The sequence below is a fragment of the Phytobacter sp. V91 genome, from assembly GCF_965644225.1.
Classification (GTDB): domain Bacteria; phylum Pseudomonadota; class Gammaproteobacteria; order Enterobacterales; family Enterobacteriaceae; genus CBFFRJ01.
In genome coordinates, this window is the sequence record NZ_CBFFRJ010000001.1 from 57,672 (window position 1) to 113,970 (window position 56,299).

The 56,299-nt window shown below is 53.9% G+C and carries 58 protein-coding genes, 3 tRNA genes and 1 pseudogene (2 of these 62 only partly in view); 20 read left to right on the forward strand and 42 right to left on the reverse strand.

The window, feature by feature from the left end; all coding sequences use genetic code 11:
• Positions 1-653, forward strand: partial view of an arabinose operon transcriptional regulator AraC gene (araC, locus tag ACSZO4_RS00250; RefSeq protein WP_437886827.1) — the 3' portion only. 232 nt of this gene lie to the left of the window's left edge; only the last 653 of its 885 coding nucleotides appear in the window; the start codon falls outside the window, past its left edge; its stop codon occupies positions 651-653.
• A gap of 76 nt (positions 654-729) precedes the next feature.
• On the opposite strand, the gene ACSZO4_RS00255 is transcribed toward araC, so the two are convergent.
• On the reverse strand, positions 730-936 hold the full coding sequence (locus tag ACSZO4_RS00255; protein ID WP_437886828.1) for a DUF1107 domain-containing protein: 207 nt from the start codon (positions 934-936) through the stop codon (positions 730-732).
• Between the two features lie 336 nt (positions 937-1,272).
• Here ACSZO4_RS00255 and ACSZO4_RS00260 point away from each other — a divergent pair, with 336 nt between their 5' ends.
• Complete coding sequence (locus ACSZO4_RS00260) at positions 1,273-1,830, forward strand: YtfJ family protein (protein ID WP_437886829.1); 558 nt, start codon at positions 1,273-1,275, stop codon at positions 1,828-1,830.
• Here ACSZO4_RS00260 and cysQ read toward each other — a convergent pair.
• Positions 1,820-2,560 (reverse strand): 3'(2'),5'-bisphosphate nucleotidase CysQ, encoded by a 741-nt coding sequence (gene cysQ / locus ACSZO4_RS00265; RefSeq protein ID WP_437886830.1) that lies wholly within the window; start codon positions 2,558-2,560, stop codon positions 1,820-1,822. The two genes, ACSZO4_RS00260 and cysQ, sit on opposite strands and share 11 nt — an antisense overlap.
• A gap of 192 nt (positions 2,561-2,752) precedes the next feature.
• Here cysQ and ACSZO4_RS00270 point away from each other — a divergent pair, with 192 nt between their 5' ends.
• The 3 genes from ACSZO4_RS00270 to tsgA all read left to right on the forward strand — a co-directional run bounded on the left by ACSZO4_RS00270 (position 2,753) and on the right by tsgA (position 6,911).
• Positions 2,753-4,696, forward strand: a complete 1,944-nt coding sequence (locus ACSZO4_RS00270) for a bifunctional 2',3'-cyclic-nucleotide 2'-phosphodiesterase/3'-nucleotidase (RefSeq protein ID WP_437886831.1) — start codon at positions 2,753-2,755, stop codon at positions 4,694-4,696.
• 309 nt (positions 4,697-5,005) lie between these two features.
• Complete coding sequence (gene deoD, locus ACSZO4_RS00275) at positions 5,006-5,713, forward strand: purine-nucleoside phosphorylase (RefSeq protein WP_437886882.1); 708 nt, start codon at positions 5,006-5,008, stop codon at positions 5,711-5,713.
• A 37-nt stretch (positions 5,714-5,750) separates the two neighbouring features.
• Complete coding sequence (gene tsgA / locus ACSZO4_RS00280; protein WP_437886832.1) at positions 5,751-6,911, forward strand: MFS transporter TsgA; 1,161 nt, start codon at positions 5,751-5,753, stop codon at positions 6,909-6,911.
• A gap of 131 nt (positions 6,912-7,042) precedes the next feature.
• Here the strand turns inward: tsgA and ACSZO4_RS00285 are convergent, their stop codons facing one another.
• On the reverse strand, positions 7,043-7,729 hold the full coding sequence (locus ACSZO4_RS00285; protein WP_437886833.1) for a Crp/Fnr family transcriptional regulator: 687 nt from the start codon (positions 7,727-7,729) through the stop codon (positions 7,043-7,045).
• A 105-nt stretch (positions 7,730-7,834) separates the two neighbouring features.
• The gene (locus ACSZO4_RS00290; protein ID WP_437886834.1) at positions 7,835-8,221 is read right to left on the reverse strand and encodes a winged helix-turn-helix transcriptional regulator; all 387 of its coding nucleotides are present in this window, start codon (positions 8,219-8,221) and stop codon (positions 7,835-7,837) included.
• Positions 8,222-8,305: 84 nt separating this feature from the next.
• On the opposite strand from ACSZO4_RS00290, the gene ACSZO4_RS00295 reads away from it, so the two are divergent.
• From ACSZO4_RS00295 to ytfE, 4 genes are all read left to right on the forward strand, one after another.
• Entirely contained in the window at positions 8,306-9,154 is an 849-nt protein-coding gene (locus ACSZO4_RS00295; RefSeq protein WP_437886835.1) for an SDR family oxidoreductase, read from the forward strand.
• An 81-nt stretch (positions 9,155-9,235) separates the two neighbouring features.
• On the forward strand, positions 9,236-10,060 hold the full coding sequence (locus tag ACSZO4_RS00300; RefSeq protein ID WP_437886836.1) for an AraC family ligand binding domain-containing protein: 825 nt from the start codon (positions 9,236-9,238) through the stop codon (positions 10,058-10,060).
• 75 nt (positions 10,061-10,135) lie between these two features.
• Positions 10,136-11,107, forward strand: coding sequence for a DMT family transporter (locus ACSZO4_RS00305; RefSeq protein ID WP_437886837.1), 972 nt, complete (start codon positions 10,136-10,138; stop codon positions 11,105-11,107).
• A gap of 118 nt (positions 11,108-11,225) precedes the next feature.
• Complete coding sequence (ytfE, locus tag ACSZO4_RS00310; protein WP_437886838.1) at positions 11,226-11,888, forward strand: iron-sulfur cluster repair protein YtfE; 663 nt, start codon at positions 11,226-11,228, stop codon at positions 11,886-11,888.
• Positions 11,889-11,951: 63 nt separating this feature from the next.
• Here ytfE and cycA read toward each other — a convergent pair whose 3' ends face one another.
• Both cycA and fklB read right to left on the reverse strand, forming a co-directional pair.
• Complete coding sequence (cycA, locus tag ACSZO4_RS00315; RefSeq protein ID WP_437886839.1) at positions 11,952-13,364, reverse strand: D-serine/D-alanine/glycine transporter; 1,413 nt, start codon at positions 13,362-13,364, stop codon at positions 11,952-11,954.
• A gap of 297 nt (positions 13,365-13,661) precedes the next feature.
• Entirely contained in the window at positions 13,662-14,282 is a 621-nt protein-coding gene (gene fklB, locus ACSZO4_RS00320) for an FKBP-type peptidyl-prolyl cis-trans isomerase (RefSeq protein ID WP_437886840.1), read from the reverse strand.
• 232 nt (positions 14,283-14,514) lie between these two features.
• Here fklB and ACSZO4_RS00325 point away from each other — a divergent pair, with 232 nt between their 5' ends.
• A complete protein-coding gene (locus ACSZO4_RS00325; RefSeq protein ID WP_437886841.1) occupies positions 14,515-15,171 on the forward strand; it encodes a LysM-like peptidoglycan-binding domain-containing protein in 657 nt (218 codons plus the stop codon).
• Between the two features lie 56 nt (positions 15,172-15,227).
• On the opposite strand, the gene ACSZO4_RS00330 is transcribed toward ACSZO4_RS00325, so the two are convergent.
• The 5 genes from ACSZO4_RS00330 to rpsF all read right to left on the reverse strand — a co-directional run bounded on the left by ACSZO4_RS00330 (position 15,228) and on the right by rpsF (position 17,758).
• Positions 15,228-16,157, reverse strand: coding sequence for a DMT family transporter (locus ACSZO4_RS00330; protein ID WP_437886842.1), 930 nt, complete (start codon positions 16,155-16,157; stop codon positions 15,228-15,230).
• A gap of 163 nt (positions 16,158-16,320) precedes the next feature.
• Complete coding sequence (rplI, locus tag ACSZO4_RS00335) at positions 16,321-16,770, reverse strand: 50S ribosomal protein L9 (protein ID WP_437886843.1); 450 nt, start codon at positions 16,768-16,770, stop codon at positions 16,321-16,323.
• Between the two features lie 39 nt (positions 16,771-16,809).
• Complete coding sequence (gene rpsR / locus ACSZO4_RS00340) at positions 16,810-17,037, reverse strand: 30S ribosomal protein S18 (protein WP_002210155.1); 228 nt, start codon at positions 17,035-17,037, stop codon at positions 16,810-16,812.
• A 4-nt stretch (positions 17,038-17,041) separates the two neighbouring features.
• Positions 17,042-17,356, reverse strand: coding sequence for a primosomal replication protein N (priB, locus tag ACSZO4_RS00345; protein ID WP_015704181.1), 315 nt, complete (start codon positions 17,354-17,356; stop codon positions 17,042-17,044).
• A gap of 6 nt (positions 17,357-17,362) precedes the next feature.
• Positions 17,363-17,758 (reverse strand): 30S ribosomal protein S6, encoded by a 396-nt coding sequence (gene rpsF, locus ACSZO4_RS00350; protein ID WP_437886844.1) that lies wholly within the window; start codon positions 17,756-17,758, stop codon positions 17,363-17,365.
• A gap of 342 nt (positions 17,759-18,100) precedes the next feature.
• Between rpsF and ACSZO4_RS00355 the strand changes: the two genes are divergently transcribed.
• Entirely contained in the window at positions 18,101-18,373 is a 273-nt protein-coding gene (locus ACSZO4_RS00355; RefSeq protein ID WP_437886845.1) for a DUF1471 domain-containing protein, read from the forward strand.
• A 34-nt stretch (positions 18,374-18,407) separates the two neighbouring features.
• Here the strand turns inward: ACSZO4_RS00355 and ACSZO4_RS00360 are convergent, their stop codons facing one another.
• Genes ACSZO4_RS00360 through ulaA form a run of 6 tightly spaced genes read right to left on the reverse strand, consistent with a single transcriptional unit; the run spans position 18,408 to position 22,816 of the window.
• The gene (locus ACSZO4_RS00360; RefSeq protein WP_437886846.1) at positions 18,408-19,094 is read right to left on the reverse strand and encodes an L-ribulose-5-phosphate 4-epimerase; all 687 of its coding nucleotides are present in this window, start codon (positions 19,092-19,094) and stop codon (positions 18,408-18,410) included.
• The gene (locus ACSZO4_RS00365) at positions 19,094-19,948 is read right to left on the reverse strand and encodes an L-ribulose-5-phosphate 3-epimerase (RefSeq protein ID WP_437886847.1); all 855 of its coding nucleotides are present in this window, start codon (positions 19,946-19,948) and stop codon (positions 19,094-19,096) included. The genes ACSZO4_RS00360 and ACSZO4_RS00365 overlap by 1 nt, the downstream gene beginning before the upstream one ends.
• 9 nt (positions 19,949-19,957) lie before the next feature.
• The gene (locus ACSZO4_RS00370) at positions 19,958-20,611 is read right to left on the reverse strand and encodes a 3-keto-L-gulonate-6-phosphate decarboxylase UlaD (protein ID WP_437886848.1); all 654 of its coding nucleotides are present in this window, start codon (positions 20,609-20,611) and stop codon (positions 19,958-19,960) included.
• Between the two features lie 13 nt (positions 20,612-20,624).
• Entirely contained in the window at positions 20,625-21,092 is a 468-nt protein-coding gene (gene ulaC, locus ACSZO4_RS00375) for a PTS ascorbate transporter subunit IIA (RefSeq protein WP_437886849.1), read from the reverse strand.
• 9 nt (positions 21,093-21,101) lie between these two features.
• Positions 21,102-21,407 (reverse strand): PTS ascorbate transporter subunit IIB, encoded by a 306-nt coding sequence (gene ulaB, locus ACSZO4_RS00380; protein ID WP_437886883.1) that lies wholly within the window; start codon positions 21,405-21,407, stop codon positions 21,102-21,104.
• Between the two features lie 14 nt (positions 21,408-21,421).
• Complete coding sequence (gene ulaA, locus ACSZO4_RS00385) at positions 21,422-22,816, reverse strand: PTS ascorbate transporter subunit IIC (protein ID WP_437886850.1); 1,395 nt, start codon at positions 22,814-22,816, stop codon at positions 21,422-21,424.
• Positions 22,817-23,181: 365 nt separating this feature from the next.
• Between ulaA and ulaG the strand changes: the two genes are divergently transcribed.
• Complete coding sequence (gene ulaG / locus ACSZO4_RS00390) at positions 23,182-24,246, forward strand: L-ascorbate 6-phosphate lactonase (protein WP_437886851.1); 1,065 nt, start codon at positions 23,182-23,184, stop codon at positions 24,244-24,246.
• 122 nt (positions 24,247-24,368) lie between these two features.
• Positions 24,369-25,124: an HTH-type transcriptional regulator UlaR gene (ulaR, locus tag ACSZO4_RS00395; RefSeq protein ID WP_437886852.1), complete on the forward strand. Its 756-nt coding sequence runs from the start codon at positions 24,369-24,371 to the stop codon at positions 25,122-25,124.
• Here ulaR and yjfP read toward each other — a convergent pair whose 3' ends face one another.
• A complete protein-coding gene (gene yjfP / locus ACSZO4_RS00400; RefSeq protein ID WP_437886853.1) occupies positions 25,125-25,856 on the reverse strand; it encodes an esterase in 732 nt (243 codons plus the stop codon). It lies immediately after the preceding gene.
• A gap of 186 nt (positions 25,857-26,042) precedes the next feature.
• On the opposite strand from yjfP, the gene bsmA reads away from it, so the two are divergent.
• From bsmA to ACSZO4_RS00415, 3 genes are all read left to right on the forward strand, one after another.
• Positions 26,043-26,372 carry a biofilm peroxide resistance protein BsmA gene (gene bsmA / locus ACSZO4_RS00405; protein ID WP_437886854.1) on the forward strand — a complete coding sequence of 110 codons (330 nt, stop codon included), beginning with the start codon at positions 26,043-26,045 and terminating at the stop codon, positions 26,370-26,372.
• Positions 26,373-26,504: 132 nt separating this feature from the next.
• Positions 26,505-26,780, forward strand: coding sequence for a DUF1471 family protease activator YjfN (yjfN, locus tag ACSZO4_RS00410; RefSeq protein WP_437886855.1), 276 nt, complete (start codon positions 26,505-26,507; stop codon positions 26,778-26,780).
• Positions 26,781-26,956: 176 nt separating this feature from the next.
• A complete protein-coding gene (locus ACSZO4_RS00415) occupies positions 26,957-28,891 on the forward strand; it encodes a methyl-accepting chemotaxis protein (RefSeq protein WP_437886856.1) in 1,935 nt (644 codons plus the stop codon).
• Here the strand turns inward: ACSZO4_RS00415 and ACSZO4_RS00420 are convergent.
• The 20 genes and pseudogenes from ACSZO4_RS00420 to nnr all read right to left on the reverse strand — a co-directional run bounded on the left by ACSZO4_RS00420 (position 28,888) and on the right by nnr (position 51,039).
• Positions 28,888-30,507, reverse strand: coding sequence for an isovaleryl-CoA dehydrogenase (locus ACSZO4_RS00420; protein WP_437886857.1), 1,620 nt, complete (start codon positions 30,505-30,507; stop codon positions 28,888-28,890). The genes ACSZO4_RS00415 and ACSZO4_RS00420 overlap by 4 nt on opposite strands.
• Before the next feature lie 161 nt (positions 30,508-30,668).
• The gene (gene rlmB / locus ACSZO4_RS00425) at positions 30,669-31,403 is read right to left on the reverse strand and encodes a 23S rRNA (guanosine(2251)-2'-O)-methyltransferase RlmB (RefSeq protein ID WP_437886858.1); all 735 of its coding nucleotides are present in this window, start codon (positions 31,401-31,403) and stop codon (positions 30,669-30,671) included.
• Positions 31,404-31,496: 93 nt separating this feature from the next.
• Entirely contained in the window at positions 31,497-32,273 is a 777-nt protein-coding gene (locus ACSZO4_RS00430) for an ABC transporter ATP-binding protein (RefSeq protein WP_437886859.1), read from the reverse strand.
• Positions 32,273-33,043, reverse strand: coding sequence for an ABC transporter permease (locus ACSZO4_RS00435; protein ID WP_437886860.1), 771 nt, complete (start codon positions 33,041-33,043; stop codon positions 32,273-32,275). Before ACSZO4_RS00435 ends, ACSZO4_RS00430 begins: the two co-directional genes overlap by 1 nt.
• Positions 33,040-34,041 (reverse strand): taurine ABC transporter substrate-binding protein, encoded by a 1,002-nt coding sequence (locus ACSZO4_RS00440; RefSeq protein ID WP_437886861.1) that lies wholly within the window; start codon positions 34,039-34,041, stop codon positions 33,040-33,042. Before ACSZO4_RS00440 ends, ACSZO4_RS00435 begins: the two co-directional genes overlap by 4 nt.
• 74 nt (positions 34,042-34,115) lie before the next feature.
• Complete coding sequence (locus ACSZO4_RS00445; RefSeq protein ID WP_437886862.1) at positions 34,116-34,841, reverse strand: aspartate/glutamate racemase family protein; 726 nt, start codon at positions 34,839-34,841, stop codon at positions 34,116-34,118.
• Entirely contained in the window at positions 34,834-35,850 is a 1,017-nt protein-coding gene (locus ACSZO4_RS00450) for a D-cysteine desulfhydrase (protein ID WP_437886863.1), read from the reverse strand. Before ACSZO4_RS00450 ends, ACSZO4_RS00445 begins: the two co-directional genes overlap by 8 nt.
• 224 nt (positions 35,851-36,074) lie before the next feature.
• On the reverse strand, positions 36,075-38,507 hold the full coding sequence (gene rnr, locus ACSZO4_RS00455) for a ribonuclease R (RefSeq protein WP_437886864.1): 2,433 nt from the start codon (positions 38,505-38,507) through the stop codon (positions 36,075-36,077).
• A gap of 37 nt (positions 38,508-38,544) precedes the next feature.
• Positions 38,545-38,970: a nitric oxide-sensing transcriptional repressor NsrR gene (gene nsrR / locus ACSZO4_RS00460; RefSeq protein ID WP_437886884.1), complete on the reverse strand. Its 426-nt coding sequence runs from the start codon at positions 38,968-38,970 to the stop codon at positions 38,545-38,547.
• Between the two features lie 149 nt (positions 38,971-39,119).
• Positions 39,120-40,418: an adenylosuccinate synthase gene (locus ACSZO4_RS00465; protein ID WP_437886865.1), complete on the reverse strand. Its 1,299-nt coding sequence runs from the start codon at positions 40,416-40,418 to the stop codon at positions 39,120-39,122.
• Positions 40,419-40,520: 102 nt separating this feature from the next.
• Positions 40,521-40,718, reverse strand: a complete 198-nt coding sequence (locus ACSZO4_RS00470) for a DUF2065 domain-containing protein (RefSeq protein ID WP_437886866.1) — start codon at positions 40,716-40,718, stop codon at positions 40,521-40,523.
• A 74-nt stretch (positions 40,719-40,792) separates the two neighbouring features.
• The gene (hflC, locus tag ACSZO4_RS00475; RefSeq protein ID WP_437886867.1) at positions 40,793-41,797 is read right to left on the reverse strand and encodes a protease modulator HflC; all 1,005 of its coding nucleotides are present in this window, start codon (positions 41,795-41,797) and stop codon (positions 40,793-40,795) included.
• 2 nt (positions 41,798-41,799) lie between these two features.
• Positions 41,800-43,065 carry an FtsH protease activity modulator HflK gene (gene hflK / locus ACSZO4_RS00480; RefSeq protein ID WP_437886868.1) on the reverse strand — a complete coding sequence of 422 codons (1,266 nt, stop codon included), beginning with the start codon at positions 43,063-43,065 and terminating at the stop codon, positions 41,800-41,802.
• An 81-nt stretch (positions 43,066-43,146) separates the two neighbouring features.
• On the reverse strand, positions 43,147-44,427 hold the full coding sequence (gene hflX, locus ACSZO4_RS00485) for a ribosome rescue GTPase HflX (RefSeq protein ID WP_437886869.1): 1,281 nt from the start codon (positions 44,425-44,427) through the stop codon (positions 43,147-43,149).
• 74 nt (positions 44,428-44,501) lie between these two features.
• Positions 44,502-44,807, reverse strand: coding sequence for an RNA chaperone Hfq (gene hfq / locus ACSZO4_RS00490; RefSeq protein WP_437886870.1), 306 nt, complete (start codon positions 44,805-44,807; stop codon positions 44,502-44,504).
• A 96-nt stretch (positions 44,808-44,903) separates the two neighbouring features.
• Entirely contained in the window at positions 44,904-45,854 is a 951-nt protein-coding gene (gene miaA, locus ACSZO4_RS00495; protein ID WP_437886871.1) for a tRNA (adenosine(37)-N6)-dimethylallyltransferase MiaA, read from the reverse strand.
• Positions 45,847-47,703, reverse strand: a complete 1,857-nt coding sequence (gene mutL, locus ACSZO4_RS00500; protein ID WP_437886872.1) for a DNA mismatch repair endonuclease MutL — start codon at positions 47,701-47,703, stop codon at positions 45,847-45,849. Before mutL ends, miaA begins: the two co-directional genes overlap by 8 nt.
• Positions 47,704-47,712: 9 nt before the next feature.
• On the reverse strand, positions 47,713-49,044 hold the full coding sequence (amiB, locus tag ACSZO4_RS00505) for an N-acetylmuramoyl-L-alanine amidase AmiB (protein ID WP_437886873.1): 1,332 nt from the start codon (positions 49,042-49,044) through the stop codon (positions 47,713-47,715).
• A 16-nt stretch (positions 49,045-49,060) separates the two neighbouring features.
• Positions 49,061-49,522, reverse strand: coding sequence for a tRNA (adenosine(37)-N6)-threonylcarbamoyltransferase complex ATPase subunit type 1 TsaE (gene tsaE / locus ACSZO4_RS00510; protein WP_437886874.1), 462 nt, complete (start codon positions 49,520-49,522; stop codon positions 49,061-49,063).
• Positions 49,494-51,039: pseudogene (gene nnr, locus ACSZO4_RS00515) on the reverse strand (bifunctional ADP-dependent NAD(P)H-hydrate dehydratase/NAD(P)H-hydrate epimerase). The gene tsaE and the pseudogene nnr overlap by 29 nt, the downstream one beginning before the upstream one ends.
• Between nnr and queG the strand changes: the two are divergent.
• Positions 51,038-52,177 carry a tRNA epoxyqueuosine(34) reductase QueG gene (queG, locus tag ACSZO4_RS00520; protein ID WP_437886875.1) on the forward strand — a complete coding sequence of 380 codons (1,140 nt, stop codon included), beginning with the start codon at positions 51,038-51,040 and terminating at the stop codon, positions 52,175-52,177. The pseudogene nnr and the gene queG overlap by 2 nt on opposite strands.
• A 268-nt stretch (positions 52,178-52,445) precedes the next feature.
• Here queG and ACSZO4_RS00525 read toward each other — a convergent pair.
• From ACSZO4_RS00525 to orn, 4 genes are all read right to left on the reverse strand, one after another.
• Positions 52,446-52,521: transfer RNA gene (locus ACSZO4_RS00525), tRNA-Gly, on the reverse strand.
• 36 nt (positions 52,522-52,557) lie between these two features.
• Positions 52,558-52,633: transfer RNA gene (locus ACSZO4_RS00530), tRNA-Gly, on the reverse strand.
• A gap of 75 nt (positions 52,634-52,708) precedes the next feature.
• Positions 52,709-52,784: transfer RNA gene (locus ACSZO4_RS00535), tRNA-Gly, on the reverse strand.
• A gap of 211 nt (positions 52,785-52,995) precedes the next feature.
• Complete coding sequence (orn, locus tag ACSZO4_RS00540; protein ID WP_437886876.1) at positions 52,996-53,541, reverse strand: oligoribonuclease; 546 nt, start codon at positions 53,539-53,541, stop codon at positions 52,996-52,998.
• Between the two features lie 105 nt (positions 53,542-53,646).
• On the opposite strand from orn, the gene rsgA reads away from it, so the two are divergent.
• The 3 genes from rsgA to mscM all read left to right on the forward strand — a co-directional run.
• Positions 53,647-54,699: a small ribosomal subunit biogenesis GTPase RsgA gene (gene rsgA, locus ACSZO4_RS00545; RefSeq protein WP_437886877.1), complete on the forward strand. Its 1,053-nt coding sequence runs from the start codon at positions 53,647-53,649 to the stop codon at positions 54,697-54,699.
• A 96-nt stretch (positions 54,700-54,795) separates the two neighbouring features.
• Complete coding sequence (gene asd / locus ACSZO4_RS00550) at positions 54,796-55,764, forward strand: archaetidylserine decarboxylase (protein WP_437886878.1); 969 nt, start codon at positions 54,796-54,798, stop codon at positions 55,762-55,764.
• Between the two features lie 17 nt (positions 55,765-55,781).
• Positions 55,782-56,299, forward strand: the start of a protein-coding gene (gene mscM, locus ACSZO4_RS00555) for a miniconductance mechanosensitive channel MscM (RefSeq protein WP_437886879.1). 2,815 nt of this gene lie beyond the right edge of the window; only the first 518 of its 3,333 coding nucleotides appear in the window; the start codon lies at positions 55,782-55,784; the stop codon falls past the right edge of the window.

Below are 56,299 nucleotides of genomic sequence, written 5' to 3' on the forward strand. Positions count from 1 at the left end.
TGTTCCCGCCCGGCGTGCCCCATCATTACGGGCGCGACGAACACAGCGAGCACTGGGATCATGTGTGGATCTACTTTATTCCCCGGCCTTACTGGGTTGACTGGCTAAAGTGGGACGTCAATACGCTGGGGATCGGTAAAACGGCGGTGCATGATCCTGCGCAACTGCAAAGGCTGCGCGATCTTTTTTCTGAAGTGATTCGTCACAACTCAGACAGCGCCCCGCTGTCCGAAGCGCTGGCGATGAATGCACTGGAACGGTTGATCCTGACCTGTTTTCAGCTACAGCCGATCAGCAATCGCCATGCTCACGACCCGCGCATCAATGCGGTCTGCGATTACCTCAATGAGCACATAGCGCAAGAGTTAAAAATCGAAACCCTGGCACGAATGGTGTTCCTCTCCCCTTCCCGCCTTGCCCATCTGTTTAAAACGGAGCTGGGGCAGACCATTTACGCCTGGCGTGAAGTTCAGCGTATCAACCGGGCGCGACTGTTGATTCAGTCAACCCCTTTGCCCATCTTCAGGGTGGCGCAATCGGTAGGCTATGACGATCCGGTCTACTTCACGCGGATCTTTCGCAAGCACAATGGCATTCCACCCGTGGAATATAAGAAGCGCTACGAAGGGATGAACAGCTTGCGTGAGCTGTGAAGGCTGGGTTTACAAACATCAACGGCTCCTTGCGGAGCCGTTTGTTATACAACCGATTACTGCATAGCGTTTAGCGTTAAGCCATCTCCGCCTGGAGACGCAAAACCTGACGGTTGATTTCTGACATCACAGCGTAATGCTGCTTATCCTTCACCTTCGGGACGAGGATTTTGCCTTTATCGAACTCGAAAGCGCCAACATCCTTGATATACAACCGTCCACGGAACAGGATTTTCACGTACTTCGCCACCTGAAGTGGGTTGTAACGCTGGAAGATTTTCATTTTTTTCTCCTGCTAAGTATTACGCCCTCGCGATGCCAAACCTGGCCCGACGATGATGAGCGCAAATATTGTTGCCCAGTGACTATAGTCCAGAACGCTCAGGACACATAGTGTGTATAAGTTTATTTACCTTTTGATGACAGTTATTCAGAATTTTCTTTGCAGTCCTTTAGAAAGGGCAGTATAAGCCATCGTTTTTTCGCGGTTATGTGCGTTAACCCGCAAACTGGCATCCTGATTGCGGGAAAAGCGCATTGATCGCACTTATGATTAACAGGTTCATTAAGTGGTCGGATCACCTGCCTGCACTCTGTACAAAACAATAAAGGAAACACCATGACCCTACGCAAAATCCTCGCAGCTACCTGCCTGCTACTGCCGCTTCTGGCGCAAGCCCACAACATTGAGACGGGTCAGCGAGTGCCACCGGTTGGCGTCGCTGACAGAGGAGAGTTAATTCTCGATAACACTAAGTTTAGCTATAGAGCATGGAATAGCGCGCAGCTTCCAGGCAAAGTGCGAGTGGTGCAACATATTGCCGGTCGGACCTCTGCAAAAGAGAAAAATGCGGCGCTGATTGAGGCGATTAAAGCGGCCGGGTTACCTCACGATCGCTATCAGACGACCACCATCATCAACACCGATGATGCCATTCCAGGCTCGGCGATGTTTGTCCGCAGCAGTATCGAGAGCAATAAAGAACTCTACCCCTGGTCACAGTTTGTCGTCGATAGCGATGGCCAGGTACGCAAAGCCTGGCAGCTTGAAGAGGAGAGTTCCGCTGTAGTGGTGCTTAATAAAGACGGACGGGTGGAATATGTGAAAGACGGCGCATTGACGCAGGAAGAAGTGCAGCAGGTTATCGCCCTGCTGCAAAAATTACTCAGTAAATAGAGACCCGGAAGCCGGGGTTGAGGAAGGATTCACGCGGCGTGTAATCGAGAGTTTTGCCCTGCCAGTCGTGAACGTGCGCCCCGGCGGCTACCGCCACCGCATGACCTGCGGCGGTATCCCATGAATTGGTTGGCCCAAAACGCGGATAAAGCTGCGCCTGCCCTTCGGCCACCAGGCAGAATTTGAGCGATGAACCAATTGCCGTGGTCTGGTGTTCACCCAGCTGCGTCAAATACTCTTTCAGTTCATCATCAGCATGGGAACGGCTCACCACCACCAGCGGCGGGCGCGCATCACGGACCTGAATCTGCCGACGAGTGCCATTTTCTTCTTTCCAGGCTTTGCCTTCCGCCGCCGCATACATCACGTTAAGCACCGGCGCATAGACCACGCCCAGTATCGGTTTCCCTTTTTCAATCAAGGCGATATTGACGGTAAACTCACCGTTGCGCTTAATAAACTCCTTGGTGCCATCAAGCGGATCCACCAGCCAGTAGCGCTGCCAGTGCTGGCGAACATCCCAGCCCGGAGGATCCTCTTCAGAAAGAACAGGGATCTCCGGCGTCAACGCCAGTAATCCACGCGCAATCACCCCGTGTGCGGCGATATCTGCCGCCGTCACCGGCGAGTCATCAGATTTACTGGTTACATCTAAAGGCTTATGGCCATCGTAAATCTCCATGATGGCATCACCCGCTTCCCGTGCGAGCTGACAAATCGCTTCTAACATCGTCCACCTCTTCTTTATGGCTGTGGGATCTAACTCATTGTTTTACTTATATCGCATTCAGCCAGGATCCGCCAGGTGTGAGTGTTGTTGCAGTTATGTGGCGATTTTCATGGCAAAATTCACAATTCTGTAAGCAACAAAATGTACATATCATTTTCTTTTGTGAATCAGATCTAAAAAAGGACACTTCTGATGATTAAGTTTAGCGCAACGCTTCTTGCTACGCTGATTGCCGCCAGCGTGCAGGCTGCAACAGTGGATTTACGTATTATGGAAACCACTGATTTGCATAGCAACATGATGGACTTTGATTACTACAAAGATTCTGCGACGGAAAAATTCGGCCTGGTGCGCACCGCCAGCCTGATCAATGCCGCCCGAAGTGAAGTCAAAAACAGCGTGCTGGTGGATAACGGCGACTTAATTCAGGGCAGCCCGCTGGGTGATTATATGGCGGCCAGAGGGCTGAAAAAAGGCGATATTCATCCGGTCTACAAGGCACTGAATACGCTGGATTATGCGGTCGGCAACCTCGGTAACCATGAGTTTAATTACGGTCTTGATTACCTGCACCGGGCGCTGGAAGGAGCCAAGTTCCCCTACGTCAATGCCAACATTATTGATGTCAAAACCCAACAACCGCTCTTTACACCATATCTGATTAAAGAGACCCAGGTGACAGATAAAGAGGGCAAACCGCAGACGCTGAAAATCGGCTATATCGGCTTTGTCCCGCCACAGATTATGGTCTGGGATAAAGCTAATCTCAGCGGCAAAGTCACCGTCAATGACATCACCGAAACCGCGAAAAAATACGTCCCGGAAATGCGTGAAAAAGGGGCGGATCTGGTCGTGGTGGTAGCTCACTCCGGCCTCTCCTCAGAGCCTTATCAGGCGATGGCGGAAAACTCGGTTTACTACTTAAGCGAAGTGCCAGGGGTGGATGCCATCCTGTTCGGCCATGCCCATGCCGTCTTCCCGTCGAAAGATTTTGCCGCCATTAAAGGGGCGGATATCGAAAAAGGCACACTCAACGGCGTACCTTCGGTCATGCCGGGCATGTGGGGGGATCATCTGGGCGTGGTGGACCTGGCGCTGAGCAACGACAGCGGAAAGTGGCAGGTAACCGCCTCAAAAGCCGAAGCGCGGCCAATTTATGACGCCGCGGCTAAAAAGCCGCTGGTGGCTGAAGACAGTAAGCTGGTGGAGATCCTTAAGCACGACCACGATGCCACTCGCCAGTTTGTCGGCAAACCTATTGGCAAGTCAGCTGACAACATGTACAGCTTCCTGTCTCTGGTGCAGGACGATCCCACCGTGCAAGTGGTTAACAATGCGCAAACCGCTTATGTGAAACACTTTATTCAGGGCGATCCGGATCTGGCTGACCTGCCTGTTCTCTCGGCTGCCGCTCCCTTTAAAGCAGGTGGACGTAAAAACGATCCGGCCAGTTTTGTGGAAGTGGAAAAAGGTCAGCTCACCTTCCGTAATGCCGCCGATCTCTACCTCTACCCCAACACCCTGGTAGTGGTTAAAGCCACCGGCAAAGAGGTAAAAGAGTGGCTGGAGTGCTCTGCCGGGCAGTTCAATCAAATCGATCCCACCAGCAGCAAGCCGCAGTCATTACTCAACTGGGAAACCTTCCGCACCTATAACTTCGATGTGATCGACGGGGTGAAGTACCAGATTGATGTGACGCAACCTGCCCGCTACGACGGCGAATGCCAGAGCGTAAATCCGCAGGCGGAACGCATCAAAGATCTTACTTTCAACGGTAAACCTATTGATCCGAACCAGGTGTTCCTGGTGGCAACCAATAACTACCGCGCCTACGGCGGCAAGTTTGCGGGAACCGGCGACAGCCATATCGCGTTTGCGTCACCGGATGAGAACCGGGCGGTGCTGGCCAAATGGATCAGTGATGAGTCAGCCCGTGCAGGTGAAATTCACCCGGCGGCAGATAACAACTGGCGTCTGGCCCCGATTCACAGCACCACACCGCTGGATATTCGCTTTGAAACCTCGCCTTCAGCAAAAGCGGCGGCGTTTATTAAACAGAAAGCGCAGTACCCGATGAAGAAAGTGGGCGATGATGAGATTGGCTTTGCGCTCTATCAGGTGGATTTGAGTAAGTAAGCGGTGAACGCCCCCTCTCTTGTAGGCTCCAAAGAGAGGGTAGACAGATGTTGGGGCACCGGATGAACGCTTCTTAACATCCTTCGCCCATGATGATCGACCCATTTTCCAGGTCGATCATCCCCACTTCGCGCAGTGCTACCACATGTCATAACCTGTACCTCAAACCTCCCTGCCCTAAGCGGAAAACCGTGGCCAGTGTTCAAAATGAGAGGTCGATCCTTTGAGCAGGACTTTTGTCCTCAATCCTCTTTCTGCGTCAGTTTACAATCCCAGTGTATCGTCAATATAAGACATTCAGGAATCAATATGACTGCACACATTAATGCCAACGCGGATGATTTTGCATCAACGGTTATTATGCCAGGAGACCCGTTACGGGCGAAATTTATTGCCGAAAATTATTTTATGGATTACCAGGAAGTAACCAATGTGCGGAATATGTTGGGGTATACCGGGTTCTATTTAGGGCAACCTGTTTCAGTAATGGGACACGGCATGGGTATTCCGTCAATGACGTTATACGCTCATGAGTTAGTGCATGATTTCGGTGTGAAACGTATTATTCGCGTTGGCAGCCTGGGGGCCACGCAGCAAAATATAAAAATGCGCGATATTATTCTCGCCGTCGCTGCCGGAACCGATTCGGTAACCAATTTAAAACGCAGCTCAGGCTATTCTATGGCAACCTCAGCTCATTTTCCCCTATTACAAAAAGCCTGGTCGCTGGCACAAAATGCGGGAATTGAAGTCAAAGCAGGAAATGTTTTCAGCGGCGACCTCTATTACGATCCTGATGACAATTTAATCCCTGCACTGGAAAAGTTTGGTGTCCTGGGTGTGGATATGGAAGTCGCTGGATTGTATGCCCTGGCACATCAGTTTGGCATCGAAGCGCTGGCAATTCTGACGGTTTCCGACCACTGCCTGACGGGTGAAGAAACGACAGCGGAAGAACGCCAGCTAACATTCAACAGTATGATTGAGCTGGCACTGAATACTGCGGTTACCGCATAGTTCGCCTCGCTCTCAACGTAATCAGGGATGTTTGTCTATGAAAAATAAAATTGCACTGACGCTAATTAGTTTTTTGGCAAATTTCATTATGGCAGGGTTTGCCAGCCAGTTTGGTATGTTGATTGAGCCAATATCCCAGCAATATAACGCAGACATTAACGCTGTTGCCTCCATATTCTCATTACTCAACGGAGGTGCGCTGGCAGGTACTATTGCCGCCTTTTTCTTAATTGAGAAAGTTGGTGTAAAGCGCATGACGCTCATCATATATACCATTGTTTTTCTTTGCGCTGTGGCGATGCACCTGAGTACAGGTCTGTGGCTGGTTATGGTGGCAATGACGTTAGTCGGCTTCTGTGGCGGCATCGGTCTGTGCGTTGCGGGAACCATTGTGGTCTCTGTCTGGCAGGCCCGAATTCAAAGTACGTTGCTGGTGGTTCAGGATGCGACGTTTAACGTTGCCGGCGTTGTCTTCCCGCTGGTCACAACCTTTGCTCTCACGCATAACATGTCCTGGAGTTACAGTTATTTGAGCGTGGGCATCGTCGCATTGCTGACTCTGGGGATTGTAATGCTAACGCGTTTTGATCCCTGTGAATCCACGCCAACGTCGGACAGTTCGGAGCCGGTTAAGTCAGAATGGAACCTGGGCATTATTAGCGGAGGGATCGGTCTGTTTTTAGGGATGCTGGCACTTTATACGTTCCTGACCTGGGCGCCATTGTTCGTAAAAAACAAGTTTGGTATTCCGTTTGAAGAGGCCGGTAATATCATTACCCAGTATTGGGCTGCCGCACTGGTGGGAGCGTTGGTGTCAACCGGTATTGTTGCACGCGTTAAAATCCACTATTTCCTTTTGAGTATTATCCTGCTGGCCTGCATTATTACAACCGTTATTGTAACCAAAGAAAGCCTCTCCAGGCTTGATTATCTGGCTTACAGCTATGGGTTTGTGTGTGCCGCGCTATATAACTCTTTTATTGCCTATGGTGTTTCATTTGTTAAACGAGCCAGCAGTCAGAATGTGTCATACATCCTGATTAGCGGTAGCGCAGGAGCCATGTTCAGCCCTGCTATTAGCGCATTAATGGAAAAAACAATAGGGATACAGAAAATTATGTATTCAATACCGGCGTTGTATCTGATTATTTTTATTATGCTGATTGGCACGTTAAAAATTAAGCGTAAAGACATCTGACACCCTCGCCCTTCCCCCTGCGGGCAGGGCGCGCAACAGGATGAGGACAGAACTTCAACCTGATCAGTACGTTTTCACCGCAGATGCTTTACATAAAAAAACGTCAGCATTATTAGCAATAACGGTGGCGTTTAATCAAAGGAGTCGTTACCCAGAAACTGTCGCAACCCGTCTAAATCCTTAATTTCCAGCCCCTGTTTTGTGCGTATCACCAGACCAGCATCAATTAACGTTTTCACCGCACGGCGATATACGCGGTCTGTCGTGCCAAATCGTTCCGCTTCCTGGTAATTCTTACTGAAACCGTCCATCGGTTGTTTATTTTGATGCTGGCGATAGAGGTCATAGGCAATGTTATGCGCAATCGGGTAGAGCATTCGGTGCAGGAAGATTTCCAGCGTATCCTGATAATCGACTGCCATTGCGCTGGCAAAAAAGATAGCCAGTTTTGGGTGCTGATTCAGCGCTGCCTCCAGCCGTTCACAGCTGCACACTGCTACAGCGAGAGGCTCTTGTGCAACAACATCAAGCTGGCAACGATATCCGGTAAAAAATTCCATCTCACCAAACAGTTTTTCGTCACATTCCATTGTACCCAGTTGGAAACGTCGACCATTCTCAGCACTGTAGCGTAGAGATATTCGGCCTGACTCCACCATGAACAGACGATCGACCACTTGCCCCTGACGATAGAGATAATCCCCCTCGTTGATAAGTTGGGTTTCGCAGAGCAGTTCACGGAATGTCTTCTCAATAAAGGCATCATCCTGCTGCCAGATATTATGAAAACGACCTTTTGCCAGTGGTTTAAGCTGCATGGATAATTTTCTTTTTCAGGATAATTCTAACGGGTAACCGTATGTTATCAGGCCGGGTATGCCATTAACGCTGCTGCCATTCAGATAGCGTCATCCGTCCATTCCTCAGGCGGCGCGCTCGCCCCGCATCGCCATCACCTGCGGCAGATTCAGCTCAATCCAGTCGGCAAGACTGGCCACTTTTTCACTGATCTGCTCGCCGAGCGGCGTCAGACTATACTCCACATGTGGCGGCACCACCGGGTAAGAGATGCGGTTGATAAAACCATCCTGCTCCAGCGCCTGTAACGACTGCGCCAGCATCTTCTCACTCACGCCGCCCATCTTGCGGCGTAAATCGCTGAAACGGTGGGTACCGTGGCGCAGGGCCACCAGAATCAATACACCCCAACGGCTGGTCACATGTTTCAGGACTTCCCGTGACGGGCAATCCTCGGCAAACAGATTACCGTCGCGCATCTGCTCGCTCAGGGTCGGACTGGTGTTTTTCATACTTACCTTTTTGTACGTACTTACTAAAAGTTAGTTATGGTGCTAGTGTGCCACAACACAAGACAAACACGAAGGAGATTCCTCATGATCGCTATTACCGGCGCTACCGGCCAACTCGGTGCACTCGCTGTCGAAGCCCTGTTAAAAACCGTTCCTGCTGGCGAATTAGTCGCCATTGTTCGCAACCCGGCGAAAGCGCAGGCCTTAACGCAACAGGGCGTTGTTGTCCGCCAGGGTGATTACAATGACGAAGCCGCGCTGACTGCCGCCCTGAGTGGGGTCGACAAACTGCTGCTGGTCTCTTCCAGCGAAGTCGGTCAGCGTGCAACCCAGCACCGCAACGTCATTAACGCGGCCCGTGCCGCTGGCGTTAAATTTATCGCCTACACCAGCCTGCTGCATGCGGATAAATCCCCGCTGGGCCTGGCCGTTGAACATATTGAAACCGAGAAAATGCTGGCGGAATCCGGCATTCCGTTCGCCCTGCTGCGTAACGGCTGGTACAGCGAAAACTACCTCGCCAGCGCGCCAGCGGCCCTTGCTCACGGTGTGTTTATCGGTGCTGCGGGAGAAGGCAAAATCGCTTCTGCTACCCGTGCCGACTATGCCGCCGCCGCCGCTCGCGTAGTGAGCGAAGAGGGTCACGCTGGCAAAGTGTATGAACTGGCAGGAGATGAAGCCTGGACGCTGAGCGAACTGGCCGCTGAACTGAGCAAACAGAGCGGTAAAACCGTGGTGTATCAGAATCTGAGCGAAGCCGATTTTGCCGCCGCCCTAAAAGGTGTCGGCCTACCGGATGTGTTCGCTAACCTGCTTGCCGATTCCGATATCGGCGCCTCAAAAGGCGGTCTGTTTGACGACAGCCATAGCTTAAGCAAGCTGATTGGCCGCCCGACCACGCCGATTGCCGGGAGCATCAAAGGTATTCTGTAACTGTTACATGCTGGTTAATTTTTGTGGCATGCCGCCGGGCCATCCTTAATAATGTGCTGATGGCCATGGCGGAGACGAAGAGTGCAAGGCGTACCAGAGCAGTTTGACGACGAGAGAGACAGTGCGCGTTTTCGCCACCTGGCCCAGGTACCAGGCGTCGAGCTTTATCACGCCCATATCTCCCGCTACGCCTTCGAGCCGCATACCCATGAAGCCTTTGGCATTGGCGCAATTGAAGCCGGTGCCGAACGCTTTCGCTATCGCGGCGCTCAGTATGTCGCCCCCACAAACTCGGTGGTCACCATGAATCCGGACGAGTTGCACACTGGTGAAGCCGACAGCGCCGACGGCTGGCGCTACCGGATGATCTACCTCGATCCCTCGTTACTCGAGGAGGTGACGGATATTCGCCACTGGTGGTTCAGCGATGTGATGCGTCACGACCCGCTGCGTACTCAGAAAATCTGCGGTCTTATCCATGGTCTCTGGCATAGCGACGACCCGCTGGCGCAAAAAGGGCTGCTGCTGGATCTTATCGACACCTTCAGCCCGCTGGCTCGCCACGCGCCGGTTTATCGGGAAGGTGCCCACCGTTTCGACCGCGTGCGCGAATTCCTGCATGATAACTATATGCACACTCTGACGCTGGACGAGCTGGCGCAAGTCGCCTCACTCAGCCCGTATCATTTTCAGCGCCAGTTCAAAGCCCACTATCACGTTACGCCGCACCAGATGCTGATGGCTATCCGCCTTTGGCGGGCGAAGGGGTTCCTCACCCAGGGAATGCCCGCCGCCGAAGTGGCAGCCGCGACCGGCCTTGTCGATCAATCCCACCTCACCCGCGCCTTTACCCACCGCTACGGCATTACCCCAGTGCGCTACCAAAAGCAGGTTACCCGGCGCTAATGCGCAATCTCGTACAATATTCCGCGCCAGGGGCTTTCTACACTGCTCGCGTAAACCGTCAATATGGATGGAAGTATGATTAGTGGTGTGTTGTATGCCCTGCTCGCGGGCATGTTGTGGGGGCTGATTTTCGTCGGCCCGTTGCTTGTTCCTGACTATCCGGCGGCATTACAGTCCACCGGGCGCTATCTTGCGCTGGGGCTGATTGCGCTGCCGCTCGCCTGGCTGGGTCGCCAGCGTCTGCGCACGCTTAGCCGTCGTGACTGGTCTGATGCGCTCGCACTGACCATGATGGGCAATTTAATCTATTACGTCTGTCTCGCCAGCGCTATTCAGCGCACCGGGGCTCCTGTTTCGACGATGATTATCGCCACGCTGCCGGTGGTGATCCCGATTTGCGCGAACCTGCTTTACAGCCAGCGCGACGGTAAGCTCTCCTGGGCAAGACTTGCGCCAGCGCTGCTGTGTATTACTGCCGGGCTGGTGTGCGTCAATATTGCTGAACTGCGTGGCGGGCTGCCCGATTTCTCCTGGTGGCGCTACGGCTCAGGTATTGCCCTGGTGCTGGTATCCGTGGGCTGCTGGGCCTGGTATGCCCTGCGTAACGCCCGCTGGCTGCGCGAAAATCCGGATAAAAACCCGATGATGTGGGCCACCGCGCAGGCGCTGGTCACACTGCCGGTCTCGCTGGCAGGCTACGCGGCGGCCTGTCTGTGGCTGAATATTCAGCAACCTGAATTTCCCCAGCCCTTTGGCCCGCGCCCATGGGTATTTATCGGTTTGATGTTTGCTATTGCAGTACTGTGTTCATGGGTAGGCGCGTTGTGCTGGAACGTCGCCAGCCAGCGACTACCGACGGTTATCCTCGGGCCATTGATCGTCTTTGAAACCCTCGCCGGCCTGCTTTATACCTTTATGCTGCGCCAGTCGATGCCGCCTGGGTTGACGCTCTGCGGTATTGCTCTGCTGGTTATCGGCGTGGTAATGGCAGTACGGGCGAAACCGACTAAACCGGCTGTCATCTCGCTTTCCGACCCCTCTTCCTGAAGCCGCCGCTCCCGCCGGAGCGGCTAAATGCATTCCCTCTTATCCAAAAGGGGTATATCATCGCCATAAAGATGCATTTAAAATACATCTTATAAATCTGGCTGATGAGGTAACTGCTATGGCTTTCCGTGACCAACCCTTAGGTGAACTGGCGCTTTCCATTCCGCGTGCGTCAGCGCTGTTTCGTAAATACGATATGGACTACTGCTGCGGCGGTAAACAGACACTGGAGCGCGCGGCTACGCGCAAAGCGCTGGATGTTAGCGTTATTGAAGCGCAACTGGCGACGCTTGCCGAACACCCCGTAGAAAAGGACTGGCGCGTTACCCCTCTGGGCGAAATCATTGACCATATCATCGTGCGCTACCACGACCGTCACCGCGAGCAGTTGCCGGAGCTGATTTTACAGGCCACCAAAGTGGAACGGGTGCACGCCGCTAAACCGAACGTGCCGAAGGGACTGACCAAATACCTGACCATGCTGCACGACGAACTCACCAGCCACATGATGAAAGAAGAGCGCATCCTGTTTCCGATGATAAAGCAAGGGATGGGCAGCCAGGCATCCGGCCCCATTAACGTGATGGAGAGTGAACATGATGAAGCGGGCGAGCTACTGGAGGTGATCAAACACATCACCGATAACGTCACGCCGCCAGCGGAAGCCTGCACCACCTGGAAAGCCATGTATAACGGTATTAATGAATTGATTGACGATCTGATGGAACACATCAGTCTGGAAAACAACGTTCTGTTTCCGCGTGCCCTCGCCGGAAATTAATTAAGGCGCCCGAGAGCGCCTGTTTCATGGAAGTCATTCTGAGCCGCCGAAGCGGCTCTTTTTTTATTTCTCCTGCTTCTGCAGACGCTTTTTGCCAACAACCATCCAGCCCAGACCCAGCACCACAAACCACAGCGGCGTGATAATCAGCGCTTCGCGGGTGTCCTGCTCGAGGGTCAGAAGTGCCAGCACAAAGACGAAGAACGCCATGCACACCCAGCACATCACTTTACCCAGCGGCATTTTATAGATTGACGCTTCATGCAACTGAGGACGCTGCTTACGGTAGACGAGGTAAGAGCAAAGGATAATGGTCCAGACAAACATAAACAGAATGGCCGAGACGGTGGTTATCATGGTGAACGCGGCAATCGCGCTGGGGTTCACATACAGCATCACCACGCCGCCCAGCAGGCAGATACAGGAGAAGGTCAGCCCTTTCGCCGGTACCGCACGCTTAGAGAGCTTACCGAAGGCTTTCGGCGCAACACCATCCTGCGCCAGCCCAAACAGCATACGGCTGGTGGAGAAGACGCCGCTGTTAGCGGAAGACGCCGCCGAGGTCAGGACCACAAAGTTGATGATGCTGGCAGCGGCAGGCAGGCCCACCAGTACGAACAGCTCCACAAACGGGCTCTTATCCGGCACGACGGAGCTCCACGGCGTCACTGACATAATCACAATCAGTGCGAAGACGTAGAACATAATGATTCGAATCGGAATAGAGTTAATGGCGCGCGGCAGCGATTTCTCCGGATCTTTGGTTTCCGCCGCCGTGGTGCCTACCAGCTCAATGCCCACAAAAGCGAAGACTGCAATCTGGAAACCGGCAAAGAAGCCGCTAATCCCTTTCGGGAACCAGCCGCCGTCATTCCACAGGTGCGCAACTGAGGCCTCTACCCCACTCGGCGAGGTGAAATGGGTCAGTACCATCACCAGCCCTACGACGATCAGCGCCACAATGGCCACAATTTTGATCATCGCGAACCAGAATTCCATCTCGCCAAACATTTTCACCGTGGCGAGGTTCAGGCTGAGCAGGATGGCGACAATCGACAGCGCCACAATCCAGTCAGAAAGCCCTGGGAACCAGAACTGGGCATAAGCGGTGATCGCCACCACATCCGCCATCCCGGTTACCACCCAACAGAACCAGTAGGTCCAGCCGGTAAAGTACCCCGCCCACGGGCCAAGCAGGTCGGCGGCGAAGTCGCTAAAAGATTTGTACTCCAGATTCGACAGCAGCAATTCACCCATCGCACGCATGACGAAAAACAGTATAAAACCAATGATCATATAGACGAAAATGATCGACGGGCCGGCGAGGCTGATAGTTTTACCCGATCCCATAAACAGCCCGGTGCCAATAGCACCACCAATAGCAATAAGCTGGATGTGTCGGTTTGTTAGATTACGCCGGAGTGACTGTTCAGTCGAAGCCTCTTCATCGGCCGCGACTTTTACCTGATCTACCATGTTTATTTCCTGTCTGTGTTGTTGAGGCTCTTCTGGCCTTTAATGACGTCATTCGCCCTTTCTCGGACGCAACGATATTAGGTAAGAATTAGCGGGATGAATACTCTGAATTCAGGATGATGTTAAAAATTTGTTTAAAGTGAGCAGCATATCACTCGAAAGAAGGAATTGAGTTCACAAAAATACACCACATTCTGCGCATGGCAACATTAAATATTGAAATTAGTTCGATAAGCCAATGATTAGCGCAGTATTGTCTTCCTCTCCCCCGCAAGGGAGAGGAAAGCGTCGGGAAGATTACAGGATTTCCAGTAATTCCACTTCAAACACCAAGGTGCTGAATGGCGGGATAGACGCGCCAGCGCCACGCTCGCCATAGGCCAGGCTGTGCGGAATGGTCAGTTCCCATTTAGAACCAACCGGCATCAGGGTCAGCGCCTCGATCCAGCCGCCGATCACGCCATTTACCGGGAACTCTGCCGGTTCGCCACGGGCAACGGAGCTGTCAAACACGGTACCGTCGATAAGCTTGCCGGTGTAGTGTACGCGCACACGGTCAGTCCGTGCCGGAATGCTGCCTTCACCCTGAGTAATGACGCGGAATTGCAGGCCGGATTCGGTGCTGTTCACGCCTTCACGCTCACGGTTTTCTTCCAGATATTTGACGCCTTCTGCCGCCATCTCTTCAAAACGCTCGCGACGCACCGCATCTGCACGTTCGTGAATTTCGCGCAGCGCACGATGAACCACGTCCACCGGTACCGCCGGTTGTTTGCCTGCCAGAGCATCAGCAAGGCCAGCGACCAGAGCTTCCGGTAACAGCCCCTGTAAGCCGGATTCACTAAGCTGCTGTCCTACCTGCAAACCAATGCCATAGCTGGCCTGCGCTTCGATCGTGTCAAACGTTGGGGTTGTCATGGGTATTCCTTTCATCACTTTTTAAGGTAGCGCGCAGCATAGCAGCCACGCCGCAACGGGTAAACTTTGTCGCAGTAAAGATGACAAATCGCAGAGAAACAGAAAGAATACTCCCGGTAAGATTACTCCTGGTTTCATAGCAGGAGAGATCACATTACGCAGTCGATCAGCGAGTTAGCCAGCTATACTCAATATCACAGGATAAATAATGACGCGGAGCAGGAGGAAAGCCATGCCCGGGCGATTTGAACTGAAACCTACCCTGGCGAAAATCTGGCATGCCCCGGACCACTTTCGCATTCTCGATCCGCTTCCGTCGTTGCACCGTAAGGGGCTTATTCTGGCCTTTGTGCTGGTGGTGGCAGGTATCCTGCTGCCCTCCGGCGATAACACGCCACCGTCGTCCACCGCCGTCGGGCGAGAAGCCCAGTTAGATATCCAGTCGCAGTCGCAACCGACCACACCGGTGTTAACCGCTCCATCGGGGCAAAGCCAACCCTCCGCACCACTGGTCAATGAGCCGCAACAGAATGTGCCTCTTGAGCCTGAGCCGGTACAGGAACAACCTCAGGAAGAGGTATCAGCGCCGCAGCGTACCGCCACCTCTTCTGCTGGCGGGATTGAACAGCAGTGGCGCAGCTATCGCGTAGGACAAGGAAAGACGCTGGCACAGGTTTTCCGCGATCACAATCTGCCGCCAACTGACGTTTACGCCATGGCCAAAGTGGAAGGTGACGGAAAGCCGTTGAGCACCTTGCAGAGCGGCCAGATGGTCAAAATTCGCCAGAACGCCAATGGCGTGGTGACCGGGCTGACCATCGAAGGAAGTAACGGCCAGTCCGCTCTGTTTACTCGCCAGCAGGATGGTAGCTTTATTCGCGCCCGATAAAAGCGGGTTGTGGCATTCCCGGCAGCAACCTTGCCTGCCGGGATAACTCATACCGATCAGCGTCTGGCGACTTTATTCACCCACCAGATCCCCGAGCAGACCAGCACCAGCGCAATCACATATTTCCACTCGAAAATATTCTCACCGAGGAAAATCGCCGACAACAGCGCCCCGGAGACCGGGATCAAAAAGTTAAACGGCGCAATCATGCCCACGCGGTTGTACTTGAGCAAAACGCTCCACAACGCAAAGGCGACGGAGGAGAGCAACGTCAGATAGCCGAGGATCAGCACCGAAGATAAGCCATGCACGGTAAGCGTCCCACCGCTAACATAACCGCCGAGCGTCAGCATCAGTCCGCCAAAGGCCAGCTGGTAGCCGGTCATCACCATCGGATCGAGGGTTTGTGAGATCCGTTTACCGTACAGCGTAGCGGCAGAAAGAATAAACGCCGCCATCACCACCGAACCATCCCCCATCAGGCTGAAGCTGAAATCCAGCGAGCCGCTGCTAAGGTTAACGACCATCACGCCGGCAAAACCCAGCGCACAACCCAGCGCTTTGTTATGGCTGAGCCTGTCGTTCTGATAGATAAAGTGCGCCAGCAGCACGCTGAAGAAAGTGCCGGTCGCATTCATGATTGATCCTTTCACCCCGGTGGTGAAAGCCAGACCCACATAGAAAAAGACGTACTGCAGAGAAGTTTGCGTCACCCCGAGGAGTGCAACCTGACCACACTGACGTGGAGAAAGGCGCCCAATGGGTCTGCGTTGCATCAGCATAAACAGCAGCAGTAATCCTGCAAAGAGGAAGCGGTAGCCCGCAAAGACAACTTTAGACGCAATGTCGTCCGTCGCAATCTGGAAAATTTCATACCCGCTTTTTATTGCCGGGTAGGCGCTGCCCCAGAGTAGACAGCAGAAGGCGGCGCCAGCAAAGGCCGCATTTTTTCGCGCAAACAGCGGTGCAGGGAGTACCGTTTCCATCTCGACCCCAGTTTTAAAATCATGTTTTAAATTTCATTATCGCGGAACAGCAAAAGAATAGAAATAGATATGCGAAATATAGATATAGAAGTGAGAGGAGGAGAGGCAGAAAAGCAAAACGCCGGCACAGGGCCGGCGTTTTTACGCAACGTGTGTGACTGAATTACTCAGCAACAACGTTCACGATCAGTTTAGCAAACACTTCGCTGTGAACCTGGAAGTCCACTTCGTGCTCACCAGTGGTACGCAGAACGCCGTTCGGTAAACGAACTTCGCTCTTAGCAACAGCAACGCCAGCTGCGCTTACAGCGTCAGCGATGTCGCGAGTACCGATGGAACCGAACAGTTTACCTTCGTCGCCGGATTTAGACGCGATGGTAACGGTGCCAAGTGCATTGATCGCTTCAGCACGTGCGTTAGCAGCGGCCAGAACGTCAGCCAGTTTGGCTTCCAGTTCAGCACGACGTGCTTCGAAAAACTCAACGTTTTTCTTGGTAGCAGGAACAGCTTTACCCTGTGGTACCAGGAAGTTACGAGCATAGCCCGCTTTAACGTTAACCTGATCACCCAGGCTACCCAGGTTTGCTACTTTATCAAGCAGAATAACTTGCATTACCTTATCCTCTTAAAGTCGTTAATAGACGGCGGCCGATTACTGATGACGATCGGTATACGGCAGCAGGGACAGGTAGCGAGCGCGCTTAATGCAGCGAGCCAGCTGGCGCTGGTATTTTGCACGAGTACCGGTGATACGGCTCGGGACAATTTTACCGCTTTCGGTAATGTAGTTTTTTAACGTTGCGATATCTTTGTAATCAATCTCAACAACGCCTTCCGCTGTGAAACGGCAGAACTTGCGACGACGGAAATAACGTGCCATATGGCTAGTCTCCAGAATCTATCAATTCAATCTGCTCGGCATGCAGAACCATTTTACTCAGGCCGTTCTTTGCCTTGTGGCAAGAAATGAACCCCTGAACAGTGACTGCGCTACCGACCGTTATACTGTGAGTAATGGCCTGGTTTTCGTGTCCGCTAATAATAACGGGCATTTGGCACCACGCCTGCCGGTGAAAACCGGCTTCCTCCTGCACAGAACGATGCTCAAGCACGAACTGGCAATGGGGAATTCCTGATGGGCTGACCTTGCGAAGGGGCATCCTGCACACGGTGCCGGACAACACCAGACGATTGGTCATCAGAAATTACTCTTCAGAATCCCCAGCATCTGCATCATCTGCGGCTTCGTTTGCGAAATCATCGCGACGCTCACGGCGCTCGTCTTTCGCTTTAACCATCGGAGATGCTTCGGTAACAGCGTGTTTAGTACGCATTACCATGCTACGGATAACGGCATCGTTGAAGCGGAAGTTTGTTTCCAGCTCATCGATAACTTCCTGCGGAGCTTCAACGTTCAGCAGAACGTAGTGAGCTTTGTGCAGTTTGTTGATCGGGTAAGCCAGCTGACGGCGGCCCCAGTCTTCCAGACGGTGGATCGTACCCGCTGCTGCAGTGATTGCACCAGTGTAACGTTCGATCATACCCGGAACCTGTTCGCTCTGGTCAGGATGGACCATAAAAACGATTTCGTAATGACGCATCGAATTGCTCCTTACGGATTATTCAGCCTCCTGTCTGGGTCAGCCGAAGCCCATGGAGGCAAGGAACGTGTTAAAGGTCGGCTGAAAAATGACGCGCCATAATACTTACCTCCCCAGGCAAACTCAAGCACATTGCGCAAATAATTCGCACTAACCGTAAAACCCGTTCCCATTACGCCATTAAACTTAAGACAAACCCATTACGGCAATTTTTTGAACGACTGCATCAGAAATGGTCGCGATACGTTTTAGCCGGGAAGCGTAAACTTTACCCATACCCCAGAACAAGGACGAACGCATTACCTGACGGTGACAAAGTCAGTTATTGTGGAGCGTAACACCATGAAAAAAATCACTATCTTATTGGCGATGCTGTTGCTGAGCACCAGCGCAACGGCCGCCATCAAAATCAACGACCAGCTGGCGCGCAATATGGATGACGTGCAAAGCCTGGGCGTGGTTTACATCAACCATAATGCCGCGCATGCAAATGAAGCGGAAAAAGCGTTGAATAACGATGCGGATGCCCGTAGCGCACACTATTTCCATGCATCCATGCTGCATGAGTCTGGCCGCAATAATCGTCAGCTTGCCAGCGCAGAAATTTATCGTTAGATAGCGAACCTGGCCCCAGGAAATCGGGGCCAGCTTACTTCTGCCCGTAATAGGCATTGGGGCCATGCTTACGCATAAAATGCTTATTCATCAGAAAATCATCAATCGGTTTTAGCCCTGGATTAATGCCCCGGGCAATCCAGGCCATACGCGCCACTTCTTCCATCACCACCGCATTGTGTACCGCGTCAGCCGCATCTTTGCCCCAGGCGAAAGGACCGTGCTGATAGACCACCACGCCCGGCGTATGCAACGGATTACGCTCACCCAGGGTTTCGACAATCACCTTCCCCGTGTTTAACTCGTACTCGCCCTCCACTTCATTTTTGGTTAATCCCCGCGTACAGGGAATGTCGCCAAAGAAATAGTCAGCATGAGTGGTGCCCATCGCCGGGATGGCAAGCCCTGCCTGCGCCCAGGCGGTCGCATGGGTGGAGTGGGTATGAACGATCCCGCCCAGCCCTGGATAACAGCGGTACAGCGCCAGATGGGTTGCCGTATCCGAAGAGGGACGATACTGCCCCGCCACCACATTGCCCTGTAAATCGACAACCACCATGTCATCGACGGTCATCGCCTCATAAGCCACACCGCTCGGCTTGATCACAATGACCCCGCGCTCCCGGTCTATTGCGCTGACGTTGCCCCAGGTAAAGGTCACCAGCCCATAGCGCGGCAAATCCATGTTCGCCTCGAACACTCGTTGTTTAAGCTTTTGCATCAGGCGGCCTCCACAATGCCAGCCCTGGCCATCCGGGCTTTTACCCAGTCCCGCGCCTTCGCCACTTCCGCAGCCGGATCTTCCGCCGTTTCACTCCACATCTCAATCAGGTACGGGCCGCAGTAGCCGCTCTCCCTGAGGGTCTGAAAGCAGCGTTCAAAATCCACCACGCCGGTCCCAAAGGGCACATTTTTGAAAACACCCGGACGGGTATCCTTTATATGTACCGCAACAATGTGGCCAACCCCTGCCAGCAGCTCCATCTGCACGTCATTGTCCCAGGCGGAGAGATTGCCAATATCCGGATAAAGCTGGAACCAGGGGTTATTCAGATAGTGTGCGTAACCGAGCGCCTTACTGATGGAGTTCATCAGCGGGTAGTCCATGATTTCCATCGCCAGCGTCACCTGCGCGCGGCTGGCCATTTCGACGCTCGCTTTTAACCCATCGCGAAAGCGCCGACGGGTTTCGTCGTTGGCCTGCTGATAGTAAACGTCGTATCCGGCAAGCTGGATAACGCGGATCCCGGTATCCTGGGCAAACTGGATGGCTTTGCGCATCACTGCCAGCCCCTGATTACGGACGGCATCATCTTCGCAGCCCAATGGGAAACGGCGATGAGCGCTAAGGCACATCGACGGCACGCGGACACCCGTTTCCGCTATGGCATGAACAAGCGCCAGCCGTTGCTCCGCACTCCAGTCCAGCCGCGCCAGCCGCGCATCGGTCTCATCCACCGACATTTCGACAAAATCGAAGCCCAGCGTTTTCGCCAGCTGCAATCTTTCCCGCCAGCACTCCCCGGCGGGGAGTGCTTTTTCGTAGATGCCGAGCGGGTTTTGTTTTGCCAACATTCCCACTCCTTAGCCCCACAACTGAGCGATTGAGCGTTTGAACTGGCGAGCGGCCTCAACAGGGTCAGCGGCATCGCGAATGCTGCGCCCGGCAATAAACACATGAATCGGGATCCCTTTGAACAGCGGTAAATCCTCCAGCGCCAGCCCACCGGTGACCGTCACCTTAAAGCCCATTTCCGCCAGCCGCGTCACCGCGCTGATATCCGCCTCGCCCCAGGCGACACCGGCAGCCTGCGCATCACGACTGCGGTGATAGACCACCTGCTGAATGCCTGCATCGCGCCACTCCTGGGCCTGCTGCCAGGTCCAGTATCCCGTCAGCTCAATCTGCACGTCGCCGTTAAACTCTTTTGCCACCTCCAGCGCACCTTTGGTGGTATTGATATCCGCGCAGCAGATAACCGTCACCCAGTCGGCACTGGCTTCAAAACACATCCTTGAGAGGATTTTCCCGGCATCGGCAATTTTGGCATCCGCCAGCACAATTTTATGTGGGTAGAGCGCCTTAAGATCGCGTACCGCACGTACGCCTTCGCCCACGCATAAAATGGTGCCAACTTCGATAATGTCCACCTCTTCGGCGATCAAACGGGTGGTTTCATAGGCATGGGACAGGGTCTGGTTATCCAGAGCCACCTGTAACATCGGTAAATCAGACATGGTTACTACTCCTTTATACTGACGCCGCAGTGGCGCTGTCGATGAGGTCGAGAACATCCTGGGCGGTGCGACAGGCGCGCAGACGGTCAAAATTGTCTTCATCTTCAAACAGATTGACGATTTGCATGATGCCGTCCTCCTGGTGCGTTCGCGCATCAACCGCCGCGAGGGTTATCAGGATATCCACCGGATCGTTATCTTCATGGTTAAACACCAGCGGTGTTTTCAGGGTGACCAGCGCAAAGCCGTTTTTCTTCACCCCTTCTTCCGGGCGGCCATGGGGCATTGCCAGCCCCGGTGCAATAACGAAATACGGCCCAAATCGTGCAACGCCATCCAGAATAGCCTGGTAGTAACGCGGCTCAACAACATCCGCAGCTTCCAGCAAATCCACACCGATTTTCACCGCTTCCTGCCAGCTGCTGGCTTCAGCCTGCAAACAGATGGCATTGTTTTGCGCCAGCGAGTCACGTAATTTCATGGCGAATCCTTATTTCACATCCTGCGCAAAATGCGCATTGATCACTTCCATCAGTTTGGGTCCAAAATCTGCGGCAGAAAGCATGTTACGCACCCCCACGACGTGCTTGTTGCCGGAGACTTCGATCTCGCCTGCAACGTGAGTGGAAGCAATAATGATGTCTGCTCCCGAGAGCTCGCTTTTGTACTCCCCTACCGCACAGCTGTTCACCGTGTGATTTACCCCCTGCTGAGTCAGAAACTGGTCAACTTTCATTTTCATGATCATCGAGCTGCCTTGCCCGCAGCCACACACAGCCAGAATACGAACGGTCATCATCAAACTCCTTCTTAAACAGAGTGTTCTGTCAGTTGTTTTTCCGCATCTTCCTCAGCGCGCAACGTGCGCCCGGCGAAGAACATATAGATCAGGGCAATCACGATAATCACCCCCATAAACCACAGGCCCAGGGTCATCCCCTGCATCATCGGCGGCGCCAGAATTGACCAGTCAGCCATCCCCATCCAGGCACTCATGCCCGTCAGCTTGACCGCCCATACGCAGCCGAAGATTTCGATCATGCCCATCACCAGGCAGATTTTGAGCGCCGCGCGCCAGCCGCCGAAGTGGTTGGCGAAGACGCCAATGGTGGCATTGGAGAAGAACATCGGGATAAAGCCCGGGATAATCAGAATGGAGGAGCCAAAGGCAATCAGGATGCCGACCGCAATCAGCTGACCGATAGTGCCCCACATAAAGCCCCAGACCACCGCATTCGGCGCGAAGCTGTAAATCGCGGCACAGTCTATGGCGAGGACGGCGCCGGGGATCAGTCGCTGGGAGATCCCGTTAAAGGCTTCAGACAGTTCGGCGACAAACATGCGCACGCCCTGGACGATAATGAAAATCGCCACCGCGAACTGAAAACCGGTTTGCAGAATGTAAACAGTCCAGTGAACCTTTCCGGCCATGGTCTGGACGGTGGATATGCCAAAAGAGAGCAGGATCGCGCCAAAGAACACCGTCATCACAATGGCGGTCGACACAATGTTGTCATGGAAGATATTCAGCCAGCCCGGCAGCTTGAGATCTTCGACACTCTCCTCTTTTTTTCCGAGGTATGGGGCAATCTTGTAAGCAACCCAGGAGGCAAACTGCTGTTGATGGCCGATGGAAAAGCCGCAGTTATCGGTCACCGCCTGGGTTGGTTTGTACATCATATTGGAGGTTATTCCCCAATAGAGCGACACCAGCACGGCGGAGCAGATAATGGTGGTCCACATCGAATAGCCGAGAATAAAGAAGAACACGGCAATCAGGCCTGCCTGCTGGAACATGATATGCCCCGTCAGCATGATGGTACGGATACCGGTAATACGGCGCAGCAGGACGTAAAGGATATTGAGCGCCAGCGCCAGCAGCACGGCATAGCCGACCCAGCTGTAGGCGTCCCCCATCCGTTCAATCGTCGCCATCATCGAGGCGTAGGTATCTGAGATTGCGCCATTGATGCCGTAAACCTCCGACATTTTGGCCACCACCGGCTTAAAGGTGCTGGTCAGGATCCCCGACCCGGCCTGTAACAACATAAAACCGATAATGGTTTTGATTGTGCCTTTGACGATAACGCTGACACTTTTTCTTAGCAGGATATAGCCGATACAGGTCACGATACCCAGCAACAACGGGGCATTGGTCATAACCTGATTAAAAAAGATGGTGAAGACGTTGTAGAGGATCTCCATAACTTGCTCCAGTCAGAAAAGTGCTTCATCGCCGTGACGCAGCACAAGGTGTAAATTCACTCTACCAATCAGCAACAATCACAAAAAGATTGCTTTTGATTATTTGTGACGCATCACGCAAATTATTTCCCCATCCTGTTACCGTCATAACACCTGCTTGCACACGCAAAATAAAAAACATTTGCATTCATTAATATATAAAAATAACCCCCTATAAATCATAGGATATCAGCACAATAACAGATACAGCTCAGCGACATAAAATCGCATTCACCCTCTTGCATCGATGAATAAAGCGTGAAAATATAAATCACAAGTTGTCACAAAATGATTTAATTTGATTAAAAAAGATAAGGAGCGGCACGATGAGTAAGATTGAAACCATTACCCGTGAATCATGGATTCTGAGCACATTCCCCGAATGGGGCAGTTGGTTGAATGAGGAAATTGAGCAGGAGCGCGTGGCGCCGGGAACCTTTGCCATGTGGTGGCTTGGCTGCACGGGGATTTGGTTGAAATCCGAAGGTGGTGCCAATGTCTGTGTTGATTTCTGGTGCGGTACTGGCAAGCAAAGCCACGGCAACCCGCTGATGAAAAAAGGGCACCAGATGATGCGGATGGCCGGGGTGGAAAAACTACAGCCGAACCTGCGTACCACGCCGTTTGTCCTTGATCCTTTTGCCATTCGCCAGGTTGATGCGATCCTCGCCACCCACGATCACAACGATCATATTGATGTTAACGTCGCCGCTGCGGTCATGAAAAACTGCGCCGATGATGTGCCCTTTATTGGCCCGCAGACCTGCGTCGATTTATGGGTGGGCTGGGGTGTGCCCAAATCACGCTGCATCGTGGTAAAACCGGGGGATGTCGTTCGGGTCAAAGATATTGAAATTCATGCCCTTGATGCCTTTGACCGCACGGCGCTCATCACATTGCCGGTAGAGCAAAAAGCGGCAGGCGTCCTGCCGGACGGCATGGATCAGCGGGCAGTTAACTATGTCTTTAAAACCCCTGGCGGTACCCTCTATCACAGCGGTGATTCCCACTATTCCAACTATTACGCAAAACACGGTAATGAGTACCGCATCGACGTTGCGCTGGGCTCATACGGTGAGAACCCCCGTGGCATTACCGATAAAATGACCAGCGCCGATATGCTGCGGATGGCGGAAGCCCTGAACACCAAAGTGGTGATCCCCTTCCATCACGATATCTGGTCAAACTTCCAGGCCGATCCCCAGGAAATTCGCGTACTGTGGGAGATGAAAAAAGACCGTCTGCAATATGGCTTTAAGCCTTATATCTGGCAGGTTGGCGGCAAGTTTACCTGGCCGCTGGATAAGGACAACTTCGAGTATCACTATCCCCGTGGTTTCGAGGATTGCTTCACGCATGAGCCGGATCTGCCGTTTAAATCTTTCCTTTAAACGCGATGGCGGGAGGCAGCAATGCACCCGCCATTTTTGCTGCAACATGCTGCACGAATCTTTAGTAATTTCATGCTATTTCAAATATCATCTTTTCACATCATTTATCATCGGAATAGCTCATGACGGAAGCGCAACGACATCAAATATTGCTGGAGCAACTGGCGCAGGCGGGCTTTATTACGGTGGAGCAGGTTATCGCCAGCCTCGGAGTCTCCCCGGCGACTGCACGGCGGGATATCAACAAGCTCGACGAAACCGGCAAACTGAAAAAGGTGCGCAATGGCGCTGAGGCCATCAGCCAGCAGCGCGCCCGCTGGTCGCCGATGAATATCCATGAAGCGCTGCACCATGATGAAAAAGTACGTATTGCCAGAGCCGCTTCGCAGCTGGTCAGCAGTGGAGAAAGCGTGGTCATTAACTGCGGTTCGACGGCCTTTTTGCTGGGACGCGAAATGTGCGGCAAGCCGGTGCAGATAATCACCAACTATCTGCCGCTGGCCAATTACCTGATTGAGCAGGAGCACGACAGCGTGGTGATCATGGGCGGGCAGTACAACAAAACCCAATCCATTACCCTTGGCCCACAAAGCAGTGAAAATAGTCTCTATGCCGGCCACTGGATGTTTACCAGCGGTAAAGGGCTGACCGCCGAGGGGCTTTATAAGACCGATATGCTGACCGCTATGGCAGAGCAAAAAATGCTCAATATGGTGGGTAAACTGGTGGTGCTGGTCGACAGCAGCAAAGTCGGCGAACGGGCGGGCATGCTCTTCAGCAGCGCCGATCAAATCGACGTGCTGATCACCGGGAAACAGGCCAACCCGGAGATCCTCAAAAAACTTGAGGATCAGGGCGTCAAAGTCGTTCGGGTGTAATCAGAGGTGGCGGCGAAAAAAGTCGACCGTCACTTCCAGCGCCATCGGTGTAATACGGTGTTTTACACCGGGCTCCTGGTGATAAGTCAGCTGACCATCCAGCCCTTCTCTTTTTAGTGCCTGCTGCAAACGCACGCTTTCGTCGGCGGGCACTACATCATCTTCTTCCCCATGCCATAGCAGCAATGGTCTGTCTGCCAGTCGGGACAACTGACGGGTAATATCCCAGTGCGCCAGCGGCGTAAGAATGGCATCAATGTCCGCCGTCTGAGGCGGTGGAAAAAGCGTACTGGAGAGCGTGGAGAAATAACCCGACCCCATCAAACAGGCGACGCTACGAACCTCAGGAAAACGGGTCATGATACCCAGCGCCGTCATTCCCCCCATGGATGCGCCGCCCACCGCCAGCCGGTTATCTGCGATCAAACCGGCGTCGTACAGCGCCTCTTTCAACTGCGGAAACTCGCTAAAATTGCCCTGCAAAATTTGCCAGAAGTGCTGCAAACGGCTGGCTTCATCACCATCAAAACGTGCGCCATGCTCTGGCGCATCTGGCATGATGACCCGGAATCCTGCCTGCGCCAGAGCGACGGCAAAATAGCTATAAACGAGCTTTGATGAACTAAATCCGTGGTAAAAAATCAGGGTCGGCAAGGGTTGAGCGGTTTTTCCCGCCGGGCGGGCATGGAGCGTTTCAATACCGGCAAATTGCTGTACATCGAGTTCTATCATTGGCGCCTCCGTGTTTAATCATGCTGGTATGCCATTGCGTGACTATTGGCGCAAGTCAGAGTTTGCATATAGACCCATAACTTTGAGATATAGATTACGCTTTCACTGCATTTTCATTCGAAAATAACGGCGGGGATAACAATTTGGGAACATTCCCCACAGAGCGAATAATTGAGGCACTACACTATGGCAATCAGGAGACATAAAAACATGATGCGCATCTTCAGCGCCGTTTTGCTGGCGTTACTGTTAAGCAGTTGTAGCGTACTTGAAGGTAAGCCGCAGCCGGCGCCTCCGGTCAGCAATTTCCCGCAGGAAATTAGCCGTAATCAGACGCAAAGCCTGCAAGAAATGGGGGCCGTCAGCGTGACAGTACTGGGCTCACCGATGGATGTGGAAGCGGCAATAAAAGCCAAAGCGGCCGAGGCGAAAGCCGATTACTACCTCATTCTGATGATGGATGACACGGTAATTCCCGGGCGCTGGTACTCACGAGCCCTTCTGTACCAGCAATAATAGCGCGTTGATTTAAGGAAGATTTACACTGATTTTCATCCTTTTATGTTTGCCTGTGCACAATGGACGGTATGGATTTTCTCGCGACGGAATGCCCTGTAATTCATCGGGGTAACGTGAAATGGAGCGGATATGAAACGATCTCTTGCCTTGACCTCACTGCTGCTTTCAGTGGGGATGATTAGCACGACAGCGCAATCCGCAGAGTTCGCCAGCGCAGATTGCGTTACCGGGCTGAATGAAATCGGCCTGATTTCTGTCAATAATGTTTTTGGCACGCCGCAGGACGTTGAACGTGTCATCGCGTTGAAAGCGGATGAACAAGGTGCTTCCTGGTATCGCATCATTCAAATGCAAGAAGAACAACGGGTTGATAACTGGCGCGTACAAGCCATTCTTTATGCCTGACAGCGAGACCTACCAGAAAAGTCACTTTTGCAGGGTGGCTTTTTTGTTTATGATTTCTTTGTTAGAGACATATTATCGTAAAGATAAGGTCATGTAACATTTTGTTACATTGACAAACTAAATGTTATCAGTTTATTGCCGTTGAAGGTGCTGACATTCTTTTCAGCGGATATTTTATGAGCACCTTTTTTCGTCGTATCGGACTTGGCACCAAACTTTCCCTCCTGACGGGTATCAGCGTCGCCGCACTTTTCCTGCTTTTCACCTCCCTGTTGAGTAATAAAGCCAGCCAGCAGCTGGAAAGCCTGGCAATGGAAGATCTTCATAACCAGTCTACCGGCGTGTTAGACATGGTGGAGATGTTTAACAGCAGCCTGAGCGAAGAAGTGGAAAGTTATACTCGCCTGTTTAACAGCTTTCTGCCTCAGCCCGTATCTATCGACCGCTCCCAAAGCCGTGAGATTAATGGCATCAGCGTTCCTCTGCTGAAAGGCGGAGACAGTGAACTTCATGAAAACAACGCCACCGTGGATGATTTTCTCACGCGTACCGGGGCTATCGCGACCCTGTTTGTACGCAGTGGCGATGATTTTGTCCGTGTCGCCACCTCTTTGCGTAAAGAAAATGGCGACAGGGCTATCGGCACCCGTCTGGACAAAGCCAGCCCGGCATTTGCCCCGGTGATGAAAGGTGAAGTCTACCGCGGCCTGGCGCTGCTGTTCGGCAAGCGCTACATCACCCAATACCAGCCCGTAAAAGATGCCAGCGGCATGACCATTGCGATCCTGTTTGTCGGGGTGGATATCACCCACTCATGGGAGATCATGCGCGGTAAAATTCTGGGTCGCCAGCTCGGTGAAAGCGGTCATTTCTTCGTACTTGACCGTAACGCGGGCAAAAATTATGGCAACTATCTCTTCCATCCCAGCGAAGAAGGGAAACGCCCGCAGTGGGATGACAGCGCCCTGCAAAGGGTTCTGAAAGAGACCTCAGGCACGCTGGAACAGCAGAGCGCCGATGGTCATCGACAAATGCTCTCCTGGATAACCGTCCCCGGCTGGAACTGGACGGTAGTCGGTGAAGTGGACAAAGCAATACTGCTGAGTGATGTCACCAGTATGCGTAATCAGTTTCTGATTGCCGGGCTGGTGGTTTCCCTGCTGTTTGCCGCCTTGTTTGTGGTGATTGTCCGCCGTTGGCTGACCCGCCCGCTGCGTGATGCTATTGGCCTTGCCAGCCGCTATGCTTCAGGCGATCTGCGCGCCAGCCTGGACGTTAAACGTGAAGATGAAGTGGGTCAGCTGATTAACGCCATCAATGGCATCGGCAATGGCTTGCATACCATTGTGATGCAGGTGCGCGAGGCCGCCGATGACATTCACCACGGCACCAATGCGCTGGCCGCCGACAGCAGCGAAATCAGCGACCAGATAAACAAGCAGGCCAGCAGCGTCGAGGAAACCTCCGCCAGCATGGAGCAACTCACCGCCACAGTGCAGCAAAACGCCGCCAATATGGAAGAGATGCAGTCGCTGGTAAATGAAACCTCCCGGGCAGTACAAAAAGGCGGAGCTACCGTCGGAGAAGCCGTCGCCACCATGGATGCGATCCGCACCGCCTCTCAGCGCATTGCCGATATCACCCATGTGATTGAATCCATCTCCTTCCAGACCAATATCCTGGCGCTTAACGCCGCAGTCGAAGCCGCACGGGCCGGAGAGCATGGTAAAGGTTTTGCCGTCGTGGCTCAGGAAGTCCGGGCTCTGGCAGCGCGCAGCGCCAATGCGGTCAAAGAGATCGACGAACTGACCAGCGATACCCTGAGAAAAGTCAGCGAAGGCCATACGTTGTCTGACGACACCCGGCAGGCAATGACGCAGATCACGACTCATATGGGCCATATTACCCAACTGGTCAACGAGATTAACCACGCCTCTCACGAACAGTCAGCGGGGATTAACCAGGTCAATATCGCGATGGTTCATATTGGCGAAGCCACGCATATCAACGCCGGACGGGTGTCCCGCAGCGAACAAACCGCAGGCACACTGCGGGAAAAAGGGGCCCATCTGACCGAGGTCGTCAGCCTGTTTAGCCTGAAAGCAGACTAGCCAGCACCGCCGGTAGCACGCAGCAGCAGGTCATTTTGCACCTGCTGACTCAGTGCGCTGGCGCCGCGAGTATCGAGCATCATCCGGCACCAGGCCTGGGCCACCGGCGGCGGAGCGCATTGCAACATTTGCGCCCCCATCGCCAGCAAAAATAACTGCTGCGTAATCTCCCGCCCTTGCGCTTCATGGGGTTTGCGCAGCCGCTGCTGCAACTGCCGCCAGGCCCGATCAAAATGTCTGTCCTGACCTTTAACCCGCGCAAAGGTTTCATGCAGCAACTCACTGACGCCCTGCTGTTTTGCCAGCACCCGCAGCACATCAAGGCACATAATATTGCCGGAGCCTTCCCAGATGCTGTTAACCGGCATCTCCCGATAAAGCCGGGGCAGTTCACTCTCTTCGCAGTATCCTGGACCACCGAGCACTTCCATGGCTTCAGCCACAAAGGGGATCCCAGCTTTACAGATGGCGAATTTGGCCGCCGGGGTTAACAGACGCGCCAGCAGGACTTCTTCCGGGTTCGTACGCGCATCCCAGGCACGGGCAAGGCGGAATAAAAACGCCGTTTGACCTTCCAGCTGAAGGGCCATACGGCTGAGGACGTCGCGCATCATCGGCTGATCGACCAGATTTTTACCAAATACCTGCCGCTGGTGCGCATGGTACAAGGCCACGGAGAAAGCCCGACGCATCAGGGCGTGGCTACCCAGCGCGCAGTCGAAACGCGTCAGTCCCCCCATTTTGAGGATTTGCCGTATGCCATCACCCTCTTCTCCTGATAGCCAGCCGCTGGCCGCGCAAAATTCCGCTTCGCTACTGGCATTAGAGCAGTTCCCGAGCTTCTCTTTCAGTCGCTCCAGACGCACGCCATTGCGCTGCCCGTCAGGAAGGAAGCGAGGCACAAAGAAACAGGAAAGACCACCGTCCGTCTGCGCCAGCACCAGATGAGCATCGCTTTGCGGTACAGAGAAAAACCATTTGTGCCCCACCAGCCGATAGTGGTCCCCGCTTTTTTGCGCCCGGGTGGTATTACTGAGCAGATCCGATCCCCCCTGCTTTTCCGTCATCCCCATACCCACCAGCAGGCCGCGCTTTTGAGAACCAGGCGCCAGATGGGGATCGTAACGGTCGCTCATGAGCGGTTTAAGCCAGTCCTGAAAGGTGGCGGGCAGCGTCTGTTGCAATAAGGGTGTGGCGGCAAAGGTCATAGTGATGGGACATAACGAGCCCGCCTCAACCTGCGCATGGAGCATGAAACGGGCGGCGCGGGCGACAAAAGCGCCGCTGCGAGCCTCCTCTTCCCAGGCCAGATTGTGCACACGGTTGGCGCATAATCCTTGCATCAACAGGTGCCAGGCCGGATGAAAACGCACATCGTCCAGCCGGACGCCGGTCGCATCATAGCGCAGTAATTCCGGTGGATTGACGTTCGCCAGCCTGCCGAGCTCCAGCGATTCCGCAGTACCCAGTTGCTGGCCTATGCTTGCGAGTAAGTCGAGGTCCCAGCCGGCTCCCTCGCGTATCACGGCGTCATACAGGGCGCGGTCAGAAAGGAAAAGATTACTGTTATTCAGGGGGACGGGTTGATTAAAAACGGTATGCGTTTGCCAGTGCATCTGCTCTCTCTCCATCAATGGCAGTGGAGTAAGTATGGTCAGATGGCGGCTATCCCGCCCGCGATAGCGGTCACAAAATGGGGGAAGAAAGGGAAGAGGACATCATCGTCTGGTGCCCTAACCCCGGCCTTCTCCCACCGGGAGAAGGAGAAAACCGCCGTTTATTTCGCGCGCTGGCGCACGGCTTCAAACAGGCAGATACCGGTCGCGACTGACACGTTCAGCGATGAGACGCTGCCCGCCATCGGAATGCTGATCAGCTCATCGCAATGTTCACGGGTCAGGCGACGCATACCTTCACCTTCCGCGCCCATCACCAGTGCCATAGGTCCGGTCATTTTGCTCTGGAACAGCGTATGGTCAGCTTCGCCCGCAGTGCCGACAATCCAGATATTCTCTTCCTGCAGCAGACGCATGGTGCGCGCCAGGTTGGTTACGCGGATCAATGGGACGTTTTCCGCCGCGCCGCAGGCCACCTTTTTGGCGGTCGCATTGAGCTGTGCCGATTTATCTTTTGGCACAATCACCGCATGCACGCCAGCCGCATCGGCACTACGCAGACAGGCGCCGAGGTTGTGCGGATCGGTAACGCCGTCAAGGATCAGCAGGAAGGGTTGATCGAGGCCGGCGATCAGATCCGGCAGATCGTTTTCCTGATACTGACGACCCGGTTTCACACGGGCGATAATCCCCTGATGCACCGCGCCTTCGCTTTTTTCATCCAGATATTGACGGTTGGCAAGCTGAATCACGACACCCTGAGCTTCCAGCGCATGGATCAGGGGCAGCAGGCGTTTATCTTCGCGGCCCTTCAGAATAAACACGTCCTGAAAGCGCTCAGGTGCGCGCTCCAGCAGGGCCTGCACCGCATGGATGCCGTAAATCATTTCACTCATCAATGGTACTCATTTGAGGCGATATCGCCGGGTTGAATAGGCTGTGAGACATTCACATCGCCACATTATAACCGACAGACGCCCCAGATCGAATCAACTAAGATGACGTTTCGCCTCCTGGCGCACCCGATGTAATACCCGCTGTTTGATTTCGCCGTAGCCCGGATGCTCTGCGAGGGTTTCAATATCACGCTCGCGATCAAAGGGCAGGACAATCTCTTCGACGATTTTTCCGGGTTTGGCCGACATCACCAGGATGCGGTCGGCCAGAAACAGCGCCTCTTCCACATCGTGGGTGACAAACAACAGCGTGGTGCCGGTGGCAAGCCAGGCCTCACGCAGCAACTCCTGCATCATAAGGCGAGTTTGCGCATCCAGCGCGCCGAAGGGTTCATCCAGCAGCAGAACTTCCGGCTCCGGCAGCCAGGCGCGGGCCAGCGCCACACGCTGCTTCATGCCGCCGGAGAGCTGCCAGGGCGCATGATGTTCAAAACCTTTAAGCCCCACGCGTTCCAGCCAGTCCAGCGCCCGCGCGTTAACTTCCGCTTTTTGATAGCGGCCCAGACGCGGGCCGAAAGTGACGTTATCCAGCACCGACAGCCACGGAAACAAGTTTGGCTGCTGGAAGATCATGCCGCGCTCCGGCCCTGGCTGTTGTACCGGCCTGCCGGTTGCCAGCACCTGGCCGCTATCAGGCTTTGTGAATCCTGCAACCAGATTGAGAATGGTCGACTTACCGCAGCCGGACGGCCCCAGCAGCACCACAAATTCCCCTTTATCCAGCGTCAGGTTGATCTCCTCCAGCACCCTGAACGGCTGCGGTTTTGCCGCAAACGAGAGAGACACATTTTCAAGCGCTATAGCACTCATTATTCTTTCCCCGCCCACGGGACAAACAGACGTTGCAGTCCCAGCAGTAATAAATCCAACAGATAACCCGTACCGCCAAGCAGCAGAATGCCGAGCATGACGATATCGGTGCGCAGATAAGAGCTGGCGTTAATCACCATCCAGCCAAGCCCCGAACTGGCGGCCACCATCTCCGCCGCAATCAGCGACGTCCAGCCAATACCTATCGATAGCCTGACGGTGGTGAACAGATCGGGCAGAGCATCCGGCAGCACCACCCGCAGGAAAATCTGCCCTTTTGACGCCCCCAGCGTCTGCGCCACGCGGATCCTGGCACGCCCAATCCGTTCCACCGCCGCCGATGCGCCAACCACCACGCTCAGAAAAGTGGCGATAAAGATCAGGAAAAACTTCGAGGCTTCACCAATTCCCAGCCACACCACCGCCAGAGGGATCAAGGCAATTTTTGGTAGCGGTCGCAGGAACTGCACAAAGGGATTGAGCACCGCAGACAAGCCGGGAGAAAGCCCCATCAGCAGCCCCAGAGGGATGCCCAGCGCAATCGCCACCGCAAAGGCGCTCAACGCGCGGGCAAGGCTCACCGCCACGTGCTGCCACAGCGGTACCTGCCGGTAGCCGTCTGCCAGCAGCTCCTGCGCCGTAATGCCAATATCAGTAAGCGACGGCAGCAGCAGCGGATCCACCCATTGCCGGGTGGCCGCCAGTTGCCAGAGTGCAAAGAAAACCGCCACCGACAGCACGCTGATGGCGATATGCTGACCTAATCTCATTTTGCCGCCGCTTCCCGGATGTAGCGGGAATCAATCGCGGTATCCCAGTTATCCGGAATATCACGCTGCCGAATTTCGCCAATGCCGGCGAGGAAATGAGAGGTTTTGGTCAGGGCTTTGCCGATACCGCTATGGGTCGTATCTGTACCGTTCCCCAGCCAGGCCGCCGTGCCTTGATCGGCAAGCGTTGGATACTCAAGCCCACCCAGCGTGTTCGCGGCAGTGGTCACCGGCGCGCCGACTTCTTTGGCGACAATAGCGGCGGCTTTTTCCGGATCTTGTTTGAATTCGTCTACTTTCTGCTGATGCACGCGCAGGAAAGCCGTCACCGCTTCCGGGTATTGTTCGGCAAAGGCTTTGCGCACCACGTAGTTGTTGTAAATCAGGTAACCGTCTTTCTGCAGATCCTTAGTGGCAAAGACCTGATGACCGCCCGAAGACTCCAGCTCCTGAGCAAAGGGAGCCCAGACGTAGCCCGCGTCAATGTCACCCCGTTTCCAGGCCGCCACCATTTCTGCCGGGCGCAGTGGAAGCAGGGTAATTTTGCTGCGATCCAGTTTGTTGACGCTAATTGCCGCCTCCAGCGCATATTGCGCAGTCGAATTTGGCGGATAGGCCACGCGTTTACCCTCAATATCTTTAATGCTGGTAATCCCCTCTTTGCCAATCAGGCGCTCATAACTGGCAATCACCCCGGAAACGCCAATAATTTCTACCGGTAATTTGCGCACAATGCCTGCGGTCGCCGGGCTGGAGCCAAAATTGGCAATATCAATGGCGTTACTGGCGAAATAATTAAGCGCATCGGCACCGGAGGCAAATTGCACCCACTTCACCTTGCTGTTTAAAGCTTTATCCAGAGCGCCGTCTGCTTTGGCCAGCATTAATACCTGCGAGCCGCCGCTGTAAGCGACGCGAACTTCCTCAGGTGTGGCGGCCATACTGATACTGGACCACAGGCTGCCAGCGGCGAGTAATATTCCGAGCGTTTTTTTCATTTATTTTTCCTTGCGGTGAATGCGTGCCATCTCTCCCACAAAGCAGGAGAAAATATGCGATTTACGTGCGTTGTTTATGCCAGTTGAGTGAGGCGATAGTCCTGCCAGAGGCGGGAACATCGTTCGGCCAGCGATTGTGCGGGATCATAAGTGAGTGACAGGAACGGCGCGTCCACGGCGCGTAGCGCGGGCGGGACTTCCGTGCAGGCGAGAATGAGCTGCTGCGCGCCCCTCGCCAGTAGTGCCTGTGCCTGTAAAGAGAGCAGTTCTCCGCCCTCAGCCAGTTGCCCGCGCTTGACGGCATAGCAGCCGGGCACAAACCATTGCGCCAGCTCGTCTTCATCGGGCGTGATGGATTCAATACCCAGTCCGGCAAGGCGCTGCTGGAACCAGCCCGCATCCAGCGTGCCTTTGGTGGCAATGATGCCCACGCGCTGCGGTTTTTTTGCCGTTTGCACTAACGCCTCCACCGTAGCATCCACAATATGCAAAATGGGGGCATCGCTGGCGGCGCTAAGCTGGGAATACCAGTGATGCGCGGTATTGCAGGGGATAACAATATGGCTCGCGCCTGCCTGATTCAGTTTTTCGATACCGTGCAGCAGTTGCGGTAATGGCGACGGACCTGTTCCTGCCAGCGCCTTTTGCCGATCAGCTATCTGCGGCACATTCCACACCACCGACGGCAGATGCTGTTGATCGCTCTGCGCCGCTGTGGCATCGAGCAATTTGTGCTGAAAATCGAGGGTGGCGAGCGGCCCCATGCCGCCCAGCACGCCAAGTAAAAAGGGCTTAGCCATGGCGGGATTGCCCTTCAAGCACCTGACGATAGCCAAACAGACCGACGGAGCCACCGGTATGGATAAACACCACGTTCTCATCCCTGGCAAAGTGGCCTTTGCGGATCAGATCGATAAGCCCGGCAGCGCCTTTCCCGGAATAGACCGGATCCAGCAAAATACCTTCATGACGGGCAAAGAGCGTGAGCGCTTCCAGCATGCTGTCGGTCGGTAAACCGTAGCCGTCACCCACATAGTCACTGTTCGCCACCACCGCTTCACGAGGTAATTCACCTGCAACGCCGAGCAGCGCCAGAGTCCGTGAAGCCAGATTCCAGACGTTCTCTTCCTGCTTCGCTTTTGGCGCACGAACGCTAATCCCTAACACAGGAACCTGGCTGTTCGTCGCAGTAAATCCGGCAACCAGTCCTGCCTGAGTACCTGTACTGCCAGTGGCGTGCACCACATGGTCAATGCGCAGACGCAGTTGTGAAGACTGATAAAGCAGCTCTTCGGCACAGGCTACATAGCCCAGCGCGCCAATGGGGTTGGAGCCGCCGCCAGGGATGATATATGGGTTATGCCCCTGCTCACGCAGCTCAAAGGCATACTCTTCCATTGCCTGCTGCATATCGGTGCCGCCCGGCAGATGCGCCACAATTTCGCCGCCGAGCAGCTCATCGAGCAGCACGTTACCGGAACGCTGATAATCTTCACCGAAATCGGTGACGCGCTTTTCGAGCAGTACTTTTGCGGCCAGGCCCAGTTTCGCCGCGCCGGCAATGGTCTGGCGTACATGGTTAGATTGCGTCGCGCCCTGGGTAATAATCACATCGGCTTTTTTCTCCAGCGCGTCAGCGAGCAGAAATTCCAGTTTGCGGGTTTTATTACCGCCGCTTGCCAGACCCGTCGCATCATCACGCTTGATCCATATTTTCGGCCCACCGAGTAATGCCGAAAGATTATTCAGGGGTTCCAGAGGGGTTGGAAAATGTCCGAGAGAAAGTCGGGGAAAACGCGCCAGATGCATAACCGCTCCTTGCTAAATAAATGAGTCGCTGATGGGAAGTCACTATACACATCAGGCTCTGGCGGCTAATCACCAATACTAAATATCGTTTTGCGGTTTTAAGCTAAGTCAGGAAAATAAACGTCCGGAAGGCCGTCGCTATTACGCACGGGAATATAATACGTTGAAAAAGAATAACCCCCCGGCAGGCCGGAGGGTTATATGAGTGGAGAAATAAGCGCGAATTAGTCTGCGATTTTCTTTTTAGCTGCGCGCTTAGCTTTGGTTGCCGCGGCGATTTTTTGGGTTTTCGTCGACGGTTTTTTCACGCTTTTTTCTTTCTTCGGTTTCGCAGGGCCTTTCGCTTTACGAAATTCGCTGTCGGGCTCGAAGTTCACTTTCTTACCTGTCTGGCGGCGTTTACCCGCAGGTTTGGCGCCGCTGCCTTTCTTCGCGTTATCACGTGCGGTTTTACCCACGTTGCGCGGACCACGTTCGCTGGAGATCAGCGAGAAGTCGATTTTACGCTCGTCCATATTGACGGCTTCCACCTTCACTTCCACCCGATCGCCCAGCCGATAAGTCTGGCCGCCGGACTCGCCAATCAGACGCTGGCCCACCTGGTCAAAGCGGTAGTAGTCGTTATCCAGCGAGGAAACATGCACCAGGCCGTCGATAAACAGATCCGTCAGACGCACAAAGAAGCCAAAACCGGTCACGCTGGCAATCACGCCAGGGAAGATATTGCCCACCTGATCCTGCATAAAGTCGCACTTCAGCCAGTCCGAGACTTCGCGGGTGGCTTCGTCAGCGCGACGTTCGGTCATTGAACAGTGCTGACCCAGTTGCAGCATCTCTTCCAGGCTGTAGTGCCAGCCGCCGGTATCGGTCGAGTTGCCTGTGTGGCCCTCATCTTTCGCCAGCAGATATTTGATGGCGCGATGCAGCGACAGATCCGGGTAACGGCGAATAGGCGAGGTAAAGTGCGCATAGGATTGCAATGCCAGACCAAAGTGACCGCGGTTTTCCGGGTCATAGACGGCCTGTTTCATTGAGCGCAGCAGCATGGTTTGCAGCATCTCATGATCGGGACGGTCAGCGATGGACTCCAGCAAGGCGGCATAATCCGCTGGCTCCGGTTTGTTACCGCCGGGCAGCTCCAGACCCAGCTCCGCCAGGACGGTGCGGAAGGAGGTAATCGCTTCGGTGGTTGGCTTGTCGTGAATACGGAACAGCGCAGGTTCTTTCTCTTTTTCGACATAACGCGCAGCCGAGATATTGGCGAGGATCATGCACTCTTCGATAAGCTTGTGGGCATCGTTACGCTGGGTCTGTTCAATGCGTTCGATGCGACGTTCCGCGTTGAAAATAAACTTCGCTTCTTCGCTTTCAAACGAGATCCCACCGCGTTCAGCACGAGATGCGTCCAGCACTTTGTAGAGATTATGCAGCTCTTCGATATGCTTCACCAAAGGAGCATACTGCTCACGCAGTTCCTGATCGCCCTGCAACATGTGCCACACTTTAGTGTAGGTCAGACGCGCATGGGAGCTCATAACCGCTTCGTAGAACGTGTAGCTCGTCAGGCGACCTTTGGCTGAAATGGTCATTTCACAGACCATGCACAGACGATCGACCTGCGGGTTGAGGGAACACAGACCGTTCGAGAGCACTTCCGGCAGCATCGGGACAACCTGCGACGGGAAATAGACCGAGGTTCCGCGGCTGCGGGCTTCGGCATCCAGCGCGGTCGGCGGGCGAACGTAATAGCTGACGTCGGCAATGGCTACCCATAAACGCCAGCCACCGCCGCGTTTCTTCTCACAATAGACGGCGTCATCGAAGTCGCGAGCGTCTTCACCATCAATGGTCACCAGCGGCAGGTCGCGCAAATCGACGCGGCCTATTTTCGCTTCTTCCGGCACCTGCTCTTTCAGGCTCGCAATCTGTTTTTCAACTTCAGGCGGCCAGACATACGGAATTTCATGGGTGCGCAGCGCCATATCAACGGCCATGCCGGTGCCCATATTATCGCCCAGCACCTCAACGATTTTACCGATGGCTTTGGTGCGGCGGGTCGGGCGTTGGGTCAGTTCGACCACCACCACAAAGCCCATGCGCGCTCCCATTGTCTCTTCCGGCGGCACCAGAATGTCAAAGCTCAGGCGGCTGTCATCCGGGACGACAAAGCCCACGCCCGCATCGGTAAAGTAGCGGCCCACAATTTGCCCGGTTTTCGGCTCCAGGATGCGTACAACACGAGCTTCGCGACGACCTTTACGATCGGCTCCCAGCGGCTGGGCGAGGATCTGGTCGCCGTGCATGCACATTTTCATCTGTTCGCTGGAGAGATACAGATCGTCTTTGCGCCCTTCAACACGCAGGAAACCGAAACCATCGCGGTGACCAATGACAATACCTTTTAGCAGGTCAAGACGCTCTGGCAGGGCATAGCACTGACGGCGGGTAAAGACCAGTTGCCCGTCACGTTCCATGGCGCGCAGGCGGCGACGAAGAGCCTCTTGTTGTTCTTCGCCTTCAATATTGAGTTCAACGGCCAGTTCATCGCGACTGGCTGGTTTTTCACGTTTGGTGAGGTGTTCAAGAATGAATTCGCGGCTGGGGATAGGATTGGAATATTTTTCAGCTTCGCGTTCAAGGAAAGGATCGTGTGACATAGCGGTTCCTCCGTAGTCATCTCTGATGGCGATTTTTTCAGTCCACCAGCAATAATTTGTAAAGCGGTTGATTCTCTTCAACCAGATCGGCCAGCGTGTAGTTATCCAGTTCCTTAAGGAAACTCTGCACAGCCTTTGAAAGCGCCTGCTTGAGGCGGCAGGCGGAAGTAATATGGCAAAATTCGCTGCTGCAATTCACAAGCGACAGCGGTTCCAGGTCACGCACGACATCACCAATACAAATGTCCCTGGCGGCTCTGCCCAGACGGATGCCACCGTTTTTTCCCCTGACAGCCATCACGTAGCCTTCACGACTAAGTTGATTGATTATTTTGACCATATGATTACGGGACACACCATAAATCTCAGTGACTTCGGTGATATTCGTCATTTTCCCTTCTGGCAATGACGCCATATAAATCAACGCACGTAATCCGTAATCGGTGAAGCTCGTTAACTGCACATCAACCTCAGAAACAGGGGAAAGAGATATACCCGCAGGTATTGACTCTATTGATGATAAACCAGCCAGCAGGAATGCCACTAATTTATTTGAACTGAAGGGGAAAAAAGCGAGGAGAACGGGGCCTGCCAGGCAAGCCCCTGAGAACATTACGCGTCGAACGGGTCGCGCAGGATCATAGTTTCAGTACGATCCGGGCCGGTAGAGATGATATCGATCGGCACGCCAGTCAGTTCTTCAATACGTTTGATGTAGTCCAGCGCGGTTTGCGGCAGACCATCACGCGTTTTCACACCAAAGGTGCTTTCAGACCAGCCAGGCATTGATTCATAAATCGGCTCAATACCTTCCCAGTTGTCTGCCGCCAGCGGAGTGGTGGTCACTTCGCGGCCATCAGGCATACGGTAACCGACGCAGATTTTCACTTCTTTCAGGCCATCCAGCACGTCGAGCTTGGTCAGGCAGAAACCAGACAGGGAGTTAATCTGTACGGCACGACGAATCGCAACGATATCCAGCCAGCCGGTACGACGACGACGACCGGTAGTCGCGCCAAATTCATTACCCTGCTTGCACAGGAACTCGCCGATGTCATCAAACAGTTCAGTCGGGAACGGACCAGCACCCACGCGAGTGGAGTAAGCTTTGATGATACCCAGAACGTAATCGACATAACGCGGACCCAGGCCGGAGCCGGTTGCCACGCCACCTGCAGTGGTGTTGGAGGAGGTTACGTACGGATAAGTACCGTGGTCGATATCCAGCAGCGTACCCTGTGCGCCTTCGAACATGACGAAGTCGCCGCGAATACGTGCCTGATCCAGCAGATCGGAAACATCAACCACCATCGCGGTCAGGATGTCGGCAATCGCCATCACATCGTCCAGCACTTTCTGGTAGTCAACCGCTTCTGCTTTGTAGAAGTTCACCAGCTGGAAGTTGTGATATTCCATCACTTCTTTCAGTTTGTCAGCAAAGGTTGCTTTGTCGAACAGGTCGCCTACACGCAGGCCACGACGAGCTACTTTATCTTCATAAGCAGGCCCAATACCACGACCGGTAGTGCCGATAGCTTTAGAACCGCGCGCTTTTTCACGCGCTACGTCCAGCGCCACATGATAATCAAGGATCAGCGGGCACGCTTCGGACAACAGCAGGCGTTCACGAACCGGGATACCACGGTCTTCCAGACCTTTCATCTCTTTCATCAGCGCAGCCGGAGACAGCACAACACCGTTGCCGATGATGCTGGTGACGTTTTCGCGGAGAATACCTGATGGAATCAGATGGAGGACGGTTTTTTCACCGTTGATTACGAGAGTATGGCCTGCGTTGTGACCGCCCTGGTAGCGTACAACATATTTAGCCCGTTCAGTCAGAAGATCAACAATCTTCCCTTTACCTTCGTCACCCCATTGGGTGCCCAGTACGACGACGTTGTTACCCATTTTTCAAAATCACCGTTTGCTTAAAAATGGATTCTACCATCGGATTTTCAGATAGACAGCACTTTTTGTACCCAAATCAAGGCAAATACGCCCATTTTTTGATCAGCCAATCGTTTTCCTCAACATGTAGTAGATAACAATGCCGGCAACCACAAGCCCGCCGCCAAAGCGACGCAGGATATTGTCCGGAAGAGTGCTCATGGTGGCGATCATTCGACGCCATGCACGCGGATATAGCATCGGACCCAGACCTTCAAGCACCAGAACGAGGGCCAGTGCCAGCCAGATTGTTGCGTTCATTGTTGTCCTTATAAAAAGAAAACCACCGCTCTTAAAAGAGCCGGTGGTTTTAGATAGAAACTGCTTAAATCAGTTTAGCGGTTAGCTGAGGTCGGTGACTTCATATAACGGAAGAAGTCGCTATCCGGGCTGAGCACCATCACGTCCTGATTACTCTGGAAGCTGCTTTCGTATGCGCGCAGGCTACGGATAAAGGCATAGAAGTCAGGATCCTGGCTAAAGGCATCGGCGAACAACTTCGCGGCTTCAGCATCACCTTCACCACGCAGGATTCGGCCCTGACGCTCAGATTCAGCCAGCGTTTTGGTGACTTCGTAATCGGCAGTAGCGCGCAGTTTTTCCGCCTCTTCCTGACCCTGAGAACGGTGGCGACGGGCAACCGCTTCACGCTCGGCACGCATACGGTTGAAGATCGCTTCCGACACTTCAGTTGGCAGGTTGATTTGCTTGATACGCACGTCCACCACTTCAATACCTAATGCCGCCATACTGTTCGGGTTAATCACCGGCACTTTGCCGTTGGTTTCCGCCTGAACAAGCTCAGCCGCTTTAGCAATAGCGTCATCCGCGGCCGGCGTCGCCACTTCATCTTCGGTACCTGCGGAACCGGAGTTCAGAGCATCGCGGACTTCCAGCGTCAGACGACCACGCGAGTCGGTAACGATATCTTTCACATCCAGACGACCAATTTCAGAACGCAGACGGTCAGAGAATTTACGTTTCAGCAGGACTTCCGCCTGAGAAACATCACCACCGCCCGTTGCCAGGAAGTAACGGCTGAAATCACTGATGCGCCACTTGATGTAAGAGTCGACGATGAGGTCTTTCTTCTCTTTGGTCACGAAACGATCGGCCTGGTTATCCATGGTCTGGATACGTGCGTCGAGCGTTTTCACGGACTGAATAAACGGAACTTTAAAGTGCAGGCCTGGCTCATAAATGACCGGTTTTTTGTCACCATCACGCACGACGCTGCTGAACTGGAACTTGATTCCGCGCTCACCCTCTTTCACGACAAAAATCGAGGTATAGAGCACAACCAGCGCGATAACAATGATCGCAATAACTGACTTACGCATCGTTATTCCCCCTGACGCTGGTAGTCGTTACGCTGCGCGTTGGCGCGGCGTTGGTCCATGATATCGCCCTGGCTGGAGGACGAAGTTGTACTTGCGCCGCTTGAGCCGGAAGACGATGCAGGCGGCAGGCGCAGGAGATTATTTGCGCCACTGCTATCACTCTTTACCGCCGGTGCGTTACCCCCTTTCAACATCTGATCGAGCGGGAGAACCATCAGGTTGCCGCCTTTATCGTTAACCAGCACTTTGCGCGTATGGCTCAGCACTTTTTCCATGGTCTCGATATAAAGACGTTCGCGGGTAATTTGCGGCGCAGCCTTATACTCAGGCAGGAGCCGGGCAAAGCGGGCCACTTCACCCTGAGCTTCCAGCACGGTCTGAGTCTTATACGCGCGCGCTTCTTCCAGAATACGCTGCGCCTGACCGTTGGCACGTGGCTGCACTTCGTTGATGTAGGCTTCAGCTTCACGAATGTATTGCTGTTCGTTTTCACGGGCAGCAATCGCATCATCAAACGCGGCTTTCACTTCTTCAGGCGGACGCGCAGTCTGGAAGTTGACGTCCAGCAGGGTAATACCCATGTTGTATGGACGAATGGTTTCTTCCAGCTCACGCTGGGTATCGCTACGAATAACGGTACGGCCCTCGGTGAGGATGCGATCCATCGTGTATTTACCGATAACGCCACGCAATGCGCTGTCCGTCGCCTGACGCAGGCTGTCGTCGGCGCTGGTCACGCTAAACAGATAACGTTCCGGATCGGTCACACGGTACTGTACGTTCATTTCAACGCGTACGACGTTCTCATCAGAGGTCAGCATCACGCCAGAGGCCGCCAGCTCACGCACGGATTCAACGTTTACCGCCGTCACGTTATCGACGAACGTCGGTTTCCAGTTCAGGCCTGGTTGAACCAGATGACTGAACTTACCAAAACGCGTCACGACGCCGCGCTCGGCTTCTTTGATGGTGTAGAACCCACTGGCAGCCCAGATAATCACGACCGCCGCAGCAGCTATGCTAACGATACGTCCGCCAATGTGGGCGCGTGGGCCGGAAGGTTGCTGACTTCCACCGCCAGACCCCGTGCCTTTACCACCGCCCAGACCGCCGAGCTTTTTGCTCAGCTTGCGGAAAATATCATCCAGATCAGGAGGACCCTGATCGCGACCGCCTTTGTTTCCATTTCCCTCAGAGTTGCCGCCTGGTTTGCTGCTTCCCCACGGGTCGCGGTCTTGTCCGTTATTACCGGGCTGATTCCACGCCATGTATGTGCTCCATATTTGTTATACGGTTTTACCCTTTATGCTTTGGGTACCCCAAAGGGGAAAATCCTTCTGGCCAACCGGTCAGACGACGTAGTCCTCTAATGCCGGTTCTTGCTTACAGAGTCGACGCCAGTCCACAATCGGCATACGCACCTGCATGCCCAGACTCCCGTCTTCCTCCATCCACTCTTTTTCGATGGCCTGAAGCTGATAAAAACGACTTCTCAGGCGACCTTCTTTTGCCGGTAAGCGCAACGTATGCTGCGCTACCTCACCAGACAGTCGCTCAGTTAAAGCCCTGAATAACAGTGGTACGCCCACTCCGGTCTGGGCAGATAACCAGACCCGAATCGGTTTGTTCTCTTCATCCCGATCAATACGTGGTTCAAAATCATCCAGCATATCGATTTTGTTCATCACCAGAAGTGTCGGGATTTCGTGCGCATCGATTTCCTCGAGCACAACATTTACAGCATCAATATTGTCCTGCAACCGCACATCGGCGGCATCTATCACATGTAACAGCAACGTCGCCTGCCGGGTTTCCTGCAACGTCGCTTTAAACGCGGCCACTAAATCGTGTGGCAAATGGCGGATGAACCCAACGGTATCCGCCAACACGGTTTCACCTACGTCGACAACATCGATACGACGCAACGTGGGATCAAGCGTGGCGAATAATTGATCCGCCGCATACACCTGAGCCTCGGTTATCTGATTAAACAAGGTAGATTTACCGGCGTTGGTATAACCCACCAGCGACACCGTTGGGATATCCGCTTTCGTACGCGAGCGGCGTCCCTGTTCACGCTGCTTTTCCACTTTCTCAAGCCGCGAGAGGATTTGCATAATACGGTTACGCAGTAAACGACGGTCAGTTTCGAGCTGGGTTTCACCCGGACCACGCAAACCAATACCGCCTTTTTGTCTTTCAAGGTGGGTCCAGCCACGCACCAGGCGCGTAGCCAAATGGCGCAACTGCGCCAGCTCAACCTGCAATTTACCTTCATGGGTACGCGCACGTTGGGCAAAAATATCTAATATCAAACCGGTACGATCAATCACCCGGCATTCACATAAAAGTTCGAGATTACGTTCCTGAGCCGGACTCAATGCGTGATCAAATAAAACAACAGAAGCCCCTGTCGCTTTTACGGCTTCCGCAATTTCGACAGCCTTACCTTCACCAACAAAATACTTGGGGTGCGGTGCTTTACGGCTACCAGTAATCACCTGCATTGCTTCGACACCAGCGGAAGAGACCAGAGATTCAAACTCCTGGAGGTCTTCCATATCTTTGTCTTGCGAAAAATAGATGTGTACCAGTACCGCCTGCTCACCGGCTTCATAACGGTCAAACAAGCGTAAAGTCTCCTAAAATACCAGCGGGGAACTCAGAATCCTGGCTCCCCGGCATGGAATAACAGCCATCAACCTTATTCGGTTTCTTCGCTGTCTTGCTGAGCAGACGCCTGAGCATTGCTACCATGATGATAGTTGCTGCTGGTACCGCCACCGGCATTGTTGCTGTGATGAGAAACCGGGCGAGACGGAACAACAGTGGAAATAGCATGCTTATAGACCATCTGGCTGACCGTGTTTTTCAACAGGATCACGAACTGATCGAAAGACTCAATTTGCCCTTGCAGCTTAATACCATTCACCAAATAAATTGAAACTGGAACACGTTCCCGACGCAATGCGTTCAGGAACGGATCTTGTAAAGATTGCCCCTTAGCCATTCTATCTTTTCCTTATATGCTTGTTTTGTACTTAGAACCCGGGAGTTCTGAAAACTGCGTAAAATTTTGCGCACGATTCCACTTAATTGTACACACTCAACCCGCGATAGCACCAATAACCTGTAACACATCGTTGTACGATTGTTGCGGCTTTTCACTGTCTAACCAGTGAACGTCGTCCCAACCACGCAACCAGGTTATCTGCCGCTTGGCTAACTGCCTCGTAGCGCAAATACCTCTGTAAACCATTTCGTCATATGAGATCTCGCCAACAAGATATGACCACATCTGGCGGTATCCCACGCAACGAACGGAAGGCATGTCCGTATGCAAATCTCCGCGAGCAAATAGCGCCCGCACTTCTGCTTCAAAACCCGAAGCCAACATCTGATGAAAACGCTGCTCAATTCGCTGATGGAGCAGTTCACGGCTCGCCGGGGCGATGGCGAACTGATACACCTGATACGGCAGAGCGTCTCCTGACGTTTGCGTCAGATCTGTTAAAGTTTTACCCGAAATGAAAAAAACTTCCAGTGCTCGGGAAAGTCTTTGCGGATCATTTGGATGGATTCGCGCAGCCGCAACAGGATCAATCGCCTGCAACTGCTGATGTAATGCTTCCCATCCACGCTCTGCTGCTTGTTTCTCAATTTCGGCTCGTACCGTCGGATCGGCACAAGGCAACGGCGATAGCCCTTCCAGCAATGCCTTAAAGTAGAGCATCGTGCCCCCCACCAACAGCGGAATACGCCCGGAGGCGGTGATCTCATCCATTTGCGCCAGGGCGTCACGGCGAAAATCTGCCGCTGAATACGCCTGGGCCGGATCACGAATATCCAGAAGCCGATGGGGAGCCGCACATAATTCTTCGGCAGTCGGCTTCGCCGTGCCGATGTCCATCCCCTGATAGATAAGGGCGGAATCTACGCTTATCAACTCAACTGGCAAAACTTTACGTAACTCAATGGCTAACGCTGTTTTACCCGAGGCAGTCGGCCCCATTAAAAAAATCGCCTTTGGCAGGCCAGTCTTACTGATATCACTCATGGTTCAGGGCATTCATTGCTATAGATAAATCAACAGGTTGTAACAGGCCCTCTGGCGGTGTTTTCACCAGGTGCGGACAAAGGCGTTCGACGTCGGTCAACAGGGTAATGGCCTGCGCCATACTCCACTGGCTATGCTCACTCGCCAGCTGGCGGGCAATCCATTGGGCTGTATTCACCGCATCAATCGTTGTCTGCTGCGCCAGGTAGCCTATCAGTTCAGGAATCAAGATTTGTAAATTTTGTTGGCGTAAGGGTAAAGGCACGCCGCGCAAGGTAATGTGCTGACCGTCAGGGACAAATTCCACCCCCATTTCCGCCAGTACTCCCTGCGCCCGTTTTAGGGTTGCACTCTCCTGCGCAGACACTTTCAGCCGCACCGGGATCAACAGCGGTTGACCAACAACCGGGCCATTTTCCGGGGAGAGCTGCCGCAGCCTTAGCCAGCGTTCAGCCACCGACAGCGCCAGCAGCATCACGTTTCCATCACGCTCCAGCAGCGCATACTCAGGCGCGACGATGGTCAGTACCCGCCCAAAGCTCTGACTATGGGCATCCAGCGCCGGGGAGCTGCTTGTGACGTTCTCCCCGCTATGGCGACTCCCCTGCGGCGTGTCCAGCAACTGGCGGTAAAGAGCGCCCTGCTGTTTTTGATAACCCGGCTGGGCCGTTGGCCATGTGGGCGTTCGTGCAGAAGTGCCAGAGTAAGTCCCCGCCGCCGCCGAATCGCGCATCACCGAAGGTTCACGCGCCGCCGCAGGCTCAGCGAACTGGTTACGTCCTGCCGCTACCCGGTTTTCCGGAAGGGCGCGGGGCGCAACCTCTTCCGTTAGCGGCAAGGAGGCGTCGGCCTGCTGCTGCAGCACACTCAACACTCCCTGATAAATAAAGTCATGCACCAGTCGTGACTGATGAAAACGCACCTCGTGTTTTGCCGGATGCACGTTGACGTCAACCTGATGCGGATCGATCGAAAGATAGAGGACAAAAGCAGGTTGCTGATCGGCGCCCAGCTTATCTTCACAGGCCTGGCGAATGGCATGGTTAATTAGTCGATCGCGCATCATGCGGCCATTCACGTAGCAGTACTGGATCTCGGCAAAAGCCGCCGTGGTCGCCCCCGGCTCCGCCACCCAGCCGCGCAGGGCAAGATCCCCGTGCTGCCACTCTATCGCCAGCGCTTTTTCAAGAAATGCCGTGCTGCAAATCGCCCCCAGCCGCCGCTCATTCTGCCCACCCAGGGCAACGGCACGATACTGGCGCACCATTTTGCCGTTGTGGCTAAGATTAATGGTCACATCAAAACGGGCCAGCGCAATCCGCCGCACGACTTCGTCAATATGGGCAAATTCGGTCTTTTCGGTGCGCATAAATTTGCGCCGGGCGGGGGTGTTATAGAAGAGATCCAGCACTTCCAGCGTGGTGCCAACCGGATGAGCTGCCGGTTTGACAGTCACCGCCATATCACGCCCTTCCGCATAAGCCTGCCAGGCTTCTGACTGTTCAGCAGTACGGGAGGTAAGCATCAGACGGGAAACGGAGCTGATACTGGCTAAGGCTTCGCCGCGAAAACCGAGGCTGATGATCGCCTCCAGGTCATCCAGCGAGGCGATCTTGCTGGTGGCGTGGCGAGCCAGCGCCAGCGCCAGCTCTTCTTTATTAATCCCGCAGCCGTTATCGCGAATACGAATGAGCTTCGCGCCACCGCGTTCAATATCAATGTCGATACGGGTTGCTCCCGCATCAAGACTGTTTTCAACCAGTTCCTTCACCACCGACGCAGGGCGTTCCACCACTTCGCCCGCGGCTATTTGGTTCGCAAGCTGTGGCGGCAAAACCTGAATTGGCATGAATGCTCCTTAGTTAAACAGTCCGTGTGATGGCGTTTCTGCACTGGCCATTTGCGCCGTCCCGCCTTGCGGGGCCGACTGCAACGGGTGGGCGAGGAAGTAATTACGTAATCCGCTGTAAATCGCCTCAGCCAGCTGCTGCTGATAGTCACTGCTGGCCAGCAAACGCTCTTCGCTGTTGTTGCTGATAAACCCGGTTTCAACCAGCACCGATGGGATATCCGGCGAACGCAGCACGCCCAGACTGGCGTGTTCCGGACGACGCTTATGCAACGCGCCAATACGCGAAAGCTGAGTAATCATACTGGTCGCGACATCATAACCGACCCGCTGGGAATGGCCGAATTGCAAATCCAGCACCGCCTGGCTCAGATAAGGATCTGACTGACTGTTCGCCAGCACATCCCCCGCGCCGCCCAGCAATTCAGATTGCTTTTCGTGCTGCTCAAGCCAGCCGGCCATCTCGCTGTTCGCCCGACGATTGGACAGAACCCAGACAGAGGCCCCTGTCGCATCACGATTTGGTGCGGCGTCCGCATGGATTGAGACCAGGAAATTGGCGTTTTGTTTACGGGCCACATCAGAACGCCCCATCACCGAAATAAAGTAATCGCCGTCGCGGGTCAGCACCGCTTTAAACATCGGATCGTCATTTAACAGGGAACGTAATTTGCGCGCCACGGAGATAGTGATGTTTTTCTCCTGGGTGCCGCCAGGCCCAATCGCTCCAGGATCCTGGCCGCCGTGTCCGGCATCAATCGCGATAATCACTTTGTCACCTGTTACCGCACGGGCCTGGGCCGCAGGGCGCACCGCCGTATTGCTGCTGGTGACACTGGTAATACGGTCGTTGTCCGATTTAAAAGGATTACGCGCAGGTTGAACGGGACGAGGGGCAACAGCAGGCGTTTCAACGCGCTGTACCACCGCTTTCGGCGGCGGAGGCGGCGGCGGAACATCGGCATCAATAGTGAAGACCACCGAGTAACCCGCGCCATTTTGCTGTTTCACCGCCCGGGTTTTGCCGTTTTGGGTAAGATCGACCACCAGCCGCAGCGACTGGCTGTCTTTCGGCGTACCGGAACGAATGCTTTTGACCAGGTTGTTGCCGCTGAACTGCAACGGCAGGCCCTGAATCACGCCGGTTTGTTTAATATCCAGCGCCACACTGCGTTTACCCTCTTGCGAGAACGCATATTCAGGATCCCCCATAAAACTGAACGTAATACGGGCCTGCGCGTCGCCATTAGAGACCTGGATATCCGACAAACTTGCCGCATTCACGCAGGCGCTGAGTAACACCAGCGCCGCAACTAACCAACTTCTCACGCGATAAATCATCCCGTCATCCCTAAGATTAGCTGGCTAAACGCGCCAGTAATGAATCGCCAGATGAGGATACAGCAGTAATGCGTGCCTCACGCTCCTGCGCCTGATAATCAATATGGATTTCGACATCCGGGTCAGGCAGTACACCCGCGCCTTGTTGCGGCCACTCGACCAGGCAAATCGCGTCGTTGGCAAAATAGTCGCGGATCCCCATAAATTCCAGCTCCTCAGGATCCGCAAGGCGGTACAGGTCGAAGTGATAGACGTTTACACCGTCCAGCGTGTAGGGTTCGACCAGTGTGTAAGTGGGACTTTTTACGTTGCCTTTATGGCCGAGCGCCTGTAAAAAGCCGCGGCTAAAGGTGGTTTTACCTGCCCCAAGGTCGCCGTACAGATAAATCACGGTTGCGCCATGGCAAGCCTGCGCCATACGTTGACCCAAATCCAGGGTCGCTTGCTCGTCAGGTAAAGGAATTACTTGGTTCATCATTCTGTATCACTAACATCCGGGTTAACTACACGCACCAGCGTGGAAAAAAGATCGGTCGCCAGCATACCCCGCATACCCTGCTTTGCTGCCAGCACATCAGCCGCCGCACCATGCGCAAGCGCACCGGCACAGGCCGCGTCGTACAGAGAATGTTTCTGGCCGAGCAACGCCCCAATAATGCCGGTAAGGACATCTCCCATGCCAGCACTGGCCATACCAGCATTGCCAGCATCGATAATGCTCGTCTGGCCATTTTCGTCGCTCACCAGGGTTCCCGCCCCTTTCAGTACGACAACGCCTGCGTAACGTTTTAGCAGACGTTGCGCAGAAAGTAAGCGATCACTTTCAATTTCTGCAACTGAACAGTTGAGCAGGCGGGCTGCCTCGCCGGGATGCGGCGTCAGAATGCGATTGTGACGTTTATCGGGATTGATTGCCAGAAGGTTCAACGCGTCCGCATCCCAGAGCATCGGTTTACGGAAATTCTCCACTTTGCGCAGGGCGTTTTTCCCCCACTCCTGTTGCCCAAGACCTGGCCCAATCACCAGCACATCGGCCCATTCGAGGCTATCGTCCAGCGAGTCAGCGGTGAGCTCATGGACCATCAGTTCAGGGCGCGCAGTCACAATCGGCGCAATGTTTTCCTGACGGGTTAAGACCCGCACCAGTCCGGCCCCGGCACGGAGTGCGGCTTCGCCCGCCATGCGGATAGCTCCCGCAGTGCCATGATCGCCGCCGATAATCACGACCCGCCCGTGGGAGCCTTTGTGCGATGTCGGGCGGCGGGGAAGAAACCACCGGGAGAGCCAGCTGCTGTCAACACGAGTGAGTGAAGTCTGCTGGCCTGCCAGCCAGTTATCCAGCCCCAGCGCGTGGTGATGAAGAGAGCCGGTGACATCGCGCGCCTTGCCGGTTAACAGGCCGGGCTTAAGCGCTATGAAGGTCACGGTATGTTCAGCGTTGATGACCGCGCCGGGCGTGGCGCCCGTTTGGGCAATCAGTCCCGAAGGGATATCCAGCGCCAGAACGGGCGCTGAATGCGCATTGGCCTGAAGAATAAGTACTGCGACGTTTTCTCTCGGGGCTGCGCGTATCCCGGTGCCCAACAGGCCATCAATAATAAGATCAACAGCATCAGGCCAGACGATATCAGCGGCATGAATAACACCGCCTGCGGCCAGCCAGGCTTCGCGCGCCGTCCTTGCCTCTTCCGGCAGCGGTTTGTCGCTGTCAATCGCCAGTAAGGTAACGTTAATGCCCGCCCCTGCCGCCAGCCGGGCAACGACGTAACCATCGCCCCCGTTATTACCATGCCCGCACAGTACCAGCCAGAGCCGGGCCTGCGGGTAACAGGTTTGCGCCACATCGAAGGCGGCCTGCCCCGCACGCTGCATGAGTTCATACAGCGTAATCCCCAGGCAGTCAGCGGCCTCTTTTTCTGCCCGTCGCAGTTCATCCGCAGGCCAGATGGAGTGTGGTATACTTGCTGCGTTTTTCTTCATTGTATGGTCCGTCATGTCAGAGCCCCTCGATCTCAATCAATTAGCGCAAAGCATCAAACAGTGGGGCACTGAACTGGGGTTTCAGCAGGTCGGGATAGCTGACACCGACCTTTCTGCCAGCGAGCCTGCATTGCAGGCATGGCTGGACAAGCAATACCATGGCGAAATGGAGTGGATGGCGCGTCACGGTATGATGCGTGCCCGCCCACACGAACTTCTGCCCGGCACCTTGCGGGTGATAAGCGTGAGAATGAATTATCTGCCCGCTAATGCCGCTTTCGCCAGCACGCTAAAAAACCCGGCGATGGGCTACGTCAGCCGCTACGCGTTGGGTCGCGATTATCATAAGCTGCTGCGTAATCGCTTAAAGCAACTCGGCGAAAAACTTCAGCAGCAATGCGCCTCGCTGAATTTTAGACCTTTTGTCGACTCTGCGCCCATTCTTGAACGCCCGCTGGCTGAAAAAGCCGGGCTTGGCTGGACAGGTAAGCACTCACTTATCCTCAATCGCGACGCCGGGTCGTTCTTTTTCCTCGGCGAGTTGCTGATTGATTTACCCCTTCCCGTTGATAAGCCGGTGGAAGAAGCCTGTGGTCGCTGCGTGGCCTGCCTCACCATTTGCCCGACAGGCGCCATCGTCGAACCCTATACCGTTGATGCCAGGCGCTGCATCTCCTACCTCACCATTGAGCTGGAAGGCGCCATTCCGCCGGAATTTCGTCCCCTGATTGGCAACCGCATCTATGGCTGTGATGATTGTCAGCTTATCTGTCCCTGGAACCGTTTTTCACAATTAACGGATGAAGCCGACTTCAGCCCGCGCAAAGCGCTGCACGCCCCGGAGCTGACAGCGCTCTTTGCCTGGAGTGAAAGTTACTTTTTAAAAGTGACGGAAGGCTCGGCGATACGCCGTATCGGCCATTTACGCTGGCTGAGAAATATTGCCGTTGCACTGGGTAATGCGCCCTGGGATGCAGCCAATATTGAGGCCCTGGAACAACGCAAAGGTGAGCACCCACTTCTCGATGAGCACATAGACTGGGCGATTGCGCAGCAAATTGATAAACGCAATGCCTGCGTTATTGAGGTGCAAATGCCGAAGAAACAACGTCTGGTGAGGGTGATTGAAAAAGGACTGCCGCGTGATGCCTGAGTCGTCCACAGCGTGTGTATAAAATTAAAAACACATTGCGATTCAACGCGAACAAAATCGTCAAGAGATCGTATTAACAATTTGAAATCTTAATTTTGTTATAAATTTCATACAATTACATTGGGATTATTCATCAGACGAAGTAATTCATCGCTTTCTGACATTCGATGGATCTGTGGATAAGTCTGTTCACAATAATTTTGAATAGCGAAAAGAATCGTCCTCAGCCTGCAATTACGCTGTGGATAATTTGGAAGATAAGTAAATCTGGAGCGGGAAACGAGACTCGAACTCGCGACCCCGACCTTGGCAAGGTCGTGCTCTACCAACTGAGCTATTCCCGCTTGGGTGGTGCGTATCTTGCGATACTTTTCAAATTTTGGAGCGGGAAACGAGACTCGAACTCGCGACCCCGACCTTGGCAAGGTCGTGCTCTACCAACTGAGCTATTCCCGCATAATCTCAAACTGCAATTTGCTGCGCTTCGGCGGCGGTCTGCAATCTTCCGATCAGGATGGTGCATTCAAATTTTGGAGCGGGAAACGAGACTCGAACTCGCGACCCCGACCTTGGCAAGGTCGTGCTCTACCAACTGAGCTATTCCCGCAAACATCATTTTTCTTGCTGTCGTGCTTTCACATTTCTGTGTCTTCACGGGAGGCGCATTATACGAGAATTCCTTTCTCCTGCAAGCCCCCTAAAACCGTTTTTTTTAATTTTTCGTTCAAATGCTGGTTTTATCAGCAAAGTGTACGATTTAGCGGCAATCCACCAAAAACCAGACCGGGCAGCGTCTTACCGCCCGGTAACCGGCAGCGTTAAAGCTTAATAAAATGTTCGCGATAGTAAGACAGCTCCGCCACCGATTCACGAATATCGTCCATTGCCTGATGGGTGCCCTGCTTTTTAAAACCATCGAGAATTTCAGGCTTCCAGCGACGCGCCAGCTCTTTCAGGGTACTGACATCCAGATAGCGGTAATGGAAATACGCCTCGAGTTCCGGCATATACTTAAACAGGAAACGGCGGTCCTGACCAATACTGTTGCCGCAAATTGGCGATTTCCCGGCAGGAACCCACTGTTTGAGGAACTCAATCGTCGCCAGTTCAGCGGCACGGTCATCCTGCTTACTTGCCTTCACACGTTCCACAAGGCCACTATCGGTATGGGTGCGGACGTTCCAGTCATCCATCAGCGCCAGCTGTTCATCTGACTGATGCACCGCAATCGTCGGCCCTTCAGCGAGGATATTCAGATTCGCGTCGGTCACCAGCGTCGCGATCTCAATAATGCGATCGTGCGTGGGATCCAGGCCAGTCATCTCCAGATCAATCCAAATGAGGTTCTTTTCATCAGCACTCATGCTATTTTCCACCCTTCTCGCGTCATACCAGCGTGACTATATTCATCTAAAATAGCGTGTATCATAAAGGTTTTGCCCTTTCAGGGCGACCAGGAGCCAGCTCGATTGAGTAAAAATAAACTCTCCAAAGGCCAGCAGCGCCGTGTAAATGCAAACCATGAGCGTAGGTTAAAAACCTCTGCGGAGAAAAAAGATTTTGACGACAACCTGTTCGGTGACACCGCCGAAGGCATTGTGATAAGCCGTTTTGGCATGCATGCCGACGTAGAATCCGCCGAAGGAAGCGTTCACCGCTGCAACATTCGCCGCACCATTCGTTCTCTGGTCACGGGCGATCGTGTCGTCTGGCGTCCGGGTAAAGAAGCGGCTGAAGGCGTGACGGTAAAAGGTATTGTCGAAGCGGTGCATGAACGCACATCCGTTCTGACTCGTCCGGATTTTTATGATGGCGTGAAGCCGATTGCCGCAAATATCAATCAGATAGTGATCGTCTCCGCCATCCTGCCTGAGCTGTCACTGAACATTATCGATCGCTACCTTGTCGCCTGCGAGACCCTGGACGTCGAACCGCTGATCGTGTTGAACAAAATCGATCTGCTGGATGACGAGGGTATGGCTTTCGTTAATGAGCAGATGGCGATTTATCGCAAAATTGGTTATCGCGTATTGCTGGTGTCCAGCCATAAACAAGATGGTCTGAAGCCGCTTGAAGAGGCATTAACAGGCCGAATCAGTATCTTTGCCGGGCAATCCGGGGTGGGTAAATCCAGCCTGCTGAATAACCTGCTCGGCTTGCAGAACGAGATCCTCACCAATGAGGTTTCTGATAACTCAGGTCTGGGTCAGCACACCACTACCGCGTCGCGGCTGTACCATTTCCCGCACGGCGGCGATGTGATTGACTCCCCCGGAGTACGCGAATTTGGTCTCTGGCACCTCGAGCCGGAACAAATCACCCACGGATTTGTCGAATTCCATGACTATTTAGGTCACTGCAAATACCGTGACTGCAAACACGCGAATGATCCAGGCTGTGCGCTTCGCGAAGCGGTTGGTAAAGGTGAGATTTCTGAGATCCGCTTTGAAAATTATCACCGTATTCTGGAAAGCATGGCGCAGGTAAAAACGCGTAAAAACTTTTCTGATACCGATAGCTGACTAATAAGCTAAGCATCGCCAGAATAGTCCCCTTTTTTATGGATCTGGTGAATAATCCCGGATCAGGAACGACAAAAAAATGGCCTGGAGGCTATCTTGTTAAACTCATTTAAACTTTCGCTTCAATACATTCTGCCCAAACTGTGGCTCACTCGCCTGGCGGGTTGGGGCGCAAGCAAGCGTGCAGGCTGGCTGACCAAACTGGTCATCGATCTGTTCGTGAAGTATTACAAGGTCGACATGCAGGAAGCCCAAAAGCCGGACACGGCCAGCTACCGCACATTCAACGACTTTTTCGTGCGTCCCCTGCGCGAGGATGTGCGCCCGCAGAACACCGATCCCAACGTGCTGGTGATGCCTGCTGATGGTGTTATCAGTCAGTTAGGTAAAATCGATAACGACAAACTGTTGCAGGCCAAAGGCCATTATTTCAGCCTCGAAGCCCTGCTGGCAGGCAACTATCTGATGGCGGATCTGTTCCGTAACGGCTCCTTCGCCACCACCTATTTGTCACCGCGTGATTACCACCGTGTGCATATGCCGTGCAACGGTATCCTGCGCGAGATGATCTATGTGCCGGGCGATCTGTTCTCGGTGAACCATCTGACCGCGCAAAACGTACCGAACCTGTTTGCCCGTAACGAACGCGTCATTTGCCTGTTTGATACGGAATTTGGTCCCATGGCGCAGATTCTGGTCGGCGCCACCATTGTGGGCAGCATTGAAACCGTTTGGGCAGGCACCGTCACCCCGCCGCGCGAAGGGATTATCAAGCGCTGGACCTGGCCTGCTGGTGAAAACGATGGCGCGGTGGCCCAGCTGAAAGGCCAGGAGATGGGTCGTTTCAAGCTGGGTTCAACCGTTATCAACCTGTTTGCTGCGGATAAAGTGCAGCTGGTTGAACATCTGCAAAATCTGTCGGTGACCAAAATCGGCGAGCCGCTGGCAACCTCCACGCAGACGCTGGTGACCCCGGAGACCAACCCGACAGAGCTGCCAGAAGAAGAACAAGCGGTAGAACACGAAGCCAGCCCGCTGGTTGACGATAAAAAAGACGAAGTTTAACCAAAAGGTACGCTGCTGTGCGCCTGATTATCATTTTTCTGATGGCCTGGTGCCTCAGCCTGGGGGCGCATGCTGCAAGCGCCCCCGACGCCAAACAAATCTCACAGGAACTGGAGCAGGCCAAAGCGGCGAAAGCGACACCGGATCAAACTGAAACGGTAGAGCTGCTCCAGGGCGCGCTGAACGCCCTTGAAGAGCGTAAAGGCTCACTTGAGCGTGCGGCGCAATATCAGGATGTTATTGATAACTTCCCCAAACTTTCCCGTACGTTGCGCTCCCAGCTGGAAAAGTTGCGTGACGATCCTAAATCGGTGCCGGCCAATATCAGTACCGACGCGCTAAATCAGGAAATTCTGCAGGTCAGTAGTCAGCTACTGGATAAAACCCGTGAGGCGCAGCAGGAGCAGGAACGCGCCCGCGAAATCAACGACTCCCTTAGCCAGTTGCCGCAACAGCAAACGGATGCCCGCCGCCAGGTCAGTGAGGTGGAGCGACGTCTCAGTGGGCAATCCGCAGCCACTCCGCTTGCCCAGGC

Coding starts and splice junctions, on each gene's coding strand:
- orn (WP_437886876.1), bottom strand. CDS start 53,541: ATGAGTGCTGATGAAAAGAACCTCATTTGGATTGATCTGGAGATGACT.
- bsmA (WP_437886854.1), top strand. CDS start 26,043: ATGGCAATCAGGAGACATAAAAACATGATGCGCATCTTCAGCGCCGTT.
- rnr (WP_437886864.1), bottom strand. CDS start 38,507: ATGTCACACGATCCTTTCCTTGAACGCGAAGCTGAAAAATATTCCAAT.
- hflC (WP_437886867.1), bottom strand. CDS start 41,797: ATGCGTAAGTCAGTTATTGCGATCATTGTTATCGCGCTGGTTGTGCTC.
- amiB (WP_437886873.1), bottom strand. CDS start 49,044: ATGATTTATCGCGTGAGAAGTTGGTTAGTTGCGGCGCTGGTGTTACTC.
- ACSZO4_RS00255 (WP_437886828.1), bottom strand. CDS start 936: ATGAAAATCTTCCAGCGTTACAACCCACTTCAGGTGGCGAAGTACGTG.
- ACSZO4_RS00415 (WP_437886856.1), top strand. CDS start 26,957: ATGAGCACCTTTTTTCGTCGTATCGGACTTGGCACCAAACTTTCCCTC.
- deoD (WP_437886882.1), top strand. CDS start 5,006: ATGACTGCACACATTAATGCCAACGCGGATGATTTTGCATCAACGGTT.
- ACSZO4_RS00470 (WP_437886866.1), bottom strand. CDS start 40,718: ATGAACGCAACAATCTGGCTGGCACTGGCCCTCGTTCTGGTGCTTGAA.
- rplI (WP_437886843.1), bottom strand. CDS start 16,770: ATGCAAGTTATTCTGCTTGATAAAGTAGCAAACCTGGGTAGCCTGGGT.
- ACSZO4_RS00290 (WP_437886834.1), bottom strand. CDS start 8,221: ATGAAAAACACCAGTCCGACCCTGAGCGAGCAGATGCGCGACGGTAAT.
- ACSZO4_RS00295 (WP_437886835.1), top strand. CDS start 8,306: ATGATCGCTATTACCGGCGCTACCGGCCAACTCGGTGCACTCGCTGTC.
- ACSZO4_RS00450 (WP_437886863.1), bottom strand. CDS start 35,850: ATGCATCTGGCGCGTTTTCCCCGACTTTCTCTCGGACATTTTCCAACC.
- yjfN (WP_437886855.1), top strand. CDS start 26,505: ATGAAACGATCTCTTGCCTTGACCTCACTGCTGCTTTCAGTGGGGATG.
- cysQ (WP_437886830.1), bottom strand. CDS start 2,560: ATGTTAGAAGCGATTTGTCAGCTCGCACGGGAAGCGGGTGATGCCATC.
- rpsF (WP_437886844.1), bottom strand. CDS start 17,758: ATGCGTCATTACGAAATCGTTTTTATGGTCCATCCTGACCAGAGCGAA.
- fklB (WP_437886840.1), bottom strand. CDS start 14,282: ATGACAACCCCAACGTTTGACACGATCGAAGCGCAGGCCAGCTATGGC.
- ACSZO4_RS00370 (WP_437886848.1), bottom strand. CDS start 20,611: ATGTCTGATTTACCGATGTTACAGGTGGCTCTGGATAACCAGACCCTG.
- ACSZO4_RS00430 (WP_437886859.1), bottom strand. CDS start 32,273: ATGAGTGCTATAGCGCTTGAAAATGTGTCTCTCTCGTTTGCGGCAAAA.
- miaA (WP_437886871.1), bottom strand. CDS start 45,854: ATGAGTGATATCAGTAAGACTGGCCTGCCAAAGGCGATTTTTTTAATG.
- ACSZO4_RS00360 (WP_437886846.1), bottom strand. CDS start 19,094: ATGCAAAAGCTTAAACAACGAGTGTTCGAGGCGAACATGGATTTGCCG.
- cycA (WP_437886839.1), bottom strand. CDS start 13,364: ATGGTAGATCAGGTAAAAGTCGCGGCCGATGAAGAGGCTTCGACTGAA.
- ulaR (WP_437886852.1), top strand. CDS start 24,369: ATGACGGAAGCGCAACGACATCAAATATTGCTGGAGCAACTGGCGCAG.
- ACSZO4_RS00435 (WP_437886860.1), bottom strand. CDS start 33,043: ATGAGATTAGGTCAGCATATCGCCATCAGCGTGCTGTCGGTGGCGGTT.
- ACSZO4_RS00445 (WP_437886862.1), bottom strand. CDS start 34,841: ATGGCTAAGCCCTTTTTACTTGGCGTGCTGGGCGGCATGGGGCCGCTC.
- ACSZO4_RS00420 (WP_437886857.1), bottom strand. CDS start 30,507: ATGCACTGGCAAACGCATACCGTTTTTAATCAACCCGTCCCCCTGAAT.
- yjfP (WP_437886853.1), bottom strand. CDS start 25,856: ATGATAGAACTCGATGTACAGCAATTTGCCGGTATTGAAACGCTCCAT.
- priB (WP_015704181.1), bottom strand. CDS start 17,356: ATGACCAATCGTCTGGTGTTGTCCGGCACCGTGTGCAGGATGCCCCTT.
- ACSZO4_RS00330 (WP_437886842.1), bottom strand. CDS start 16,157: ATGGAAACGGTACTCCCTGCACCGCTGTTTGCGCGAAAAAATGCGGCC.
- rlmB (WP_437886858.1), bottom strand. CDS start 31,403: ATGAGTGAAATGATTTACGGCATCCATGCGGTGCAGGCCCTGCTGGAG.
- ulaG (WP_437886851.1), top strand. CDS start 23,182: ATGAGTAAGATTGAAACCATTACCCGTGAATCATGGATTCTGAGCACA.
- ACSZO4_RS00285 (WP_437886833.1), bottom strand. CDS start 7,729: ATGCAGCTTAAACCACTGGCAAAAGGTCGTTTTCATAATATCTGGCAG.
- ACSZO4_RS00365 (WP_437886847.1), bottom strand. CDS start 19,948: ATGTTGGCAAAACAAAACCCGCTCGGCATCTACGAAAAAGCACTCCCC.
- ACSZO4_RS00440 (WP_437886861.1), bottom strand. CDS start 34,041: ATGAAAAAAACGCTCGGAATATTACTCGCCGCTGGCAGCCTGTGGTCC.
- ACSZO4_RS00270 (WP_437886831.1), top strand. CDS start 2,753: ATGATTAAGTTTAGCGCAACGCTTCTTGCTACGCTGATTGCCGCCAGC.
- ACSZO4_RS00260 (WP_437886829.1), top strand. CDS start 1,273: ATGACCCTACGCAAAATCCTCGCAGCTACCTGCCTGCTACTGCCGCTT.
- ytfE (WP_437886838.1), top strand. CDS start 11,226: ATGGCTTTCCGTGACCAACCCTTAGGTGAACTGGCGCTTTCCATTCCG.
- mutL (WP_437886872.1), bottom strand. CDS start 47,703: ATGCCAATTCAGGTTTTGCCGCCACAGCTTGCGAACCAAATAGCCGCG.
- rpsR (WP_002210155.1), bottom strand. CDS start 17,037: ATGGCACGTTATTTCCGTCGTCGCAAGTTCTGCCGTTTCACAGCGGAA.
- ACSZO4_RS00355 (WP_437886845.1), top strand. CDS start 18,101: ATGAAAAAAATCACTATCTTATTGGCGATGCTGTTGCTGAGCACCAGC.
- tsaE (WP_437886874.1), bottom strand. CDS start 49,522: ATGATGAACCAAGTAATTCCTTTACCTGACGAGCAAGCGACCCTGGAT.
- ulaB (WP_437886883.1), bottom strand. CDS start 21,407: ATGACCGTTCGTATTCTGGCTGTGTGTGGCTGCGGGCAAGGCAGCTCG.
- ulaA (WP_437886850.1), bottom strand. CDS start 22,816: ATGGAGATCCTCTACAACGTCTTCACCATCTTTTTTAATCAGGTTATG.
- ACSZO4_RS00465 (WP_437886865.1), bottom strand. CDS start 40,418: ATGGGTAACAACGTCGTCGTACTGGGCACCCAATGGGGTGACGAAGGT.
- ulaC (WP_437886849.1), bottom strand. CDS start 21,092: ATGAAATTACGTGACTCGCTGGCGCAAAACAATGCCATCTGTTTGCAG.
- tsgA (WP_437886832.1), top strand. CDS start 5,751: ATGAAAAATAAAATTGCACTGACGCTAATTAGTTTTTTGGCAAATTTC.
- ACSZO4_RS00325 (WP_437886841.1), top strand. CDS start 14,515: ATGCCCGGGCGATTTGAACTGAAACCTACCCTGGCGAAAATCTGGCAT.
- hflK (WP_437886868.1), bottom strand. CDS start 43,065: ATGGCGTGGAATCAGCCCGGTAATAACGGACAAGACCGCGACCCGTGG.
- queG (WP_437886875.1), top strand. CDS start 51,038: ATGTCAGAGCCCCTCGATCTCAATCAATTAGCGCAAAGCATCAAACAG.
- hfq (WP_437886870.1), bottom strand. CDS start 44,807: ATGGCTAAGGGGCAATCTTTACAAGATCCGTTCCTGAACGCATTGCGT.
- ACSZO4_RS00305 (WP_437886837.1), top strand. CDS start 10,136: ATGATTAGTGGTGTGTTGTATGCCCTGCTCGCGGGCATGTTGTGGGGG.